General features: G+C 72.3%; 35 protein-coding genes. 18 read left to right on the forward strand and 17 right to left on the reverse strand.

The annotated features are described in order from the left end of the window. The 4 genes from GCL84_RS11805 to GCL84_RS11820 form a co-directional block, all read right to left on the reverse strand. Positions 1 to 383 (reverse strand): poly(ethylene terephthalate) hydrolase family protein (locus GCL84_RS11805; RefSeq protein WP_456236899.1); only part of this gene is annotated, 383 nt, incomplete at its 3' end. 101 nt (positions 384 to 484) lie between these two features. Beyond that, positions 485 to 1,072, reverse strand: a complete 588-nt coding sequence (locus tag GCL84_RS11810) for a QsdR family transcriptional regulator (RefSeq protein ID WP_156755484.1) — start codon at positions 1,070 to 1,072, stop codon at positions 485 to 487. Then, positions 1,069 to 1,725 carry a lysoplasmalogenase gene (locus GCL84_RS11815; RefSeq protein WP_156755485.1) on the reverse strand — a complete coding sequence of 219 codons (657 nt, stop codon included), beginning with the start codon at positions 1,723 to 1,725 and terminating at the stop codon, positions 1,069 to 1,071. The genes GCL84_RS11810 and GCL84_RS11815 overlap by 4 nt, the downstream gene beginning before the upstream one ends. Positions 1,726 to 1,808: 83 nt before the next feature. Further along, positions 1,809 to 2,534, reverse strand: a complete 726-nt coding sequence (locus GCL84_RS11820) for a VOC family protein (protein WP_197523181.1) — start codon at positions 2,532 to 2,534, stop codon at positions 1,809 to 1,811. A gap of 161 nt (positions 2,535 to 2,695) precedes the next feature. Between GCL84_RS11820 and GCL84_RS11825 the strand changes: the two genes are divergently transcribed. The 4 genes from GCL84_RS11825 (at position 2,696) to GCL84_RS11840 (ending at position 7,817) form a co-directional block, all read left to right on the forward strand. Then, positions 2,696 to 4,351 (forward strand): CocE/NonD family hydrolase, encoded by a 1,656-nt coding sequence (locus tag GCL84_RS11825; RefSeq protein WP_197523182.1) that lies wholly within the window; start codon positions 2,696 to 2,698, stop codon positions 4,349 to 4,351. A gap of 62 nt (positions 4,352 to 4,413) precedes the next feature. Further along, positions 4,414 to 4,836 carry a Fur family transcriptional regulator gene (locus GCL84_RS11830; protein WP_156755486.1) on the forward strand — a complete coding sequence of 141 codons (423 nt, stop codon included), beginning with the start codon at positions 4,414 to 4,416 and terminating at the stop codon, positions 4,834 to 4,836. Between the two features lie 35 nt (positions 4,837 to 4,871). Next, positions 4,872 to 7,145: a catalase/peroxidase HPI gene (katG, locus tag GCL84_RS11835; protein WP_156755487.1), complete on the forward strand. Its 2,274-nt coding sequence runs from the start codon at positions 4,872 to 4,874 to the stop codon at positions 7,143 to 7,145. A 156-nt stretch (positions 7,146 to 7,301) separates the two neighbouring features. Further along, positions 7,302 to 7,817, forward strand: a complete 516-nt coding sequence (locus GCL84_RS11840; protein ID WP_156755488.1) for a hypothetical protein — start codon at positions 7,302 to 7,304, stop codon at positions 7,815 to 7,817. Positions 7,818 to 7,820: 3 nt separating this feature from the next. Here the strand turns inward: GCL84_RS11840 and GCL84_RS11845 are convergent, their stop codons facing one another. Beyond that, positions 7,821 to 8,429, reverse strand: coding sequence for a TetR/AcrR family transcriptional regulator (locus tag GCL84_RS11845; protein ID WP_156755489.1), 609 nt, complete (start codon positions 8,427 to 8,429; stop codon positions 7,821 to 7,823). 142 nt (positions 8,430 to 8,571) lie between these two features. Here GCL84_RS11845 and GCL84_RS11850 point away from each other — a divergent pair, with 142 nt between their 5' ends. The 3 genes from GCL84_RS11850 to GCL84_RS30805 all read left to right on the forward strand — a co-directional run bounded on the left by GCL84_RS11850 (position 8,572) and on the right by GCL84_RS30805 (position 11,209). Next, on the forward strand, positions 8,572 to 9,471 hold the full coding sequence (locus GCL84_RS11850; RefSeq protein WP_156755490.1) for an AurF N-oxygenase family protein: 900 nt from the start codon (positions 8,572 to 8,574) through the stop codon (positions 9,469 to 9,471). 78 nt (positions 9,472 to 9,549) lie between these two features. Then, positions 9,550 to 10,572 (forward strand): LLM class flavin-dependent oxidoreductase, encoded by a 1,023-nt coding sequence (locus tag GCL84_RS11855; protein ID WP_156755491.1) that lies wholly within the window; start codon positions 9,550 to 9,552, stop codon positions 10,570 to 10,572. Positions 10,573 to 10,660: 88 nt separating this feature from the next. Continuing rightward, entirely contained in the window at positions 10,661 to 11,209 is a 549-nt protein-coding gene (locus GCL84_RS30805) for a sugar O-acetyltransferase (protein WP_156755492.1), read from the forward strand. Here the strand turns inward: GCL84_RS30805 and GCL84_RS11865 are convergent. From GCL84_RS11865 to GCL84_RS11890, 6 genes are read right to left on the reverse strand one after another with little or no spacing between them, the layout of a single operon-like run. Beyond that, complete coding sequence (locus GCL84_RS11865) at positions 11,206 to 12,348, reverse strand: epoxide hydrolase family protein (RefSeq protein ID WP_197523183.1); 1,143 nt, start codon at positions 12,346 to 12,348, stop codon at positions 11,206 to 11,208. The genes GCL84_RS30805 and GCL84_RS11865 overlap by 4 nt on opposite strands. Further along, on the reverse strand, positions 12,345 to 13,688 hold the full coding sequence (locus tag GCL84_RS11870) for an aminotransferase class III-fold pyridoxal phosphate-dependent enzyme (RefSeq protein ID WP_156755494.1): 1,344 nt from the start codon (positions 13,686 to 13,688) through the stop codon (positions 12,345 to 12,347). The genes GCL84_RS11865 and GCL84_RS11870 overlap by 4 nt, the downstream gene beginning before the upstream one ends. Before the next feature lie 14 nt (positions 13,689 to 13,702). After that, positions 13,703 to 14,965 carry a cation:proton antiporter domain-containing protein gene (locus GCL84_RS11875; protein WP_235926167.1) on the reverse strand — a complete coding sequence of 421 codons (1,263 nt, stop codon included), beginning with the start codon at positions 14,963 to 14,965 and terminating at the stop codon, positions 13,703 to 13,705. Continuing rightward, positions 14,962 to 15,654, reverse strand: a complete 693-nt coding sequence (locus tag GCL84_RS11880; protein WP_156755496.1) for a PIG-L deacetylase family protein — start codon at positions 15,652 to 15,654, stop codon at positions 14,962 to 14,964. The genes GCL84_RS11875 and GCL84_RS11880 overlap by 4 nt, the downstream gene beginning before the upstream one ends. A 15-nt stretch (positions 15,655 to 15,669) precedes the next feature. After that, positions 15,670 to 16,410 (reverse strand): aminoglycoside 3'-phosphotransferase, encoded by a 741-nt coding sequence (locus tag GCL84_RS11885; RefSeq protein WP_156755497.1) that lies wholly within the window; start codon positions 16,408 to 16,410, stop codon positions 15,670 to 15,672. Beyond that, the gene (locus GCL84_RS11890) at positions 16,407 to 17,750 is read right to left on the reverse strand and encodes an aminotransferase class III-fold pyridoxal phosphate-dependent enzyme (protein WP_156755498.1); all 1,344 of its coding nucleotides are present in this window, start codon (positions 17,748 to 17,750) and stop codon (positions 16,407 to 16,409) included. Before GCL84_RS11890 ends, GCL84_RS11885 begins: the two co-directional genes overlap by 4 nt. An 83-nt stretch (positions 17,751 to 17,833) precedes the next feature. On the opposite strand from GCL84_RS11890, the gene GCL84_RS11895 reads away from it, so the two are divergent. Next, positions 17,834 to 18,712 (forward strand): hypothetical protein, encoded by an 879-nt coding sequence (locus GCL84_RS11895; protein WP_156755499.1) that lies wholly within the window; start codon positions 17,834 to 17,836, stop codon positions 18,710 to 18,712. On the opposite strand, the gene GCL84_RS11900 is transcribed toward GCL84_RS11895, so the two are convergent. Continuing rightward, a complete protein-coding gene (locus tag GCL84_RS11900) occupies positions 18,637 to 20,283 on the reverse strand; it encodes a GMC oxidoreductase (protein ID WP_156755500.1) in 1,647 nt (548 codons plus the stop codon). The genes GCL84_RS11895 and GCL84_RS11900 overlap by 76 nt on opposite strands. Further along, complete coding sequence (locus tag GCL84_RS11905; RefSeq protein ID WP_156755501.1) at positions 20,280 to 21,476, reverse strand: 2-deoxy-scyllo-inosose synthase; 1,197 nt, start codon at positions 21,474 to 21,476, stop codon at positions 20,280 to 20,282. Before GCL84_RS11905 ends, GCL84_RS11900 begins: the two co-directional genes overlap by 4 nt. A 641-nt stretch (positions 21,477 to 22,117) precedes the next feature. Here GCL84_RS11905 and GCL84_RS11910 point away from each other — a divergent pair. The 3 genes from GCL84_RS11910 to GCL84_RS11920 are packed head-to-tail and all read left to right on the forward strand — an operon-like array spanning position 22,118 to position 25,027. Continuing rightward, on the forward strand, positions 22,118 to 23,200 hold the full coding sequence (locus GCL84_RS11910; RefSeq protein ID WP_197523184.1) for a radical SAM protein: 1,083 nt from the start codon (positions 22,118 to 22,120) through the stop codon (positions 23,198 to 23,200). Continuing rightward, on the forward strand, positions 23,197 to 23,988 hold the full coding sequence (locus GCL84_RS11915) for a TylF/MycF/NovP-related O-methyltransferase (protein WP_197523185.1): 792 nt from the start codon (positions 23,197 to 23,199) through the stop codon (positions 23,986 to 23,988). The genes GCL84_RS11910 and GCL84_RS11915 overlap by 4 nt, the downstream gene beginning before the upstream one ends. A gap of 10 nt (positions 23,989 to 23,998) precedes the next feature. Continuing rightward, on the forward strand, positions 23,999 to 25,027 hold the full coding sequence (locus GCL84_RS11920; RefSeq protein WP_156755504.1) for a zinc-dependent alcohol dehydrogenase: 1,029 nt from the start codon (positions 23,999 to 24,001) through the stop codon (positions 25,025 to 25,027). 59 nt (positions 25,028 to 25,086) lie between these two features. On the opposite strand, the gene GCL84_RS11925 is transcribed toward GCL84_RS11920, so the two are convergent. After that, the gene (locus GCL84_RS11925; protein WP_156755505.1) at positions 25,087 to 26,358 is read right to left on the reverse strand and encodes a glycosyltransferase family 4 protein; all 1,272 of its coding nucleotides are present in this window, start codon (positions 26,356 to 26,358) and stop codon (positions 25,087 to 25,089) included. Between the two features lie 332 nt (positions 26,359 to 26,690). Between GCL84_RS11925 and GCL84_RS11930 the strand changes: the two genes are divergently transcribed. The 4 genes from GCL84_RS11930 to GCL84_RS11945 are packed head-to-tail and all read left to right on the forward strand — an operon-like array spanning position 26,691 to position 30,237. Beyond that, on the forward strand, positions 26,691 to 27,143 hold the full coding sequence (locus tag GCL84_RS11930) for a carboxymuconolactone decarboxylase family protein (RefSeq protein WP_156755506.1): 453 nt from the start codon (positions 26,691 to 26,693) through the stop codon (positions 27,141 to 27,143). A gap of 18 nt (positions 27,144 to 27,161) precedes the next feature. Next, a complete protein-coding gene (locus GCL84_RS11935) occupies positions 27,162 to 27,992 on the forward strand; it encodes a class I SAM-dependent methyltransferase (RefSeq protein ID WP_156755507.1) in 831 nt (276 codons plus the stop codon). After that, positions 27,989 to 29,263: a DegT/DnrJ/EryC1/StrS family aminotransferase gene (locus tag GCL84_RS11940; RefSeq protein WP_156755508.1), complete on the forward strand. Its 1,275-nt coding sequence runs from the start codon at positions 27,989 to 27,991 to the stop codon at positions 29,261 to 29,263. Before GCL84_RS11935 ends, GCL84_RS11940 begins: the two co-directional genes overlap by 4 nt. Continuing rightward, positions 29,260 to 30,237: a radical SAM protein gene (locus GCL84_RS11945; RefSeq protein ID WP_156755509.1), complete on the forward strand. Its 978-nt coding sequence runs from the start codon at positions 29,260 to 29,262 to the stop codon at positions 30,235 to 30,237. Before GCL84_RS11940 ends, GCL84_RS11945 begins: the two co-directional genes overlap by 4 nt. A gap of 57 nt (positions 30,238 to 30,294) precedes the next feature. On the opposite strand, the gene GCL84_RS11950 is transcribed toward GCL84_RS11945, so the two are convergent. From GCL84_RS11950 to GCL84_RS29220, 3 genes are all read right to left on the reverse strand, one after another. Then, positions 30,295 to 31,755: an NAD(P)/FAD-dependent oxidoreductase gene (locus tag GCL84_RS11950; RefSeq protein WP_156755510.1), complete on the reverse strand. Its 1,461-nt coding sequence runs from the start codon at positions 31,753 to 31,755 to the stop codon at positions 30,295 to 30,297. Positions 31,756 to 31,818: 63 nt separating this feature from the next. Continuing rightward, positions 31,819 to 33,012 (reverse strand): hypothetical protein, encoded by a 1,194-nt coding sequence (locus tag GCL84_RS29215; RefSeq protein ID WP_197523186.1) that lies wholly within the window; start codon positions 33,010 to 33,012, stop codon positions 31,819 to 31,821. After that, the gene (locus tag GCL84_RS29220; RefSeq protein WP_197523187.1) at positions 33,009 to 34,400 is read right to left on the reverse strand and encodes a hypothetical protein; all 1,392 of its coding nucleotides are present in this window, start codon (positions 34,398 to 34,400) and stop codon (positions 33,009 to 33,011) included. Before GCL84_RS29220 ends, GCL84_RS29215 begins: the two co-directional genes overlap by 4 nt. A gap of 340 nt (positions 34,401 to 34,740) precedes the next feature. On the opposite strand from GCL84_RS29220, the gene GCL84_RS11960 reads away from it, so the two are divergent. From GCL84_RS11960 to GCL84_RS11970, 3 genes are read left to right on the forward strand one after another with little or no spacing between them, the layout of a single operon-like run. Next, positions 34,741 to 36,669, forward strand: coding sequence for an FHA domain-containing protein (locus tag GCL84_RS11960; protein WP_156755511.1), 1,929 nt, complete (start codon positions 34,741 to 34,743; stop codon positions 36,667 to 36,669). Next, positions 36,669 to 39,956, forward strand: a complete 3,288-nt coding sequence (locus GCL84_RS29225; RefSeq protein ID WP_197523188.1) for an MFS transporter — start codon at positions 36,669 to 36,671, stop codon at positions 39,954 to 39,956. The genes GCL84_RS11960 and GCL84_RS29225 overlap by 1 nt, the downstream gene beginning before the upstream one ends. Continuing rightward, positions 39,953 to 40,651, forward strand: coding sequence for a class I SAM-dependent methyltransferase (locus GCL84_RS11970; protein ID WP_156755512.1), 699 nt, complete (start codon positions 39,953 to 39,955; stop codon positions 40,649 to 40,651). Before GCL84_RS29225 ends, GCL84_RS11970 begins: the two co-directional genes overlap by 4 nt. Positions 40,652 to 40,742: the final 91 nt, after the last annotated feature.

The raw sequence follows: 40,742 nt of genomic DNA on the forward strand, positions 1-40,742 counted from the left end.
GTGTCGATGGTGAAGACCACGAAGCCCTGGGAGGCCAGCCGCCGTCCCAGCCAGGAGATGCTCGACTCCAGCGCGGTGAACCCGGGGGAGATCGCGACCGCGCCGAAGGTGCCCTGCGCGGTGCTGGTCGGGTAGTAGATCGTGCCGCCGCCGAAACCGTTTGCCGCTGAGCGTGACACGCTCGAGGTGGCGACGGAGAAGCTGCCGGTGGGCGCCTCGATGCTGGACACCGTCGGGTCCGGGCCGCGCTGGTAGGGGTTGTCGGCCGCGGGGGCGGCCGTCGCCGTGGTGACACTCGCGACCAGGGCCAGTGCGACGGCGATCGGGGCGCCGAACCTGGCCAGGCGGCGGGGTGCGGTGGGTGCGTTGGCGAGTGTGGTCATCGTTGACCTTTCGCTCGGGTGGGGTGCGCTGGGGAGCAGGCCACCTCAGTGAAACATTATGGGGAAATGTTTCACCATCGGCCGATCGAGTGAGCGCCCGCTCAGCGCTCCAGCGCGCCGTTGACCAGTGCGTCCAACAACGTCGTGGCCACGTCCAGGTCGACGGTCCGCGACGCCAGCGCGTCGGCGTAGAGGAACGACTCGCCCAGCCGCACCACCGCGAAACTCAGGTCGTCGATCCCCACCAGCGGCCGCAAACCCGCCTCGGCCACGTCGGCCCGGAACAACGCCGCGTGCGCCCGCACCACCTCCGGCTGCACACGCCCGCGGGGGTCGGTCAACACCCGCATCGCCACCACCGGTTCGGTGTCTATCAGCTTCCGCAGCCCCTCGTCGGCCGCCACCGCGCGCCGGTAGTCCTCCATGACCGCCAGGCAGCGCAACCGCCCCGCCTCGTCCCGCACCGCCTCGCCGCGACCATCCCGCCACCGCCGGAGGGCCGCGTCCCAAGTGCGATCGGACAGCAGCGACAGCGCGGCCCCCAGCAAGTCGTCCCGGTTGCCCACGCGGCGGAACAACGTGGCCCGCGAGATCCCCAGCTCCCCGGACAACCGCCCCAGTTCGAGCCGCGCGCCACCGTGCAGGGCCTTGGCCGCATGCCGGACGATGTCTTGTGTCGACGCGGTCACGCGGCAAACCCTAGCGCCCGGCGCGCGCGGACGATGCCCGCGACGATCAACGCCTGGCCGGTGGCGTAGGTCAGCATCACCCAGAACCCCGGCACCGGCGGCGCGTACCAGCTCGCGAACGCGTCGAGCGCGATGAGGCCGTCGGAGACGAAGAACAGCGCTCCGCCGATGCCCGTGAGCGGGTGGACACCGGTCGCCAGCACGGCCATGAGCGCCAGGCACACCCCGTAGACGATCACCGGGCCCAGCAACCCGCCCGCGCCCGGCGCGCAGGCCGCCAGCAGGCCCGCGAACGCGGCGAGGTACGCCAGCAGGGCGGGTCGGCGCAGGGCGGAACGGCGCCAGGACGGGAGGAACGCCGCGATGTAGGCCACCTGCGCGCACAGGAAGAGGCCGACCATGGCCAGGAACCGGGTGTCGTCGGTGAACAGGGCGGGGACGGTGTCGCCCAGCCAGGAGAAGCCCAGCGCGAGCAGCACGAGCCGCTTGACGCCCGCCGCGGCCACGAACGCCGCCGCGAGCAGGGGCATCAGCGACCACTGGCTGACCGCGGCGACCATCCCCGCGCCGGCGAGCTGAGCCGCCAAGTGCACGACGGCGGCAGCCGCGAACAGCGCCACCAGTGGCCCGGCCGAACCCACTCGATGTCGCATGTGGCCCTCCTCGGGCGGTCGGGGTCGCTGATCGTGGGCGCACCTCGGCGTCCACTCTCACCGCCGCACGGGCGCCCCGTGTTCTAGTCGGACCCCAGCCAGGGTGTGAGGACGGCGGGGTCGGCGACGGTCGACCTCACCTGGTCGCGTTCGGCGTCGGTGAGCGGGAGGGCGCTCAGGGCGGCGCCCCACTCCGGGACGCGGTCGAGCTGGTCCACGGTCTCGGCCAGCTCGATCAGCAGCGCCAGCGCGGTCGCTCGCTCCACCGCGGGCGCTGTCCCACCGTGCCTGCGCAGACCGGAGTTGAGAGCGCGGTAGGTGGCCTGGGGGTCTGTCTTGAACTCCAGCAGGATGCGGGCGTTGTCGAGGACCTTCGCCAGTCCCGAGAGCGACGCCGACCCGCCGTACTCCACCTCCTCCACCTGGTCCCGCTGGATGAAGATGACCGAGTTCCCCGACGGGTCCATCACCGTGAACCGCGACGCCCCCGGCCGGTACCGGGTGATCCTCGGCAGCCCCTTGGCCAGCACCTTCCCGTACTCGGCCCGCATCGCCGCCGTGAACGCGGCGTGGTAGGCCGCCACGGAGTCCACCAGCACCAGGCACCCGCCGGTGTCCTCCGCCGCCGGGTCGGCCCCCTTCGGGGCCCGCTTGTAGTGCAGGTCGAACCCACTCCAGTGCAACGACAGGTACAGGTACGGCTTGTGCTGCTCGTAGGTGACCGAGAACCCCAGAGCCCTCCAGAACGCCAGCGTCTCCTCGGGCAGGACGCACGGCAGCATCGGCACAACGGTCTCATTCGGCGTCACGGACAAACGTCGCTCCTCAAGCGAGTGAACCGGGGATCGGTCCAACCTAGCCCGGACGCGGTGGGCGCCGGGCCCGATTTCGCGAAGCGGGCGGTGAGGTTGCGGCGGTCGGCGAACCAGCTCTAGCGTGCGGGCACGGCAGCTCACACCCCGGAGGCCCGGTGCCCAGTCCCACCAAGCCCGTCCGCCGATCGCTCGGCCAGCGCCTGGTCGACGCGGCGGTGGACAGGATCTACAAGCTGCCCCCGCCTGCCGGCGACTACACGGTCACCCGGGACGTGCGCATCCCCATGCGGGACGGGGCGGTGCTGCTCGCCGACCACCTCGCCCCCGACGGCCCCGCCTCGGGCACGGTGCTCGTGCGCCTGCCGTACGGGTTCGGCACGGCGACCACGGCCCTGTCCGGCAGTCCTTTCGCGACCCGCGGCTACCACGTCGTCCTCGCCCGGTGCCGGGGCACGTTCGGTTCGGGCGGGGAGTTCGAGCCGTTCACCAGCGAGGTCGACGACGCCGCGGACACGGTGGCGTGGCTGCGGGGGCAACCGTGGTTCGACGGGCGGTTCGCCACCTACGGCGGCTCCTACGGCGCGTTCACCCAGTGGGCGCTGCTCATGGACCCGCCCCCGGAGTTGGCCACCGCCATCCTCCAGATCGCCCCGCACGACATGAGCGGCACCATGTACCCCGGCGGCGGGTTCGCCCTCGACACCGCACTGTCGTGGAGCGACCAGGTGGTCCACCAGGAGCAGCCCGCCTCCTGGGCCAAGCTGTCCCGGGTGGTGACGCGGCGGCGACGCCGCACGGGGGCCATGGCCGGTCTCCCCGTCGCCGACAGCATCGACGAGCTGACCGCGGGGCGGGCGCCCTGGTACCGCCAGTGGGCGACGCACCGGGACCGCGCCGACCCGTACTGGTCGCCCATGCGGCTCGGGCCCGCGCTCGACCGGGTGCGGGTGCCCGTCCTGTTGCAGACCGGGTGGCAGGACCTGTTCCTCGAACAGACCCTCGAGCAGTACCGGACCCTGCGCGGCCGAGGGGTGCGGGTGGCGATGACCGTTGGCCCGTGGACCCACGTCGGCTCGATGGTGAAGGGGTCGTCCACGACGCTCCCCGAGGCCCTCGACTGGCTCGCCGAGCACCTCGCCCGCACGGGGGAGCGGACCCGGCCCGAGGCGGTGCGCGTGCACGTCACCGGGGCCGACCGGTGGCTGGACCTGCCGCAGTGGCCGCCCCCCGCGGTCGACCGGGTGCTGCACCCCCTCCCCGGCGGCGGCCTGGGCGCCACCCCGGCTCCCGCGGGCGCCCCGCCCGCCACGTTCACCTTCGACCCCGCCGACCCCACCCCCACGGTCGGCGGCCGCCTCCTGGGCGTCCCCGAGGGCGGCTACACCGACGACACCGCACTGGCCACCCGCGCCGACGTCCTCACCTTCACCGGCCCGGTCCTCACCGAGTCCCTCGAGGTCCTGGGCGCGCCCGTGGTCGAACTCGCGCACACCAGTGACAATCCGCACACCGACCTGTTCGTCCGCATCAGCGAGGTCGGCCCCAGCGGCGCCTCCCGCAACGTCACCGAGGCCTTCCTCCGCCTCGACCCGCACACCCCGGCCGACCCCGTCCGCCTGCGCCTCGACGACATCGCCCACCGCTTCACCCCGGGCTCCCGCATCCGCCTGGTCGTGGCGGGCGGGTCGTTCCCCCGCTTCGACCGCAACCTCGGCACCGGCCAGGACCCCGCCACCTCCACCGACCTGGCGCCCTCCCACCGCGCCATCGACCTCAGCGCGTCCCGCGTCATCCTCCCGGTGCGGGCCTGAACGACGGGGCGGACCCCGGTTCGACTTGAAAGGTTCCAGATAAGGCCTACAGTTGCGGTGTGATGGCTGAATTCGAGGCGCAGTTGCGGTCGGTGTCGTTGCGGGTGACCCGTCCGAGGCTGGCCGTGCTCACCGCGCTGCGCGATCAGCCGCACGTCGACACGGACAAGGTGATCGCGCTGGTGCGGGTCGACCACCCGACGGTGTCGCACCAGACGGTCTACGACGTGTTGCGGGCGCTGACCGGGGCCGGGTTGGTGCGGCGCATCCAGCCCGCCGGGACGACCGCCCGGTACGAGCTCCGGGTGGGCGACAACCACCACCACATCGTGTGCCGTTCCTGCGGTGCGATCGCGGACGTCGATTGCGCTGTCGGACACAGCCCCTGTCTCACCGCCTCCGACGACCACGGGTTCGTGGTCGACGAGGCCGAGGTCGTCTACTGGGGCACCTGCCCCGGCTGCGCGGCCGAACGCACCACCTGATGATCCGCAGGTTCGGAAAGGACGCAACAGAACACATGAGCGACCCCAGCACAACACCCCCGTCCAGCGCCCAGGGCGTGGATGACAAGGCCGCGGCCGGGTGCCCGGTCGCGCCCGACTCGGTGACCGCGCACGGCAGCGAGAGCGAGAACCCGGCGATCGACTCGCCGACGCCGAAGACCGGGGGCCGGCCGCGCACGAACCGGGACTGGTGGCCCGACCAGCTCGAGCTGTCGGTGCTGCACTCCCACTCGTCCAAGGGCAACCCGCTGGGCGAGGGGTTCAGCTACGCCAAGGAGTTCGCCGGGCTCGACGTCGAGGCCCTCAAGCGCGACATCACCGAGGTGCTCACCACCTCGCAGGACTGGTGGCCCGCCGACTTCGGCCACTACGGCGGGCTGATGATCCGGCTGAGCTGGCACGCCGCGGGCACCTACCGCATCCACGACGGCCGGGGCGGCGCGGGTGACGGTGGCCAGCGCTTCGCCCCGCTCAACAGCTGGCCGGACAACGCCAACCTGGACAAGGCTCGGCGGCTGCTGTGGCCGGTCAAGCAGAAGTACGGCCAGCAGGTGTCGTGGGCCGACCTGCTCGTGCTCGCGGGCAACGTCGCCCTGGAGTCGATGGGCTTCAAGACCTTCGGCTTCGGGTTCGGCCGTGCGGACGTCTGGGAGCCGGAGGAGATCTTCTGGGGCCCGGAGGACACCTGGCTGGGCGACGAGCGCTACGCGGGCGACACCGAGATGGTGGCCGACGTCGGCGCCACCGAGATGGGCCTCATCTACGTCAACCCCGAGGGCCCGCGCGGCAACGCCGACCCGGCCTCGGCGGCCCACTTCATCCGGGAGACCTTCGCCAGGATGGCGATGAACGACGAGGAGACCGTCGCCCTCATCGCGGGTGGCCACACCTTCGGCAAGACCCACGGGGCGGGCATCGCCGACGACCACGTCGGCCCGGAGCCCGAGGGCGCGCCGCTGGAGAACCAGGGGCTGGGCTGGCTGAGCACGCACGGCACCGGCAAGGGCGCGGACACGATCACCAGCGGTCTCGAGGTGACGTGGACCGACGTGCCGACGCAGTGGAGCAACCGCTTCTTCGAGATCCTCTTCGGCTACGAGTGGGAGCTGACGACGAGCCCGGGCGGGGCCAAGCAGTACGTCGCCAAGGACGCCGAGGCGATCATCCCCGACGCCCACGACCCGTCGAAGAAGCACAGGCCGACCATGCTCACGACGGACCTGGCGCTGCGCGTCGACCCCGCCTACGAGCGGATCTCGCGCCGCTTCCTGGACAACCCCGACGAGTTCGCGCTGGCCTTCGCCAAGGCCTGGTACAAGCTGCTGCACCGCGACATGGGCCCGGTCAGCCGCTTCCTGGGCCCGTGGGTCGCCGAGCCGCAGCTCTGGCAGGACCCCGTGCCCGCCGTCGACCACGAGCTCGTGGGCGACGACGACATCGCCGCCCTCAAGGCCAAGGTGCTCGACTCCGGGCTCACGACCGCCCAGTTGGTCACCACCGCCTGGGCGTCGGCGGCGAGCTTCCGCTCCACCGACAAGCGCGGCGGGGCCAACGGCGCCCGCATCCGCCTGGAGCCCCAGCGCGGTTGGGAGGTCAACCAGCCCGAGCAGCTCGCCGCGGTCCTGGAGACCCTCGAGGGCGTCCAGCGGGAGTTCAACGACGCGGGCGGCGCGAAGATCTCCCTCGCCGACCTGATCGTGTTGGCCGGTTCGGCGGCGGTCGAGAAGGCGGCGGCCGAGGCCGGTGTCGAGCTGACCGTGCCGTTCCACCCCGGCCGCACCGACGCCGCCCAGGACGACACCGACGTCGAGTCGTTCGCCGTGCTGGAGCCGCGCGCCGACGGGTTCCGCAACTACCTGCGTGCGGGCGAGAAGCTCCGGCCGGAGGTGCTGCTGGTCGAACGCGCCTACATGCTCGACCTGACCGCGCCGGAGATGACCGCGCTCGTCGGCGGCCTGCGCTCCCTCGGGGCCAACCACGACGGCGCCGGGCACGGCGTCCTCACTGACCGCCCCGGCGTGCTCAGCAACGACTTCTTCACCAACCTGCTGTCCCCCGGGACCCGCTGGACGGGGTCGGAGACCGAGCACGTCTACGAGATCCGCGACTCGGCCACCGACGAGCTGAAGTGGACCGCGACCGCGGTCGACCTCGTCTTCGGCTCCAACTCCCAGTTGCGCGCGATCGCCGAGGTCTACGCGGGCGAGGGCGCGCAGCGCCGGTTCGTGGCCGACTTCGTCGCCGCGTGGACCAAGGTCATGGACCTGGACCGGTTCGACCTCGTCTGACCGCCACCACCAGACCGCCCGGCCGATCCGCGAGTGATCGGCCGGGCGGTCCTGTGCGGGGCCGGTGAGCTGGGTCCCGGTGCGCTCTCGCCCCGGTCGGTCTGGTGTGCTGGGATCGCGCACACCGAGGCAGGCTCGGGTCGGTCGGTTGGCGCGTTGCCGCTCGCCGACGCCGCAGGCGCCGTCGAGCGCCGTGTTCGGCTGGACGGAGAGGCGGTCACCGCGATGCGCGGCGATCCACAGCAGACGCCCGGAGCGGCCGGGTCCGACGACGCGGTGGCGCTCAGGGAACGCCGCGTGGCCCGCGCGTTCGTGAGCCTCGCGGACACCATGGTCGACGACTTCGATCCCAGCGAGTTCCCGCACGTCCTCGTCGAGCACTGCGTGGACCTGCTCGAGGTGGACGCCGCGGGCGTGCTGCTCCGGGACCGGCGCGGCGGTGTGCGGGTGGCCGCGGCCCCGTCGGACAAGGCCGAACTGCTGGAGCTGTTCGGCGCCGAGCCCGCGGGCGTGCGCCCGACGTCGGCGCACCTGGGCCAGGCCCTCGTCGACGTCGCCACCATCGCGATCCTGCGACAGCGCAGCATCGGCGTCGCCGAGGGCCTCGCCGGGCAGGTGCAGACCGCGCTCAACGCCCGCGCCATCATCGCCCACCACGCGGGCCGGGCTTGACCGTCAGGGGGCGGTGACCGCCATGCCCATCACCATGGTCACCGCGCGCTTGAGGTAGTCGCGCAGGTCGTCGGCCGTGTCGATCTGGACCAGGCCGTTGGTGAAGGTGAACGACAGGATGATCCGGCCGAACAGGTCGGCGGCGAAGTCGATGTCGATCGGCGGGATCGCGCCGTCGGCGATGCGCTGCTCGATGCGCGGCTTGAGCAGCGACATGGCGTAGCGCAGCGGCAGGAACGCCTGGCCCGCGAACTGGGCGGGGAGGGTGCCGTGCCCGTCGGGCGGCGCGGCGTTGAACAGCGGGTGGTCGCGCACGAAGGTGACGATGAAGCCGATCAGGTTGCCGAACGACTCCGCGTCCCAGGTCAGCTCGTCGGCGAGCGGGAGCAGCCGCTCGACCAGGCTCGCCAGCTCCCGCTGGGTCAGCGCGTCGCGGATGGCCGCGTAGTCGTCGAAGTACCGGTACAGGGTCGGCCGGGAGATCCCCGCCTCGCGGGCGATGGCCGACAGCAGGCGGTCGGACCGCAGGCCGCCGCGGACCAGGCAGGTCATCGCCGCGTCGAGGATCGTCTCCCGCTGTTGCTCGGCCTTGGCCTGGCGGACGCTTCCCATCCCATCCTCACGTTACACATCGACAGTGGGTTGTAACGAAATGCTTGACACTCGCCGCCGAACTTCTTACAGTCGAAGCATCGAGTGTAACGCTGAGCGTCTCTTCGTGAAGCCACCGCCCATCCAAGCCGAGGAGTCGGGAATGACCAGCGTGCACCACAGCGCCGCCGAACGGGAGCGCGCCGCCCGCCGACTGCTCGATTCGTCGGCCGTGCTGTCCCTCGACCCGCTGCTCGAGGTCGACTGGGACGCTCCCCTGGACACCTCCTACTACGGCTTGAGCCCGGAGTGGAGCGCGCTGTTCGGCACGCGGTACTGGTCGGAGATGGACGAGGACCAGCGCAAGGAGCTGACCCGGCAGGAGATCGCGTCGATCTTCTCCACCGGCATCTGGTTCGAGACGGTCCTGCAGCAGATCGTGCTGCGCGACTTCTACGCCGCCGACCCGACCGACCCGAACTTCCAGTGGGCGCTGACCGAGGTCGCCGACGAGTGCAGGCACTCGATCATGTTCGCCCGCTCGGTGGCCAAGCTCCGCGCCCCCCGCTACCGCCCGCACCCCGCCGCGGTGCGAGCGGGGCGCTGGTTCGCCGCGATGGCCGGGGGAGAGGCGGCCTACGCGGCGATCCTCGTCGCCGAAGAGGTGCTTGACGTGCTGCAACGCGCCAGCATGTGCGACGAGCGGGTGCTGCCCCTGGTGCGCACGGTCAACAACATCCACGTGGTCGAGGAATCCCGGCACATGAAGTTCGCCCGCGCCGAGACGCGGGACCGGCTGTCCACCGCCTCCACCGCCCGGCGGCACGCCAGCGCTGTCGTGATCGCGTCGGTGGCCTTCTACATCGTGGAGGGGATGGTCAGCCGGAAGGTCTACCGGACGGCGGGCCTGGACGTCGCCAGGGCCGTGCGGGAGGCCGCGGCGAACGAGCACCGCAAGGCGGTCCTGCGGTCCAGTTGCGCCGGACTGATGGACTTCCTGCACTCCTGCGGCCTGCTCACCCGGCCCGCCGTGGCCATCTACCGCCGGGCGAACCTGATCTGAGCAGGCGCACCAGACCAGGTGTGTCACACCCGACCTGGTGCTGGGAATCAACACCGGCCCGCAGGCGCTGCAGGTGGGGTGAAGAAGATTGGTTTCCTCTCGTTCGGCCACTGGTCGCCGGACGCGCACTCCCAGACCCGCTCGGCCGGGGACTTCCTGCGCCAGTCGATCGACCTGGCGGTGGCCGCCGAGGAGCTCGGGGTCGACGGCGCGTACTTCCGGGTGCACCACTTCGCGCGGCAGGCGGGCAGCCCGTTCCCGCTGCTCGCGGCGATCGGGGCGCGCACCTCGAAGATCGAGGTCGGCACCGGTGTCATCGACATGCGCTACGAGAACCCGCTGTACATGGCCGAGGACACCGGGGCCGCCGACCTCATCTCGGGGGGCAGGCTCCAGCTCGGCATCAGCCGGGGGTCGCCCGAGCAGGTGATCGACGGGTGGCGCCACTTCGGACACGTCCCGGCCGAGGGGGAGACCGACGCGGACATGGCCCGGCGGCACGCCGAGAAGTTCCTCCAGGTGATCGAGGGGGAGGGTTTCGCCCAGCCGAACCCGAGGCCGATGTTCGCCAACCCGCCGGGGCTGCTGCGGCTCGAGCCCTACTCCGAGGGGCTGCGCGAGCGCGTCTGGTGGGGTTCCAGCTCGAACGCCACCGGTGTCTGGGCCGCCAAGCTCGGCATGAACCTGCAGAGCTCCACGCTCAAGGACGATGAGACGGGTGAGCCGCTGCACGTCCAGCAGCGCAAGCAGATCGAGGCCTACCGCGCCGCGTGGGCGGAGGCCGGACACCCGCGCGAGCCCCGGGTGTCGGTCAGCCGCAGCGTCTTCGCGCTGACCACCGACCTCGACCGCGCCTACTTCGGCCGCGACCGCGCCTCCCGCGACCAGGTCGGCATGATCGACGAGACGACCAGGGCCATCTTCGGGCGCTCGTACGCGGGCGAGCCGGACGAGCTGGTGCGGGCGCTGAAGGCCGATGAGGCCATCCAGGCCGCGGACACGCTGCTGCTGACCATCCCCAACCAGCTCGGGGTCGACTACAACGCCCACCTGCTGGAGAGCATCCTCACCCACGTGGCACCGGAGCTCGGCTGGCGGTAGCGGGGATGACGGCCGTCCGCGGCAGGCAGGCGAGCCGCGTCTGAGAAGATGATCCGGTGGACGAGACCGTTCGGACGGCAGCCGTGCGATGAACGACGACCAGCTCATCGCACGGCGAACCCCGCGGTCGCGCGCCATCGCCGACCGGGTCCAGGTGGTCCTCGACCTGACATCGAGGTTGAACGTGCTGCCGTTCGCGGACGGCGCGGGGCGCGCCGCCTTGCTGAGCCAGATCCTCGGCGAGCCGCTTCCCGCGAGCGTCACGATCTACCCACCGTTCTACTGCGACCACGGACTCAAGATCCGACTCGGTGAGCACGTCTTCGTCAACCAGAACTGCTCGTTCTACGACATCGGGGGCATCACGGTCGGCGACCGCACGATGATCGGGCCGGGGGTGACGCTCAGCACCGCCGGGCACCCGGTCGCCCCGGCCCAGCGCTACGACGGGATCACCACCGCCCCGATAGTGATCGAGTCCGACGTCTGGATCGGGGCCAACGCCACGATCGCGCCCGGCGTCACCGTCGGCCGCGGTGCGGTCATCGGCGCGGGCGCGGTGATCGCCAAGGACGTCGCGCCGCTCACCGTGGTCACGAGCGCGGGTCACGTGGAGCGCAGGACCCTCACTCCCTAGGTCGTCCTAGTCAGCTCGGCGAAGAACGCCGCGATGTCGCGGGCGAGCAGGTCCGGCTCCTCCATCGCCGGGAAGTGGCCGCCCCGGGGCATCTCCGTCCAGCGCCGGACGTCGTAGAGGCGTTCGGCCCAGGTCCTGGGGACCTTGCCCTGGTGGGCGAACTCCCGCCAGAACAGGGCCACCGCGGTGGGGACCCGCACCCGGTCGGCACTGGTCAGCTCGTACAGGTCGCGGTTGTCGTGGAAGTCGCGCATGGAGTCGGTGATGGTGTTGGTCGCCCAGAACAGGGTCAGGGTGGTCAGCAGGTCGTCGAGGGCGAAGCGGCTGGTGAGGTCGCCGTCGCAGTCGGACCAGGCCCGCCACTTCTCCAGGACCCAGGCGGCCAGCCCGACGGGGGAGTCGGCCAGCGCGTAGCCGAGGGTCTGCGGTTTCGTCTCCTGGACGAGGTGGTAGCCGCCCTCGCGCTCGACGAAGTCCGCCTCGGCCGCGACCAGGTCCCGCTCCGGCCCGGTCAGCTCCGAGCCGAGCCACGGGTCGAGCTCCAGGTTGCCCAGGTGCAGCCCGATCAGCGACGGGCCGTGGCGCAGGCCCAGGAACGTGGCCACGCCCGCGCCGAAGTCGCCGCCGTGCGCGGCGTAGCGGTCGTGGCCGAGACCGGTCATCAACGCGTGCCACAGGTCCGCCGTGTCGGCCATCGTGTGCCGCCGGGGCGGGCGCGGGGTGAAGCCGTACCCCGGCAGCGACGGGATGACCAGGTCGAAACCCGGGCCCGGGATCCCGTGCGCCACCGGGTCGGTGAGCGGGGCCACCAGCGGCAGCAGCTCGGTGAACGTGCTGGGCCAGCCGTGGGTGAGCAGCAGCGGGACCCGGCCGTGGCCGGACACGGCGCGCTGGTGGACGAAGTGGACGTCCACATCGCCCACCAGCGCCGTGCTGTGCTCGAAGCCGTTCAGCCACGCTTGCCGCGCCCGCCAGTCGAACCGGTTCGCCCAGTGGTCGACCACCTCGCGCAGGAAGGCCAGGTCGGTCCCCTGCGACCAGGGCGCGCCCGGGGCCGGGGTCGGCCACCGGGCGGCGCGGAGCCTGGCCCGCAGGTCGGCCAGCACCGCCTCATCGATCGAGACGGTGAACGGTCTCACCCGCACGGCTTCGGGGCGGCCCCCACCTCGCCGCGCTCGCGGGCGGCGATGGCGGCGACCGTCTCATCGATCTTGGCCAGCAGTGCGGCGTCGTCGACCAGCGCGCCGCCGAACGCCTCGGTGGCGAACTGCAGGCGCCGGGCCTCGGTGACCTCGCTCGGCCGGTGCCCACCCGCCGCCAGCACCGTGGCCACGGCCTTGTCGAACGCCCCGAGCGCGAAGTCGACCTCGTCGTCGCCCCACGCGGCCGTGATCATCTGCGTGCCGCCGTCGTCGAAGTAGACGCCGTTGTCGAACGCGGCCCGGAAGATGTCCCTGGTCAGCTCGTCGGAGTCGAGCACGACGTCGAACAGCATCGGCGGGCCCGCCACCAGCGCGGGCACGCCCGCCGCGGCGAGGATGTCGGCCATGCCCGTGCGCAGCCGGGTGCCCACCTCGGCGGTGCGCTCGTACACCGAGCCGTCCGCCATCGTGTCCAGCACCGCCAGCGCCGCGGCCATCGGCACCACCTCGCGGGTGTAGGTGCCGCAGATGCCCGCCTTGTCGTAGGCGTTGATGACGTCGGCCTTGCCCAGCACCGAGGAGATGCTGTGCCCGTTGCCCAGGCCCTTGCTGATCGTCATCAGGTCGACCGGGACGCCGTTCGTGCCCGCCAGACCCCTGGTGCCCCAGCGGAAGCCGGTGATCACCTCGTCCAAGGCGAACAGCACGCCGTGGTCGGCGCAGAGCTTCGACAGCCGCTGGTAGTAGTCGACGTCGAACCAGGCGGGCTCGGGGGTGACGAACACGCAGGCGATGTCGTCGGCGAACTCCTCGAGCAGCCGGGCCAGCGCGGTCTCGTTGTAGCCGAAGTTGACCACCCGGGTGCGCGGCTCGAAGCCCATGTTGAGGTAGGCGAGCTGCCAGTCGTGCCAGCCGTGGTAGCCGGAGGTCAGGACCAGTTCCCGGTCGGTGGCGGCGCGGGCCAGCCGGATCGCGGTGCTGGTGGCCTCGGAGCCGGTCTTGCAGAAGACCGCCTTCTCCACCGGGTAGCGCTCGATCAGCTTGTCGGCCAACCGGACCCGGTGCGGGGTCAGCGTGGTCGCGAACACGGTGCCGTTCTCGCGCACGCAGTCGACGACCGCCTCGACCACGGCGGGGTGCCGGTTGCCCAGCAGCAGCGCGCCGCTGGCGGCGGTGGCGTCGAGGATGCGGTTGCCCTCGACGTCGCGCATCCAGGAGCCCTCGGCGGCCTCGATCACCACGGGGTACCGGCTGGCGATGTCGTACTGCTCGGCGGCGGTGACCCGGCGGGCGTGGGCGAGGGTGTCGAGGTTGCCCTTGGCGAGGGTTCCGGTCATGGGATGCTTCCCCTTCACTTGGTGGTGTCTGCGGTCGGGTTGGGAGTGGCGGCGCGCACGGCGCCGCCGAGGTCGCGCAGTTCGGCGTCCAGCACCCGCTGCGGGTAGAGCACCGACAGCAGCGGGGCGGCCATGGCGGTGGTGACCAGGGCCATGATCACCATGAGGGTGTAGAGCTGTGGGGTGAGCAGGCCCATTTGGACACCGATGCTGAGCACGACGAGTTCGGTGAGGCCGCGGGTGTTCATGAGTGTGCCCAGGACCGCTGATTGCCGTGGCGGGCAGCCGCAGGCCCTGGCCGCCGCGTAGGCGCCGAGGAACTTGCCCGTGATGGCCGCCACGAGGATGAGCGCGAGCCAGCCCAGGCCGCTCGAGGTGAACGCGCCCAGGTCGATGTTCAGCCCGGCGACGATGAAGAAGATGGGCAGCAGCAGGACGCCGTTGAGCTCGGCGACCTTCTCGTGCACCAGTTGGCGCACGCCGCTGGGTGGCATGACGACGCCGAAGAGGAACGCGCCGAAGATCAGGTGCAGGCCGATCCACTCGGTGAACGCCGCGGACAGCAGCATCCCGGCCACGACGACGGCGAGCTTCCCCGGCCCCAGCACCCGGTCATCGGCCATGATCTTGGCCAGCGCCGGGCGCACCCCCCACAGCATCAGCGCCAGGTAGGGCACCGACAGCGCGAGCAGCCACTGGTCGTCCGCGCCCTGCCCGCTCAGCGCGACGGCCACCGCCAGCAGCACCCAGGCCAGCGCGTCGTTGATGGCGGCCGAGGTCAGCGCCAGCGACCCGGAGGCCGTGCGCTGCATACCCCGGTCGGTGAGCAGGCGCGCGAGCACGGGGAACGCGGTGATCGACATGGCGACCGCGAAGTAGACCAGGAACGCGGTGTGCGAGCCGTCCGGGGCGTGCCGGCCCGCCAGTGCCAGCGCGACCAGCAGGCCGAGGCCGAAGGGCAGGGCCATGCAGCTCACCGCCACCGCCACGGCGGTCTTGCCGCTCCTGCGCACGGTCGCGGTGTCGAGCTCCATGCCCACGACGAACATGAACAGTGCCACGCCGAGGTTGGCCAGGACGGACAGGTCGGAGCGGATGGCGTCGGGGAACAGCGCGGCCCCGGGCGCGGTGGCGACCAGCAGCGGCAGCACCAGCACCCCGGCGAGGACCTCGCCGATCACCGGCGGCTGACCCAGGCGCCGCGCTCCCGCGCCCAGCAGGCGGGCCAGGGTGATGATCAGGGCCAGGACGACGAGCAGGGTGACGATGTGGCTCACGACGCCACCAGCGAGCCTGCGAGCAGGTCGGTCAGCAGCGCCGCCGCGGCGGCGTCGTCGGTCCACAGCCGCTCGCCGTGGCGGTGCAGCACCGGCAGCACCTCGCCGGGTAGCTGGGAGGGGAAGTGGTGCACCCCGGTCGCCTTCGCGGCCCAGCGCGCGCCGAGGTCGACGGTGACGGTGTGCGCGGCGTACGCCGCGGACCGCCCGTCGGCGTAGGGGAGGTCCTCGTACCACACCACCGGGGCCGCCGGGGCGACGCGCAGCACGGCCTGGCGGACCGCGGCGTGGTCGACGTGCCCGCCGACCGCCAGCGGCGCCAGGACGAGGTCGGGGGCGACCGCGTCCAGCGCGGCGCCGAGCAGGGCCGCCGCGGAGTCGACGACCTCGGCCGCGGGCTCGGCGCCCATCTCCGTCTCGTCGGTGTACCCGCGCAGGCTGGCGTCGGACAGGTCGTGCCGGGTCAGCCGCACACCGGCCCACGCGGCCCAGGCGTCCTCCTCCGCGGCCCGCACCGCGACGGCCTCGAGCGTGCCGTGCGCCGGGTCGCCGGGCGCGTAGCGGGTGGTGCCGAAGAACGTCTGCCCGGCCAGCCCGACGCCCGCCTCGGTCAGGCCCCGCACCGCGCCGCCCAACGACCAGGCCAGGTCGTCCGGGTGGGGGGACAACAGAAGCGCTGTCGCCGCCATGGTCGCTCCTTAAGCTCAGAAGAACTCGTCCAGCAGCAGGTAGAAGTGCAGGCGCTGGGCGTCCTCGGCCGTGCCGTACTCGGTGAGGACGCCGGGGCCGAGGTCCCGCACGAGCAGGGACAGGTCGCGCCACCGGTCGGCGCGGCCCAGCCTGCCCACATCGATCAGCCCGGTGACCCGGCCGGTGCCCGGGTCGACCAGGACGTTGTCCGCGCCCAGGTCGCCGTGGCAGGTGACCAGGTCCTCCTCGGGCGCGGGGGTGGCGTCGAGCTCGGCGAGCAGATCGGCCGCCGACCACCCGGCGTGCGCCGGGTCGAGGTCGTCGAGGTCGACCAGGCCCCGTTCGGTGGCCGTCGCCGCCCACGCCCGCGCGGCGGGCAGCGACAGGTCGAACGGGCAGTCCTCGACGGCGTGCAGCTCGCGCGCCAGTTCCGCGACCGGGCCCAGCACCAGCCCCTTGTCCACAGTGGAGGCTGGAACGCCCGGCACGGCCAGTGTCACCAGCCACGAGAGGCTGTCGTGACCACCGACCTCCACCACCTCGGGAACCGGGAAGCCCTTGCCGCGCAACCACTCCAACCGCTGCGCCTCGCCCGCCGGGTGGAACCGGCGGTCCTGCTCGCGCCGAGGGGGCGTGGTCTTGACGTAGTGCGTGTGCTTGCCCTCGACCCGGTACACCCGGGTCCCGTACGACCGGACGGCGACCGTGCGCCACCGCCCGGGCAGCGCGGGCAGCGACAGGGCCGGGGCGTTCACTCCACCACCGGTGTCGCCGAGGTGCCCGGCCCCGGGGTGCCCCGGCCGATCAGCTCGACGGTCTCGGCGAGGCGGGCCATCGCGGGCCCGGTGTCGACCGGGGACCCGCCGAACGCGTCGAGGGCGAACTTGCTCCGCAACCGCTCCGGCAGCTCACCCGCCTCGACGTCGGTGCGCGCGGCGACCTGCCTGGCGCCCTTCTCGAACGCCTCCAGCGCGTGGTCCACCTCGGCCTGGCCGAACGCGGCGGTCACCATCTGGGTCCCGCTGTCCTCGAACCACGCGCCGTGGGTGTACGCGGCGGCGTAGATGTCCCAGGACAGCTCCTCGGAGGCGGTGACGACGTCGAACATCATGTCCGGGCCCGCGACGTGCGCGGCGATGCCGACCGAGGCCAGCACGTCGCGCATGCCGTCCTTGAGCGCGCGGCCCATCCGCTCGGAGTGCTCGTGCACCGACCCGTCCTCGATCTCGTCCAGCACCGCCAGCGCGGCGAACATGGGCGTGATCTCGCGGTTGTAGGTGCCCGCGATCCCGGCGGCGTCGTAGTGGTCCATCAGCTCCCGGCCGCCCAGGACCGCGGCGATGGCGTGCCCGTTGGCGATGCCCTTGCTCATCGTGACCATGTCCGCGCGCACCCCGCCGGTGCCGTTGAGCCCGCGCGACCCCCAGCGCAGCGCGGTGATCACCTCGTCGAGGATGAACAGCACGCCGTGCTCGGCGCACAGCCGCGACACCCGGTGGTGCCACTCGAGGTCGAACCACGCGGGCTCGGGGGTGAGGATCACCGCGGCGACGTCCGAGCCGAACTCGGTGAGCAACCGGCGCAGCGCGGTCTCGCTGTAGCCGAAGTTCGCCACCCGCGTCCTCGGGTCGAAGCCCATGTTGCGGTAGGGGCGCTGCCACTCGAACCACCCGTGGTACCCGGCGGTCAGCACCAGGTCGCGGCCGGTGGCGGCGCGCGCGATCTGGATGGCCGCGGTCGTCGCCTCCGAGCCGGACTTGCAGAAGACCGCCTTCTCCCCGGCCGGGTAGCGCGCGCACAGCCGCTCGGCCAGCTCCAACCGCTGCGGGGTGATCGTGCTGGCGAACACCGCGCCGTGGTCGCGCACCGAGCGCACCACGGCCTCGACGACGGCCGGGTGCCGGTTGCCCAGCAGCAGCGCGCCGCTGGCCGCGGTCACGTCGAGCACGCGGTTGCCCTCCAGGTCGCGCATCCACGACCCGTCGGCGCTGTGGAACACCGACCCGAACCGGGTTCCCACGTCGAACCGCTCGGCGGCGGTGACCCGCCGCGCCCTGTCGATCGCGGCGGCGTTGGACTCGGCGACGGCCGTCATCGGTTTCCTCCCAGGAAGGTGGAGATGGTGCACAATGGAGTGAAGGTGGTTTTCCCAGTAATACCCGAGAAACGAGGGCGCGAGTGGACACCGTCGAGGTCGAGGCAGGCGACTGGCTGCGCGAGTGGGTCGCGGACAACCCGGCGCTGGGCGAGCGCGCGGCGCTGGTGGCGCGCTGGGTGTCGGACCCGACCCCCCGGGAGGAGATCGCGCCCGCCGAGGGGATGGCGCTCGGCGAGCTGCTGCGCGCGTTCAACGACACCGGCCCGCTGGGCGAGCCGCTGCGGTTCGCCTACCGCGCGGCGGGTTTCGAGTGCGTCCCGATGACGGGCACCTGCGACGACATCGCCGACGACCGGTGGCCGCAGTTCGGCGTGCCGACGACCCTGCGGGTCTACCTCGCCGACCCGTCCCTGCTGCCGCCGGGGATGTGCGAGGCGGCCGACTGGAACTTCATGGACGCCGGGCGGCCGGGCTTCCTCGGCTACGCCTACGGCGCCAGCCACGACGGCACGCTCTACCTCGCGGGCGTGCAGAGCGACATCGCCGTCCGCTACAGCTACCTGTTCCAGGGCCGGGCGGGCGGCGCCGAGGTGCGGGTGGGCCAGGACGTGGTCACCGTGCCCGCCCAGGAGATGGTCGACCGCTACGCCGCGCACGTCCCGGTGCTGCGCCGGACCTTCCAGCGCTACTGGATCCAGGTCATGCTCGGCGCGGCGACCGCCTGGGCGCTGCGCGAGGGTGTCGGGGGCATCGGCATCCTGCGCTTCCCGCCGCGCCCCGAGGAGGACGTGCGCGGGCACGTGGTGGACCGCGTGTACCGGGAGCTGCCCGACCGGATCGGCGCGGTCAAGCGGCGGGTTGTGGTGGGGGGCAGGGGACACGACTACGCCGTCTCCGCCGTGGCCGACGTGGTCGCGTACCTCGGCTCGAGGTTCAGCCGGGACGAGTCCGCGCCGTAGACGTCGCGCAGCAGCCGGTGCGCGGTGCGCAGCGCGACGGCCTGGATGGTCAGCGTGGGGTTGACCCCGCCGGGGAACGGCAGCACGGCGCCGTCGCCGACATGGACGTTGTCGGCGTCGTGCAGCCGCCCGTCGGTGTCGGTGACGCTGGTGGCCGGGTCCTCGCCCATGCGGCAGGTGCCGTGCAGGTGGCTGCTGCCCAGCGCCCAGCCGGAGGCCTCGCGCACCGTGACGGTGCAGCCCGCCGCGGACAGCGCGCGCTCCGCCTGCCCCAGCACGTGCTCCAGCCTGGCCAGGTCGCGCGGGTGCGCCTGGTAGTCCATGAGCACGTCCGGCACCCCGTGCGCGTCGGTCCCCGGTCCCAGCCGCACCCGGTTGCCCGGCTGCGGCTCGTCGGCGACCAGCGCCTCGACCCGGACCAGTTGCTCGCTGGCGCGCAGCCGGAACGGCCGCTCCGGGCGCGCCTCGTACAGCAGCCCGCCCAACCCGCCCGGCGCGGCCGGGTCCTCGTACAGGTCGGTGACCGCGCAGGTGGAGAACGGGCCGAGGCCCATCGTGGCGCTCTCGCCCGGCCCGCCGTTGTAGCGGTAGCCGACGACGTACTCGCTGAGCTTGAAGCACAGCCCCCGGCCGACGAGGTCGCCGGTGTTGCCCAGGCCCATCGGGTACCGGTCGCCGGTGGAGCGCAGCAGCAGCGCGGCCGACTGCACGGCGTTGGCGCACACGACGAACCGGCGCGCCCGCACCTCGTACCGCGCGCCGGTGTCGACGCGCACGCACTCCAGCGCCGTCGCCGTGCGCCCGGCGGTGCGCAGCCGCACCGCCTTGAGCCCGGCGAACAGCCGCGCGCCCCGGCGCAGCGCCGGGTCGAGGAAGCGCAGCGCGTCGCCCTTGGCGCCGATCGGGCACTTGCGGCAGATGCACGGGGCGTCCGCCTCGCACGCCGGTCTGCCCAGGTGCCCGCGGGTGTTGAGGGCGAGCGGGGTGGCGAACGGCGACCACCCCAGCGCGCTCGCCCCGTCCGCCAGCAGCGCGCCCTCGGCGGAGCGGGCCACCGGCGGCAGCGGGTACGGCCTGCTCGACGGCGGCAGCGTGGGGTCGGCCCCCGGCTCGCCCGCCACTCCGAGGAGCTGCTCGACCGCGGTGTAGTACGGCTCCAGCTCGTCGTAGCCGAACGGCCAGCGCAGCGGCAGCTCCGCGGCGCCCAGCGCGGTCTCGGCGTCGAAGTCGACCGGCCGGTTACGGAAGAACGCGCCGCCGTAGAACAGCGTGCCGCCACCGACGTTGCAGGTCGTCCACGGGTAGCCGATCTTGCCCCAGGTCCCGTTCTCCTGGCGGACCCACGCCGCCTCGGAGTCGGCGAGCAGGTCGTCGTAGGAGACCCCGTCGACGACGTGGCCGCCCTGCTCGACCACGGCCACCGACAACCCCGCGCCCGCGAGCGCCCAGGCGGTCAGCGCGCCGGACGCCCCGCTGCCCACCACGCACACGTCGTAGGCCTCGGCCAGATCCTCCTGGGTCGGCGCCGGTCCGAGGTCGACCCGGGGCCCCTCGCCCCGGGCAGCGGTCACCGGGCCGCCCCGGTCGGCTCCAGCACCCTGGTCTGCACCGCGACCAGCGCGGCGCGCACCTCCTCCAGGGTGACCGGCACCAGCGGCAACTGCGGATCACCGGCGGGGGAGCCGAGGTCGCGCAGCAGCACGAAGGCCAGCGAGTCGGGCGCCAGCGCCAGGTACCCGCGCTTGTTGTCGTCGCGCACCACCGCGAGCACGTCGTCGATCGAGACGCCCTCGGGCAGCCGCACCGGGGCGCCGAGCGCGGCGACCACCTCGTGGTGCACCTCCGCGTCCGCCGGGCTCAACCAGCCGCGGGCCAGGCTGATCGTGGCCGCGACGAGCATCCCGAACGCGATCGCCTCGCCGTGCGACACCCCCTCCGCGCCGCGCAGGCGGTGGTCCGCCAGCTCCACCGCGTGGCCGACGGTGTGCCCGTACTCCAGGACCAGCCCGCCGCGCTGCTCCCGGGTGTCGTCGACGGTCACCCTGGACTTGGCGGCGATGCTCTCCTCCAGCAGCCACAGCAGCGACTCGGGGGTGGCCAACGTGCCCTCGGCCAGCACCTTGCGCAGTGTCGGCAGCGCCCGCGGCCAGATCGCCAGGCAGTTCTTCGCCGCCTCGCACAGCCCGGACCTGAGTTCGCGCTCGGGCAGCGTGGCCAGCATGGCCACGTCGGTGAACACCGCGTGCGGGGCCAGGTACGTGCCGATGTGGTTCTTGCCGATGTCGCTGTTGATGGCCTGCTTCAACGACAGCACGGAGTCCATCGCCGCGGTCGTCGTCGTCGGGATGTGCACCAGTCGCACGCCGCGGAACATCAGGGCGGCGACCACTCCCGCGAGGTTGCCCGGCACGCCGCCGCCGAGGCCGATGACCACCGACCTGCGGGTCGCGCCCGCGGCGAGCGCGCGCCGCAGGCACTCGGAGAGCACGGTGAGCGTCTTCATCGACTCACCGGGTGGGTGGCTGAGCACCTCGACCGGGGCCAGCTCCCGCAACCCGGTGAGCAGGCGGCCGCCGTGCAGCCCCAGCACCGTGTCGTCGGTGACCACGACGAAGAGGTCCGCGTCCATCGTGGCCAGTTCGTCCAACACCCTGTCCGCGCAGTCGATCCCGTGGTAATACGGGAAGTCGCTGTCGCCGATCCGGATGCGCCGGGCCTGCCACCGCACCTCGGGTGTGGCGTGGCCGCTGTCGCTAGTCGTCATCGATCATCTCCCATCCGCCTGCTGGACCCGCCCATGGGTCTGAACGGCCTACGCGATTGCGCTGATCGGATTTCCATAGACCGGTGGATCGTGCTGTACACGTGTCCGAGCAATTCGTCACGCGCCGAAATGTCACCGACACGTGAATTAGGTGTTCAGTTCGGATGTCGGCGGAGGGGATCGACGACAAACGACGTCACCGAACGTGATGGCGATCGGCGAAAAAATGATTAACACTGTCGCTGTCGCGGCCGTCGGAAACTTTCGGACCTGACCGTGTCCAAGGCGCTTCCGGCACTCCCCGTGTTCGTGAACCGACCATGTGCTGGTGTCGGTGGTGCGGCGTTGCTACCCCCTCTGAACAGCAAGTAACGACAGTTGTGCGCTGTGTTGTGCACAAGTGTTCACTGATGACGCGGGTGAACTTCGGGATAACCGAATTCGATGCCCCCACCGATTTCCCCGCGATACTTGCCCTGTGTGCTTCGTCCTGCACTAGTATGGTCTTAGCCGATCCGGGATTGTCAAGTATCGGGTCGGTGCGCGCAGGTCTTTTCACTGCGGAGCTGCTGCCAATCGGAGGCGTGTAAATGGTCCATTTGCCCTTACTTCCGGTCACTCCCAGGCACGTCACGGTCTTCGTGAACTGGGCCTGCAACCTGACCTGCCGCGAGTGCTGGATGTACGGCGACTCCTCGGCCGAGAGCACGTGGCTCGCCGAGGTCCAGCGCGACCAGGTGAGCATGGAGATGTGGACCGGGATCGTCGACGAGCTCGCGGCGACACCCGGTGGCGACACCTACCTGACGATCATGGGTGGCGAGCCGCTGATGCATCCCAAGCTCGTCGAGCTGGTGCGGGAGGCCAAGACGAGGCTGCCCGGGTGCAACCTCGACATGAGCACCAACGCGACGCTGCTGCCCCGCTTCGCCGACGACCTGGTCGCCGCGGGGATCGACGACGTCTACGTCTCCATCGACGGACCCAACGCCGAGGTCAACAACCCGATCCGCGGCCGCAAGTCCTTCGAACGCGCCATCGAGGGCATGCGCTCGCTGAAGGAGGCGTCCCGCAAGGCGGGCCGCGGCCCCAAGATCGCGCTGAACTTCGTCGTCACCGGCATGAACTACACGCACCTGCCGGAGATGGTCCGGATGGCCGAGCGAGAGGGCATCTCCGAGCTGACCGTCGGCCTGGCCAGCTTCTTCACCAAGGAGGAGGGCAAGGCCAGCCGCGCGGCGTTCGAGGACGTCACCGGCCGCCCGTTCCTGAGCTGGGCCGGGTACTGCAACGCCCACCAGCACGCCGACATCGACCCCGACCGGCTCGGCGAGCTGCTGGAGGAGGCCGAGAACATGTCCTCGGACGTCTCGGTGCTCATCGCCCCCACCCGCTACGACAACAAGAGCAAGGGGCGCTTCTTCACCGACGACTGGCGCAACATCGTGCAGGACAGCACGTGCGTCAAGCTGTGGGCGCAGACCACGGTGCTGCCCAACGGCGACGTCATCAGCTGCACGACGTTCTCCGACACCGTCATGGGCAACATCAAGGAGAGCAGCCTCACCGACGTCTTCCACGGCGACATGTACACCAAGATGCGCGGCATGATCCGCGAGGGCTTGCAGCCCATCTGCCACCGGTGCTGCGAGCTCAACATGGACATCGACGTCGACCCGGGCCTCTACGCCCCGATCCCGCTCATCGTGGAGGGCGCCAGGTGACCAGCACAGTCCCACACGGCAACGGCGTCGTGCGCACGGCGGCGGAGGTCACCAACGCGACCTACACCGACCTGGCGCGCGCCAACAAGGTCTACGGCGAGGCGTTCCGCGCGACATTCGAGTACATCTGGGGCAGTCACATCCCCGGCGACATCGTCGAGTTCGGCTGCTACGAGGGCTTCTCGGCGCTCCTGCTCGCCGACCTGATGCTCGAGTTCGACGCCCAGGACGACTGGTACACCGCGATCATGCCGCGGCGCATCCACGTCTACGACTCGTTCCGCGGCTTCCCCAAGAGCGTCAACGCCGTGGACTCGGTGTCCTACGAGGTCGCCGACAGCGGCTACTGGCGGGAAGCCGAGGACGCCTCGGCCCCCGGCACCGAGGAGCTGCTGCGCTCGGAGTTCGCCCGCCGCTTCGGCGACAACGGGTGGACGGTCGTGCCCGGCATGTTCAACGAGAGCCTGGTGTCGAGCCCGCTGCCCGGTGAGGTCGCGGTGGCCAACCTCGACTGCGACCTGTACTCGTCGTCGGTCGAGGTGCTCGAGCACATGCTCAGCCGCAGGCTGCTGCCGGACGGGGCCGTGCTGCTGCTCGACGACTACAACTGCAACCGCGCCAACCCCCGCTTCGGCATGCGCCGGGCGATGCGCGAGTGCTTCGCCCGCACGGACGGGTTCTACGAGTACGACGAGTTCCTGCGCTACGGGTGGCACGGGCGGGCGTTCTTCGTCCACCGCCTCGGCGACACGCTCAACCCCGAGACCCCCGACCCCACCTCGCTGTGAAGGAGCGTGCATGACCCAGGTCGCCGAGAAGGCCTCCGACGCGCCGCGGCCCGGCCAGGACATGCTCGCGCTCGTCGTGCGCGGGCACCGGGAGCACGCCATCGAGCGCGTCCCGGTGCCCGAGCTCGGGCCGGGCGAGGCCCTGGTCGCGGTGACGCACGTCGCCGTGTGCGGCACGGACATCCGGCTGCTGCGGGGGACCCTGCACGACGCGGAGTACCCGGTGGTGCCCGGCCACGAGTGGGCCGGGCGGGTGGTGGCCGCGCCGAGCAGGCCGGAGCTGGTCGGCGCGGCGGTGGTCGGCGACGGCATCACGCCGTGCCGGTCCTGCGCGCGCTGCGCCGAGGGCAAGCACAACCTGTGCACCGACCTCGACGAGGTCGGCTTCACCAGGGCGGGGGCGTTCGCCGAGGCGTTCACGATCCCGGCGGCGAACCTGCGCGTGCTGCCCGAGGGGTTCTCCGGCCCGGAGGGCTGCCTGCTGGAGCCGCTGTGCGTCGCGCTGCACGCCGTCGAGCGGGCCCCCGCCGTGGCGGGCCGCTCGGTCGGGGTCATCGGCGGCGGCACGATCGGCCTGCTGGTCGGCCAGCTCGCGGCAGCGGGCGGGGCGGCGTCGGTGGTCGTCGCCGAGCCGTCCGCGCACCGGCGGGGGGTGGCCGCGGAGCTGGGCCTGGCCTCGGTGGCGGCGATGGCCGACTGGGACGAGCCCGACCTGGTCTTCGACGCGACCGGGGTCGCCGCGGTGTTCCCGCACGGGGTCGAGGCGACCCGGCCGGGTGGCGACTACGTGCTCGTCGGCTACTCCGGCGACGAGTCGGTCGGGTTCGCGCCGAGCGCGGTGATGCTGCGCGAGATCTCCGTGCACGGCGTGCTCTCCGGGTACGACCAGATCGATCGGGCCATCGAGGTCGTCGCCGCGGGCGTGGTCCGGCTCGGCCCGCTGCTCGGCCCGGTGCTGCCGCTGGCCGACTACCGGGTGCTGCTCGACGAGGTGGACGCCCCGCCGCTGCGGTCGGTGTTCGCGACCGGCCGGGACTGACCGGCGTGGCACAGGACGAGGGGGCCGGGCGCGCGGCGCCCGGCCCCCGTCCGCTCCGGTCAGCCCTGCGCGGGCAGCGGTCCCCCCGCGGCGACCGCGCGGTAGACCGTGGTGGTCAGCGCCGAGACCTGGGCCAGGTCGTAGCGGGCGCGGACCGTCTTGCCCGCGCGCTCGGCGCAGTCGCTGCGCCACTGCGGGTCGGCCAGCGCCTTGCGGATGCCCTCGGCGAACGCCTCCGGGGTCCGCTCGGGCACCAGCCAGCCCAGCTCGCCCTGCTCGAGCACGGTGGCCACCCCGCCGACCCCGACGGCGATGATCGGCACGCCGACCGCCATCGCCTCCAGCATCACCGAGCCGAACTCCTCGTGCAGCGAGGACATCATGAGCAGGTCGAGCGTGCCCAGCACGGCGGGCACGCGCTCGTTGGGCACGTAGCCGGTGACCGTGACCCGGTCGGTCAGGCCGCGCTCGGACAGGTCGCGCTCGAACAGGTCGCGCTCGTTGCCGTCACCGCACACCACCACGTGCACCGGCTCGTCGCGCAGGCGCTCGGCGATGTCCAGGATGATCGGCCAGCCCTTCTCCCTGGCGATCCGGCCGACGTAGCCGACCACGGCGCGCTCGCCGGGGACCGGCCACTGCGCGCGCACCCCGGCCACGGCCTCCGGGGTGGCCCGCGCGGCGAAGGCGTCCGCGTCGATCACGTCGGGGAGCACGACGAACCTGTCCGCCGCGACGCCGGTGTGCTCGGCCAGCACCGGGACCGTGCGCGGGGTCAGCACGACCGTCGCGGCGGCCGCCTTGATGGCCCGCTTCTCGACCCACCGCGCCAGCGGCTGCATGAACCGGTCGATGACGGTCATGGGGTGGTAGGTGGCGATGATCGAGCAGTGCACGGTCAGCACCAGCGGCGTGCGCAGCACCCTGGTCAGCAACCAGCCGAGCAGCGGCGGGATCATGACGCCGCTGCAGTGCACGTGGATGACGTCGTGGCGCCCGCGGTGGCGCACCAGGTGCCACAGCACACCCAGCGCCCAGGCCAGGTTCAGGTCGACCATGCCCCGGATGCGCGAGCGGATCGGCAGCACCGGGACGCGCACGCCGCGCACCTCGGTGTGCCCGGACATCGCCCAGTTGGTCGGGGCGCCCGGCAGGCGCAGGGTGAGCACGGTCTGCGCGACGCCGAGCGAGTCCAGCTCCTGGGTCAGCCGGTGGATCTGCGACTGCATGCCGCCGATCGCGTCGAACTTGACCGGCCAGGACGTCTCGGCCAGTTGCGGCCAGTAGTAGTGCGGGGACAGGCGCAGCACTCGGGGCGGGGAATCTGGCACGGGCGGCCTCCAGGACGTCGGCGAGCGCTGGCTGGGGGAGTGGGCCCGTCCGGCGGGGAGCACGCTCCACTTCGACCGGACGACGTGGCGATGGTATCACCGAGACGTCTCGGTGGCCGCTTTCCCGTGGAATTCCTGCCGGCGTCCGCCGTCATCGAAACTCGTGTAAACAATCCGCGCCGACGCCCTCCTCGGGTGTCTGCTTCACGGTATAGTCCGACTGCCCGCACAAGTGCAAGGAAAGGTCTGCCAACCCCATGAGTGAAGCGGTTGACGCTGCCCCGGAAAATGATTCCGAGGATTCTCGGGAAGCCGGTCCCGAGGCGGTCCCGATGCCGACCCCGCCGCCGGTGCGGCTCGCCGTCGACGAGTTGCTGCCGCTGGTGAACCGGCGGATGGAGGGCTTGGACGCCGCCGCGGAGAAGGTCAGCCTCGACATCGGCCTGCTCGAACTGGTCCGCACCAGGGCTTCCCAGCTCAACCACTGCGCGTACTGCACGGACGCGCACGGCGCGGAGGCCGTCGACGTCGGCCAGCACGTGCGCAAGGTGCTCGCCCTGCCGGTGTGGCGCGAGGCCCCGTTCTTCACCCCGCGCGAGCGCGCGGCGCTGGAGTTGACCGAGGCGATCACCCAGCTCTCGAATGGCCCGGTGACCGATGAGGTGTGGGACGGCGCGGCCAAGGAATTCACCGAGGTGGAACTCGCCGAATTGGTGTGGTCCATCGCGATCATCAACACCTGGAACCGGCTCGCCGGGCCGGCGCGGCCGTGGCCGGTGGAATAGCGGAACGGGGTATTGCCGATGACCGGGACCACAAGCACCGAAACCGGCCTCGCGATGTCCGAGGACGAGGTGTTCGCCGATTTCACCCGGCGGGTCGACCTCACGGGCGCCGTCGTGGCCGAGCTCGGCGGGGCGTTCCCGCCCGAGCTGCTCGCCGCCCACGGGGTGGCCCGCTGGTACTCCATCGACCCGCACCGCCAGGCGCGCCGCGACGCCGACGGCCTGCGCGAGGTGCTGGCCGTGCGCGCCGAGGAGCTGCCGCTCGCCGACGAGAGCGTCGACGCGGTGTTCACCTGCAACGCCCTTCAGTTCATCGATGTCGGCCCCGCGTTCGCCGAGGCGTTCCGCGTGCTGCGGCCGGGCGGGCTGGTGCACGCCCACTTCGGACCGATCTGGTCCGGTGTGGACGGACACCAGCTCGAGTACGTGTCCTACCGGGGCAGGCCGCTGACCTTCTGGGAGGACACGCTCCTGCCGCCGTGGGCGCACCTGCTCTACGGCAAGGAGGAGCTGCGCGCGCTGCTGCGCAGCGGGGTCGACCACGAGCTGGCCGACCTGCTGGTGTGGCACGTGCACGACAGCCCCACGATCAACCGCGCGTTCTACGAGGACTACCTCGCCGCCGCGGCCGCCTGCGGGCTGGAGGTCGTCGAGGCGGCCACCGCCGACCAGCTCGACTACCCGATCACCACCCCGGACTACGACCCCGCGCTGCTGCGGGAGCCCGACCTCGCCGCGCTGGCCGCGGCGGTGTCCGCGCGCCGGGGCGCGCCCACCCGACTCGGCGTTCGCGACGTGCTGCTGGTGCTGCGCAAGCCCGGGTCCCGACCCCGTTCAGGAGACTCATGAGCGACCTCGCCATCCTCGGCGGAGCCCCCGTGCGGTCCGGCTCCACCTGGCCGGAGTGGCCCCAGTACGACGAGCGCACCGAGCACGAGCTGCTCGCCGCGCTGCGCTCGCGCCGCTGGGCGGTGAGCTGGCCGACCGACGGCACCCGCTCCAGGGAGCGCCGCTTCGCCGAGGAGTTCGCCCGCTACAACGACGTCCCGCACGCCGTCAGCGTCGACCACGGGTCCAGCGCCCTGGTCGTGGCGCTCGAGGCGCTCGACATCGGTCCCGGGGACGAGGTCGTCGTCCCGGTCATGACCTGGGTCGCGCCGGTCGCGGCCGTGCTGCGGGTCGGCGCGCTGCCGGTCGTGGTCGACGTCGACCCGGAGACCGGGTGCCTGACCCCGGAGACCGTGCGCGCGGCGCTGTCCGAGCGCACCAAGGCGGTCCTGGTCGTGCACCTGGCCGCCACCGTCGCCGACCTCGACGGGTTGCAGCAGGTGACCGAGGAGGCGGGCGTCGCGCTGATCGAGGACTGCGCGCAGGCCCACGGCGCCCGCTGGCGGGGCCGCCGGGTCGGCACCTTCGGCCGCGTCGGCTGTTTCAGCTTCCAGGTCGGCAAGGTCCTCGCGGGCGGCGAGGGCGGCGCGGTCATCACCTCCGACGAGGCGCTGTACCAGCGGATGCAGCAGTTGCGCGCCGACTCCCGCCGCTACGTCGACACCGAGCTGGCGCCCGGCGACCTCGAGCTGCTGGAGGCGGGCGAGGTCATGGGCGGCAACTACTGCATGTCCGAGCTGACCGCGGGCGTGCTGCTCGACCAGCTCCCGCGCCTGGACCAGCAGCACGCGCACCGCGACCGGATGGCGGCCGAGCTGGAGCGGGGACTGGCCGCGCTGGGCGACTTCGGGCCCATCCCGGTGCCCGAGCACGCCGACCAGCGCTCGATCTACGAGTACGGCATCCGGTTCCGCCCCGGCACCTTCGGCGACGTCCCGGTGGAGGCGGTCGCCGAGGCGGTGGGCGCCGAGCTGGGCATGGCGCTGTGGCCGCCGGACCTGCCGCTGCACCGCAGCGTCATGCTGCACCCGCACACCAAGAACCGGTTCCGGCTGGTGTGGACCGAGCAGGGCCGCGCCCGCGCGCTCGGCCGCGAGTACCCCGGCGCGGAGACCTACCGCGACACCACGCTGGTCTTCCACCACAAGGAGCTGCTCGGCGGCGAGGAGGACATGGCGGACCTGGTGCGGGCGGTGGCGAAGGTGCGCGACGCGCACAAGGAGCTGTTGTGAGCACGGCCGAGGCGATCTGGGACCGGTTCGACGCCCGCGACCGGGTGGCGATCAACTTCACCCTGACCTGCAACATCGCCTGCGCGCACTGCATCGTCGAGTCCAGTCCGCAGCGCACCGAGCGGCTGACCGTGGACGAGGTGCGCGCGGCGCTGCTGACCGCGAAGCGGGCGGGCAAGAAGCACGTCACCTTCAGCGGCGGCGAGGTGTTCCTGTTCCCCAAGCCCATGTGCGAGGTCATCGCCTACGGCCGGGAGCTGGGGCTGGTGGTCGACGTGGAGTCCAACGCGTTCTGGGCCCGCGACGAGCGCATCGCCGCGCTCAAGCTGGCCCCGTTCGTCGAGGCGGGCATCGCGGGGCTGTCGCTGAGCGCGGACGCCTACCACGTGGCGTACTTCCCGGTGACCCGCACGATCACCGCGGCGCGGGCGGGGCGGGCGGCCGGACTGCTCACCGAGATCAACTTCTGCCCGTCCGACCAGACCGCGGTGGACGCCGACATCCGCGCCGCGCTGACCGAGGCGGGCGAGCCGTTCCTGGTCAACGAGCTGCTCGACCGCGGCCGCGGCGCCGACCTGCACCAGGTCGTCGTCGCGCGCAAGGTCGCCGACCTGCCCGACTGCACCAGCCTGACGACCACGGTGCACGCGACCGGGGACGTCTACGCCTGCTGCGAGCTGGACATCAGCACCGACGCCATGAAGCGCACGCCGGTGTTCCTCGGGTCCATCCGGTCGCACGACGCGGCCGCGCACGCCGAGCGGGAGCAGTTGGTGTCGGCGTTCTACGACCCCGCGTCGCCGATCTACTTCCGGCGGATCGTCGAGGACCACCCGGAGTTCGCGGAGCTGGCCGTCGACACGTTCGCCACGATCTGCGACTTCTGCATGCGCGCGCTGTCCGACCCGGTGAAGGTGGAGGTGTTGCGCCGCATCCTCGCCGAGCACGGGTCGGCGCAGCCCGCGATGTCCTGAGCCCGAACGAGGAGCTGGGGGCGGCCCGATCGGGCCGCCCCCAGCTCCTCGTCGTCGTCAGCTGTGCGCGTCGTAGTACCGGCGCAGCGCGGTGTGGATGTCGTCGTCCACGAAGAACAGCAGCTCCGGCGGCGGGACGAAGTCGTGCTCCATCTCGTCGAGCATCTGCTTGAACGAGCGGCGGAACTGCTCCTCGATCAGCGGCGGGAAGTCCTCCGGCAGGTGCCAGTCGTGCTCGACGCCGACGGCCATGGTGTGCGTCAGCGCCGTCTCCAGCGCCTCCTCGCGGGTCATGGTCTGCAGCGGCGGGCGCACCGGGGTGAACACGTCCAACGCGGGGTCGTGCGCCTCGCCGAGGATGCGCGCGGCCATCTCGTGGGCCAGCATCGGCGACTGGTGCAGGCCGTCGCGGTAGGTGCCGGTCATCATCCACAGCCCCTCGACCCCGGCCCGGCCGAGCAGCGGGTACCCGTCCAGCGGCACCGGCCGGTTGCCCACGTTGATCTTGAGGATGTGCCCGTTGACGAGGTCGGCGCGCATCTGCCGGATGCCGCTGAGCAGCAGGTTGACCTCACCGATCGCGGCGGTCGAGATCGGGTGCGGCAGGATCTCGTTGGTGGCGCCCAGGTAGATCACCCCGTCCCCGCGCGGGACGACGTGCAGCCCGCAGGCGAACGCGCGGTTGGGCGTGCGGATCACGCTGTCGGGGGTCAGGCCGTTCTCGGTGCGGACCAGCAGCGACACGCCGCCGCCGGACACCAGCGCCGGGATGCGGTCGCGGATGCCGGGGTCGATGGCGGAGAGCAGGTCGTGCGAGGACGCCCCGGCGGCGAGCACCACGGTGTCCGCGGCGAGCACCCGCCCGCTGCCGCGCAGCGCCACGCCGGTGACCCGGTCGCCGCTGAGCACCAGCTTCTCGATGTGCGCGTCCACCAGCGTCCCGCCCGCGCGGGTGAAGGCCGTGGGCAGCGCGCGCAGCAGGGCGGGGGTGTCCACGGCGTGCTCGCCGGGGATGAACATCGCCTTGAGCGGGCGGGACTTGGGCTCCGGGGCCAGCCACTGGACCTGGTCGGCCTCCAGGTCCTCGTAGGGCTCCTTGTACTCCTCCATCGCCTGCCGGATGGCGGCGTAGCCCGCGCTGTCGATCCCCGGCACGCCGATCGTGTTGAGGATGACGATGGTCCCGTTGGCGCTGCGGATGCGGGTCTCGTCGGACTCCTCCATGAGCCCCTCGGCCCAGGCGTCCCACATCCCGGTGGCGCGCACGTCCATCGCCAGCTTCAACCTGCCGTACTCGCTGGCCATCAGCGTCGGCGTCACCTCGCCGAAGCAGCCGTTCATCGCCCCCGCCGCGGTCGAGGCGGCCAGCGGCCTGCCCGCCTCGCCGACGACGGCGACCCGCTGGCCCCGGCGCGCCAGCACCAGGCCCAGGGACAGGCCGAGCCCGCCGTTGCCGACGACGATCGCGTCGAACCCGGAGGGGGGCGCGTCGGTTGTCACGTCAGAGTTCTCGCTCATGCGGCACCCACTGGTGAGAGGAACGGAAAGGGAGACGGCGGGCGCGGCCCGCCGGACGGCGGGTCACCTGGCGGGCCCGCCGGGCCGCACGGCGGTCATCGACTGCCGCGCGACCCCGTTGAACTCTGCGCTGAGTTCCATCGAGTACCCCGACACGTTGCCGAGCACGACGTGGTCCCCCGCGCGGGGCGTGGGCGCTGTCCGCGCCACCGGGACCACTTCGGACTCCTCGAGCCAGTCCTCCTCGAAGCACGTGCGGCCGCACACCCGCCACGGACCGCCCGGCGGCGGTCCGAGCACCGGGACGCGCAGCAGGTCCGACCACTGCAGGTGGCTCATCAGCCCGATGTCGAGCACCAGCGCGGTGAACGCGCGCATCGGCTTGACCTCGAGCACGGGGGCCACCAGCGCGGCGCAGTCGGTCAGCCACCACCGGCCCGGCTCGAGCACCACCTCGACGTCGGGCCCGGCCGCCGCGCGCACCGCGCCGAACAGCGACCCCAGGCCCTCGGGCGTCGGGTCGGCGAACACGCCGCCGCCCAGGTCGAGCGCGGCCAGCGCGATCCCGTGCCTGCGCGCGGCCGCGGTGATAGCCCGTGCGGCGAAGGTGAACGCCTCGCGGGTGTTCTCCTCCGAACCGTTGTGCGTGTGCAGCCAGCGGATCTCGCAGCCGTGCGCGGCGGCGGTCTCCCTGGCCAGCGGCAGGTGGTCCAGCGCGATGCCGAAGCGGCTCGGCCGCCACAGCGGGATGTGCTCGGGGACCTCGACCCCGTCGAGGTTGACCCGCAGGCCGACGTCGGAGCCGGGGAAGGCCGCGCACAACTCGGCGAGCTGGTCGAGGGAGTCGCAGTGCCAGCGGTCGACCCGGCCCGCGGCGAAGGCGCCGAACAGCGCGTCCTTCTCGTGCAGCGCCAACGCGGGCGGGGTCAGGCTGATCACACCGCTGGGCGCGGCGCCCAGCGCGTGCTCGAGCTCCACCGCGTTGGCGACGTCGAACCCGAGCCCGTGCGCCGCGGCCAGCCGCAGCACCCGCGCGTCGGTGCTCGCCTTGACCGCGCACAGCAGCCGGACGCCGTGCGCGGCCGCGGCCCTGGTCGCGACGTCGTAGCGGCGCTCCAGCGCGTCCAGGTCGAGCACGACGCCCGCGACGCCGTCCGCGGCGCGCCCGCGCAGCACGTCGGCGAAGGCAGGGGACAGACCCTGCTCCGGCACGTGCACCACACTCCCGGCCACCACCGGTCCACTCCCGACGGTCACGGTGCGCTCCCCTCGCTCAAGACCTCGACCACGGTGCGCGCGACGGCCGCGGCGACCTCCGGGTCGTGCATGCCGAAGCACACGCGCAGCACGGTGTGCGGCTCCTCGCCGGGGTCGTCGGAGCCGTACCAGCTCAGCCCGGTGTAGTGGAAGCCGAAGCTGGCCGACTTCCACACCGGCAGGTCGCGGGCCTGCGCGCGGCGCTCCAGTTCGGTCAGCCGCACGTCGAAGGCGTCCCACGGCGGCCACGGCGCCGAGCTGCCCGGGTCGGCGGGACCGGGGATGTCGAGCACGTGGACCTCGACGAAACAGCGGTGGTCGTTGGTCACCACGCGGAAGGCGCCGGCCAGTCCCTCGGCCAGCACGCGCGCGCCTACCCCGTTGGCCGCGCGCAGCAACCGGTTCGCCGCGCGGGCCCAGTCGTGGTCGGGCAGGCCGAGCGCGTCGAGCAGGCGCAGCGCGGTGGGGGAGGCGCAACCACCGGTGACCATCAGGCACTCGGGGATCAGCGCGCGCAACCGCGTCGCCCAGTCCTGCTGCCCGGCCAGGAGCGCCAGCGAGCCGAGTGGGCTGAACTCCAGGCCGAACTGGTCGAGCTTGACGTGGCTGCGGATCAGCAGCAGCGGCCGGTCCGGCTCCCCGGCCGGGGGCTGCGCGGTGGAGGCGCAGGTGTTGTCCCAGACGACCAGCGGGACCTGGCCGGGCGTGGTGGCCGACAGCACGCGACCCACCGCCGCCGCGTCGCCGAACGGCCTGCTGGAGTCGAGGAAGACGACCACCGGGGTGGTCGAGTCCGTGCCGGTGTGGACGATCTCCTCGATGTCCTGGCAGGTGGTGAATGCCACCCTGGTCAGGTCCATCGACCGGAACAGGACGGCGGTCTCGTGGTAGAGCCGGTTCGACACCACGCGGACCGGCCCGAGCACCGCCGCGATCCGCGCCACCGCGAGCGCCCACGCGGTGATCGCGGCCATGCCGGTCCGGCTGTACCAGACCTGCGCCGGGGTCTGCTCGTCGGTCCACGGGTACGGCCGTGCCCAGGCCGAACCCGCCGCCAGGCGCAGTTCGGCGCGGTCGTAGTCGTACCCGCACACGCGCTGGTCGGCCGGGTCGGCGTCGCCGATGTAGGACACCGAGGTGCGCCAGGACCCCGCGCTGTCGGCCGCGCGCAGCGCGAGCTGGCGGACCAGGAACGACCGCCGCACCGCCGCCACCAGCGGCCGGTCCTCGTCGGACCACCACGCGCGTTCCTCGGCCAGGTCGGCGCGGGAGACCCCGGGGCGGGCAGGGGCGGCCAGCAGCCGGTCCAGCAGCGTGCGCACCTCGGCGGCGAGCCGCGCGCGCTGCGCGCGGCTCGCGGGCGCCGAGATCTGGTCAGGTGAAGGCAAGGGCGGTTCCCAAAGGCGGTGGCACGGGGGAGGGAGACAGTAGGGGTGCGGGGGGAGCGACCGGATTGGATAGACGGGGCGTCCCGGAGGTGTGGCGCCGATCGTAGAGACGGAGCCCCGGTGTGGCAAGGAAACCAGACCCGCACGTCGGCTTTGTCAAATCGCGCCACACCGTGGGCGAATCCGGTAATGTCAGGCCCAGTGCGACGGGCGCCCGCGTCGCACGTCCGGTCCCCACCGACCCGTACTTCCGTTCGGGGGAACGGACTTGCTCCACACAGCGCACTCGGTGCCGCTCGTGGAAGCCGCCGAATGGTGACGGCACACGAATGGAATGGCGGTGGCGGCTTTGGCCCCCAGGGAGACTGCATCCTCGCGCGCCTCGGCGCTGCGGGAACACCTCGACCCGACCCCCGGTTCGATCGGGGTCAAGGAGGAGAACCTCGCCGGTGTCCGCGATCCGGGCTTCCTGGCCCTGGGTCTCGGCGGGACGAACATGATGGCGATGCTGTGGAGCATCGCGATGGGCAAGCGGGCGGTCGGCGTCGAGCTGCGCGGCGACCCCGCCCTGGGCATCCACTGGAACATCCGCGAGGACCTCTGGCACCACCTCGGCCTGATCGACGCCCTGATGGAGCAGCGCTACGGCGTCGACCGGCTGCCCAGGCGCGGCGACGGCAAGATCTTCCGGCTCGCGGAGACCTTCTACAGCGCCCAGACCAAGGGCGGGGCGTACTACTCCGACGAGGTCATCAGCGGCTTCCTCGAGTCCTTCGGCGAGCACGGCCACGCCGCGGGCCGCATCTACCACACCGAGTTCATCGACGACCGGTGGAAAGATGGCGGGCCCTGCCGGTCGGTGACCATCGTCGAGCCGCCGAAGCCGCCGGACCAGCCGCACACCGAGACCATCGGCCGCCCGGTCGCCGAGGTGCTCGACGGCCCGTCGACGTTCCAGATCGGCGCGTCCGAGGCGCTGGTGCTGCTGCGCCGCTACCTCGAGTACATGGAGGAGATGGACCTCGAGGCCGGTGTCGAGCCGCGGGTGCGCCTGTTCCTGACCCACCGCGTCGTCGCGGGCGAGCCGGGGGAGTCCAGCTACATCAAGTGGTTCCGCCGCGAGGACGGCTTCATCGGCCTGCCCGACGGGCGCAAGCAGGTGCGCATCGAGCAGGTCCGCGAGCTCGACCACCGCGGCAAGTTCCGCAGGCAGCGCACGCCCGGCACCCAGGTCATCGACATCGGCACGCCCGAGCTGTTCATGATCGCCCAGGGCTTCTCCAGCGACGACGCCGACCGGCTCGGCTTCCGCCAGGACGACGTCAAGGTCGACCACCACGACGGGCACGGCCCGGTCGTGGCCCAGGCCGACTACCTGGCCGGGCTGATGGAGATCAACGTCGGCGGCAGGCTGCGCCGCCGGATCGCCTCGGAGTTCGACCGCGACGGCAACGAGTACTGGGTCCGCCAGATCGCGGTGGGGCACGAGGAGGACGCCGAGGTCGGCTGGATCCTGGTGCAGGTGCCCGACTTCAAGACCTTCGACCCGGTGCTCGCCGGACTCGTCCCCGAGGGCACCGGCCGCAAGTCCAAGGAGTACCTGGGCGCCCACCAGCAACTGCTGCGCGAGTACTACCTCGAGCAGGTCGCGATGATCACCGAGATCCCGCTTGCCGAGCTGGAGGAGGTCGAGATCCCCTACGGCCCCAAGCTGTTCAGCCTGGTCGAGCGCATCGGCCCGGACCCCCGCGTCGCGGGCAACGGCGTCGTCGCGGGCGACACCTTCGGCAACGGCCACTTCATGACCAGCGGCGGCGCGATGACCGGCATGGTCGGCCACGCGCACCGCGTGCTGCGCTACTGGCAGGGCCGCGAGGAGGGCATGTCCACCGAGGACGCCATCCTGCGGCTCGCGGCGGAGATCAAGGAGGACACGCTCGGCTGGCTGCAGGTCAGCTCCCAGGAGTTCAGCCAGGCGGTGCCGATCAACTTCGGCCAGGAGCGCATCAGCGCGATCGAGCGGTCCACCGGCCGCAGCAGCGCCCAGCGCGCCAACGCCATCGACGCGACCCGCCGCCACCGCCACTCGCTGGTGCCGCTGAACCCGTCGGACTGGCGCCGCCTGGTCGTGCACCCCGGCAAGCTCTACACCAACGACCTGCCCCCGCTCAGCGACGTGCACCCCGCCCTGCGCGACAACACCCCCGCCGACCCCGCTCCCGTGGCGGCCCCGGAGCCGGAGCGCGTGCTGGTGGGTGAGCAGGTTTGATGGACAACGAGGAGCCCCGCCCCAGGGGTGACGCGTTCGGCTCCCGCGGCGAGACCGTCGTCACCCAGAACGTGCACCGGGAGCTGCGCACGCTCCGGCAGCGCCAGTTGGCGCTGCTGGTGCTGTGCGTCAGCTCGCTGGTCATCATCCTGGACGCGTCGGTCGTCAACGTGGCGCTGCCGTCGATCCAGGCCGACCTCGGGTTCGAGCAGCACAACCTGGCCTGGGTCGTCAACGCCTACCTGGTGCCCTTCGGCGGCATCCTGCTGTTCGCGGGCAGGCTCGGCGACCTGGTCGGGGCCAAGCGGGTGTTCATCAGCGGCCTGGCCCTGTTCACCGCCGCGTCCGTCGCCTGCGGCCTGGCGCAGAACCAGGCCATGCTCATCGGCGCCCGGTTCGTCCAGGGCATCGGCGGCGCGCTGGCCGCGGCCGTGGTGCTGGGCATGATCGTCCGGATGTTCCCCAAGCCCGCCGAGCAGACGCGCGCGCTGTCGTTCTACGCGTTCGTCGCCTCCTCCGGCGCGGTCATCGGCGTCCTGCTCGGCGCGCTGCTCACCGACGCCGTGAGCTGGAACTGGGTCTTCTTCGTCAACGTGCCCATCGGCGTGGCCGCGCTGGTGGCGGCCAGGGCGCTGCTGGTGGACGAGCGCGACGAGGACACCAAGGGCGTCGACCTGCCCGGCACCGTGCTGCTCGTCGGCTCGCTGACGCTGCTGGTCTACGCGGCCGTGCAGACCACGGAGAGCGGCTGGCTCTCCGCGCGCACCGGCCTGCTGTTCGGCGGCGTGGTCGTCGGGCTCGCGCTGTTCACCTGGTGGCAGGCCAAGGCCCGCGACCCGCTGCTGCCGCTGTCGGTGTTCCGCGGCCGCAACGTCGCGGGCCCCAACCTGGTGATCACGCTGATGGTGTGCGGCCCGACCGCCACCTTCTTCTTCATCGCCCTGCACCTGCAGCAGGTCGAGCGCCTGTCGGTCATGCAGGTCGGCCTGGCCTTCCTGCCGATGGCGCTGGTGGTCGCGGTGGTGTCGCTCAAGCTGACCCCGAGGATGGTCAAGAAGGTCGACGCCAAGGGCGTGCTGCTGCTCGGCCTGGGCAGCATGGCGCTCGGCCTGGCGTGGCTGGGCAGGCTCGGCGCGGACAGCGGCTACCTGCTCGACGTGCTGCCCGGCCTGCTGCTCATCGGCCTGGGCGCCGGTCTCGGCATGCCCGCCTCGCTCGGCGTGGCGGTCGCGGACGCGACCCGGTCCGACAGCGGCGTGCGGTCCGGCCTGGTCAACACGACCCAGCAGGTCGGCGGCGCGCTCGGCCTGGGCGTGCTCGCCGCGCTGGCCGCCGGGCGCACCGAGTCGCGGCTGGCCGCGGGCGAGTCCGCCGAGGTCGCGCTGACCTCCGGGTTCAGCCTCGGCTTCCTCGTCGCGGCCGGGGTCGTGGCGCTGGCGCTCGGGCTGGCCACGGTGGTCATCGAGCCCGCGGTGCCCAAGACCGCGCCCGCCGAGCTGGACCCCACCCGGCGCGGCATCGTCGAGCACCGCGAGGACCTGACCGGAGCGGTCGACCCGGACTTCCTGGCCATCGGCCTCGGCGGGGCCAACATGATGTCCATGCTGTGGTCGATCGCGCACGGCAAGCGCTCCGTCGGCGTCGAGCTGCGCGGCGACCCGGCCGCGGCCGTCATGCACTGGACCGTGCAGGAGGACCTGTACCACCACCTCGCCGAGATCGACCGGATGATCCTGGAGCGCTACGGCGCCGACCGGGTGCCGAGGCTCGACGGCGGCAGGCCGTTCCTGCTGCACGAGTGCATGTACAACCCGGACAACAGCTCCGCCGACGCCAGGGCCGACGAGGTGCTGACCGTCTACGCCGGTGACGCGCACGTCGCGGGCCTGGTCCGCTCCACCGAGCTGGTCGACGACCGGGTGGTCGACGGCGTCGCGCAGCGCACCCTGACCAGGCAGGGCCCGGTCGGGTGCCCCGGCCCGCCGGACCCGGCGAAGGTCGGCAGGCCGCTGGAGGTGGTGCTCGGGGAGCCGCCCAGGTTCCTGGCGGGCGCCAGGGAGCTGGTGCTGATCCTGCGCCGGTACCTGCAGGCCCTGGAGCGCATGGACCTCGAGTCCGGGCACACCCCGCGGTGCAGGCTCTTCCTGTACCACCGGGTCATCCCCGCGGGCTCCGGCAGGGGCCGCCGCGCCGCGACCGCGGAGGAGGGCTTCTCCCGGGAGGCCGACGGCAGGCTGCGCGTGCGGATCGAGGGCGTGCGCGAGCTGGAGAGCAAGGGCTCCTACCGCCGGGTCCGCAGGCCGGGCACCGAGACCATCGACCTCGGGGTGCCCGAGCTGTTCGTCATCGCCGAGGGCCCGGAGGCCGAGGACGCCGCCCGCCTCGGCTTCCGCCAGGAGCCGATGCTGGTCGACCGCGGCGACGGCCTCGGCGCGGTCCCGGCCCAGGCCGACTACCTCGTCGGGCTGATGACGATCTACCTGGACAGCCGCTACCGCAGGCGCATCTGCTCGGAGTTCGACCGGACCGGCGCGGAGTACTGGGTCCGCCAGATCGCCGTCGGGCACGAGGACGACGCCGAGATCTCCTGGATCGCGGTGGAGGTCCCGGACTTCATGACCTTCGACCCGGTGCTCGCCGGGCTCTGCCCGCCGGGCACGGCGGTCGGCTCGCGCGAGTTCTACGCCGGCTACCAGCACCTGGTCCGCGAGTACTACCTGGACCAGGTGGCCGTGCTGACCGAGCTGCCCAGGCGCGAGGTCGGCCGCATCAGCGTCGCCCGCACCCCGCAGCTCGTCACGGTGACCGCCCAGTCCGGTGTGGACGCCGTGGTCGCGCCGAACGGCGTGGTCGCGGGCGACTCCTTCGGCACGTCGGACTTCCTGCTCAGCGGCGGGTTCACCGCCGGGGGCATCGGGCACGCCTGCCGGGTGCACGCCTACTGGACCGACCGGGCGGCGGGTGTGCCCGCCGAGCAGGCCACGCGCGCGCTCGGCGACCGGATCAAGGCCGACACCGAGGCGTGGCTGCGCACCACCGTCGACAACTTCGCCCAGCCGCCCGCGCCGGACGACCCGGCCTGGCGGGCGTCGGTGCTGGAGATGACCCGGTCCCAGCGCCGGGCCGTCGCCCCGGTCACCCACCGCGACGAGTGGAGCAGGCTGCACGTGTTCGTCGGCAGGCTGCACAGCTACCCGCTGCCGCCGATGGACCACCGGCACCCGGACCACCGCGACCCGGACGGGGCCAAGCCGAGCTGGGAGGACTTCGAGGCGGTCCGGGGATGAGCCTGCGCAACGACTGGAAGATCTTCCGGCAGGGCGCGGGCGCCTGGGGCCTGCGCAGCGCGCTGATCGAGCAGGGGCACTACTTCCGCGCGCGCCTGCACGAGCGGGTCGATCGGTTCGACGCCCGGTTCGGCACCGAGACCAGCGGCATGGTCGGCATCGGCGACCTCGACGGCGTCGGCGACAACGGCGCCGACGCCGTCCACTACTGGCCGACCAGGCCGGTCGACTTCGACCGGGTGATGGCGGAGCTGGGCGAGATCGACCACCGCGGCCACGTCTTCGTCGACGTGGGCTGCGGCAAGGGCCGGGTCGCGCTGCTCGCCGCCGGGCTGCCGTTCAAGCGGGTGATCGGCTTCGACTTCTCACCCGCGCTGGTCGAACGGGCGCAGGAGAACCTGGAGCGCTACCGCGGTCCGCTCCTGACCGACGTCGAGCTGCTGGTGTGCGACGCCGCGGAGTTCGACTTCCCGGTCGACGACCTGATCGTCTACATGTTCGACCCGTTCGGCCCGGTCGTGCTCACCAGCATGATCGCGAAGCTGGCGGCGTCGGCGCGCGGGAACGGCCAGCGGATCACGATGATCTACTACTCGCCCGACTACGAGGACATCATCACCGGCGGCGGGTTCGAGCTGGTGCGCCAGGGCAAGGGGCACAGCTTCCCCTGGCAGCTCTACCGGATCGGCTTCTGACGGCGGTCCTGCTGACAACAGCGTGGTGCGCGGTCCGGCCGCCCCCGACGGCCAGCCGGACCCCGATGCCCAGGTCAGTGCGCACGGACAC

Origin of the sequence: Actinokineospora pegani (assembly GCF_009745975.1) — a bacterium.
Taxonomy (GTDB): Bacteria; Actinomycetota; Actinomycetes; order Mycobacteriales; family Pseudonocardiaceae; genus Actinokineospora; species Actinokineospora pegani.

Bases quoted from the DNA above. Each gene is read 5' to 3' on its own strand.
- GCL84_RS11830 (WP_156755486.1), top strand. From the start codon at position 4,414: ATGGCTGAATTCGAGGCGCAGTTGCGGTCGGTGTCGTTGCGGGTGACC.
- GCL84_RS11815 (WP_156755485.1), bottom strand. From the start codon at position 1,725: ATGCGACATCGAGTGGGTTCGGCCGGGCCACTGGTGGCGCTGTTCGCG.
- GCL84_RS11880 (WP_156755496.1), bottom strand. From the start codon at position 15,654: ATGGCGGCGACAGCGCTTCTGTTGTCCCCCCACCCGGACGACCTGGCC.
- GCL84_RS11850 (WP_156755490.1), top strand. From the start codon at position 8,572: ATGACCAGCGTGCACCACAGCGCCGCCGAACGGGAGCGCGCCGCCCGC.
- GCL84_RS11930 (WP_156755506.1), top strand. From the start codon at position 26,691: ATGCCGACCCCGCCGCCGGTGCGGCTCGCCGTCGACGAGTTGCTGCCG.
- GCL84_RS11940 (WP_156755508.1), top strand. From the start codon at position 27,989: ATGAGCGACCTCGCCATCCTCGGCGGAGCCCCCGTGCGGTCCGGCTCC.
- GCL84_RS30805 (WP_156755492.1), top strand. From the start codon at position 10,661: ATGAACGACGACCAGCTCATCGCACGGCGAACCCCGCGGTCGCGCGCC.
- GCL84_RS11845 (WP_156755489.1), bottom strand. From the start codon at position 8,429: ATGGGAAGCGTCCGCCAGGCCAAGGCCGAGCAACAGCGGGAGACGATC.
- GCL84_RS11950 (WP_156755510.1), bottom strand. From the start codon at position 31,755: ATGAGCGAGAACTCTGACGTGACAACCGACGCGCCCCCCTCCGGGTTC.
- GCL84_RS11905 (WP_156755501.1), bottom strand. From the start codon at position 21,476: ATGACGACTAGCGACAGCGGCCACGCCACACCCGAGGTGCGGTGGCAG.
- GCL84_RS11870 (WP_156755494.1), bottom strand. From the start codon at position 13,688: ATGACCGGAACCCTCGCCAAGGGCAACCTCGACACCCTCGCCCACGCC.
- GCL84_RS11890 (WP_156755498.1), bottom strand. From the start codon at position 17,750: ATGACGGCCGTCGCCGAGTCCAACGCCGCCGCGATCGACAGGGCGCGG.
- GCL84_RS11935 (WP_156755507.1), top strand. From the start codon at position 27,162: ATGACCGGGACCACAAGCACCGAAACCGGCCTCGCGATGTCCGAGGAC.
- GCL84_RS29225 (WP_197523188.1), top strand. From the start codon at position 36,669: ATGGACAACGAGGAGCCCCGCCCCAGGGGTGACGCGTTCGGCTCCCGC.
- GCL84_RS11970 (WP_156755512.1), top strand. From the start codon at position 39,953: ATGAGCCTGCGCAACGACTGGAAGATCTTCCGGCAGGGCGCGGGCGCC.
- katG (WP_156755487.1), top strand. From the start codon at position 4,872: ATGAGCGACCCCAGCACAACACCCCCGTCCAGCGCCCAGGGCGTGGAT.
- GCL84_RS11920 (WP_156755504.1), top strand. From the start codon at position 23,999: ATGACCCAGGTCGCCGAGAAGGCCTCCGACGCGCCGCGGCCCGGCCAG.